The sequence below is a fragment of the Delftia lacustris genome (assembly GCF_040267515.1).
Taxonomy (GTDB): domain Bacteria; phylum Pseudomonadota; class Gammaproteobacteria; order Burkholderiales; family Burkholderiaceae_C; genus Comamonas; species Comamonas tsuruhatensis.
In genome coordinates, this window is record NZ_CP141274.1 from 12,501 (window position 1) to 69,259 (window position 56,759).

The window sequence follows — 56,759 nt, forward strand, 5'->3', positions numbered from 1 at the left end:
GCCTCGCCTGTATGGGAGGCGGAAGTGGGGTGCCCGGGCCTGGGCCGCGTATCAGTCAGCCCGTGCACGTCGGTAATGTTGCACAAATAGCGCCAGGCTGCCCGCGACCACGCCCCAAAACGCCGAGCCGACTCCGGCTATCACCACGCCGCTGAGCGTCACCAGAAAGGTGATCAACGCAGCCTCCCTGTGTTCCTCCCCCTTGAGAGCTGTCGCCAGGCCGCTGCCTATGGAGCCCAGCAGGGCCAGTCCCGCTATGCAGACCACCAGTTCCTTGGGGAAGGCGGTGAGCAGTCCCGTGACCACGGCGCCGAAGATGCCGATGACTATATAGAAGAGGCCACAGATGGCCGCCGCCGTGTAGCGGCGGGATTTGTCCTCATGGGCCTCGGGCCCCATGCAGATGGCAGCGGTGATGGCACTGAGGTTGAGCGCGTAGCCGCCGAAGGGGGCCAGCACCAGGGTGGCGATGCCCGTCATGCTGATGATGCGGGAGATGGGCAGGTCGTAGCCCGTGGCACGGATGACGGCCACGCCGGGCAGGTTCTGCGAGGCCATGGTGACGACGAACAGGGGCAAGGCCAGGCTCACCAGGGCGGGCACCGAGAACTGCGGCATGGTGAAGACTGGCCAGGCAAGGCCTGCATGCACGGCGGACCATTGCATTTGCCCGTTGAGCGCCACCCAGGCGATGGAGGCCACCAGCGTGGCGATGACCGCATAGCGCGGTGCCAGGCGGCGCGACAGCAGATAGGTCAGCAGCATGACCAGCACCAGGGGCAGCGCATCCCTGGCGGCGGCAAAGGCCTGCATGCCGAAGTTGGCCAGTACGCCCGCCAGGAGGGCGGCAGCGATTTCCATGGGGATGCGGTTCATGACGCGCTCGAACCAGCCTGTGGCTCCCACCAGGATGATCAGCCCCGCGCTGATGATGAAGGCGCCAACGGCCTCGCCCATGGAAAAGCCCCCGGCAAGCCCTGCCGTGGCAAGGACGGCTGCGCCTGGCGTAGACCAGGCGACCATGACCGGCATGCGAAGTATCAGCGAGGGCAGCAGAGAGCACAGGCCCATGCCCAGTCCCAGCGCCCAGATCCAGGACGTGATCTGCTCGGGCGTGGCATGGAAGGCCTGGGCGGCCTGAAAGACCAGGGCCACCGAGCTGGTGAAGCCCACGAGCACGGCCACGAAGCCGGCTGCGAAGGCAGAGGGACTCAAGTCACGGAAAAAGCGCATCGCGCGATTCTGTCACCACAGCCGCCGACCGTGCGATGCGCTGGCGACGCCTACAGTTCGATCTTGGAGCCCAGCTCCACCACGGAGTTGCTGGGCAGGTGCAGGAAGTCGGAGACACGGCTGGCGTTGCGGTGCATCTGGGCAAACAGCTTTTCGCGCCAGGGCGCCATGCGGTGGCTGATGCGCGGGATGATGACATCGCGCGACAGGAAGTAGCTGGTCTCCATGGCGTCTAGCTGGCAACCCCGGGGACGCAGCAGGGACAGTGCCGCCGGCACGTCCGGTTCGTTCTTGAAGCCGTAGTTGATGATGACCTGCCAGCAGTCGCTGCCCAACGCCTCGATCTCGGTGCGCTTGTCCAGACCCACCCAGGGAATTTCATGGTTGCGCACCGTGACGAAGATGTTCTGGTTGTGCAGCACCTTGTTGTGCTTGAGGTTGTGCAGCAGGGCGTTGGGTACGGTGCCCGGTTCGCCGGAAAGAAAGACGGCCGTGCCCGTCACGCGCGCCGGCGGATGGCGCCAGACCGATTCGAGGAAGCTCTTGAGGTCGATGGCATCGGCCTGCAGCTTTTCGTGCAGCAGCTCGCGGCCCTTGCGCCAGGTCATCATCAGCGAGAACACCGTGCCGCCGATCAGCAGCGGGAACCAGCCGCCGTCGAACAGCTTGAGCAGGTTGGACGAGAAGAAGGCCAGGTCCACCAGGAAAAAGAATCCGGTGGCCGCGATGCACAGGGCCAGCGGGTAGTTCCAGCGGTAGCGGATCACGAAGAAGGTCAGCGTGGTGGTGATCAGCATGTCCAGCGTGACCGCAATGCCGTAGGCGGCCGCCAGGTTGCCGCTGGAGCGGAACAGCACCACGGCCAGCGCAATCGCTACGAACAGGCTCCAGTTGACCAGGGGCATGTAGATCTGGCCGGTCTCGCGCACGCTGGTGTGGCGCACTTCCAGGCGCGGCAGATAGCCCAGCTGTATGACCTGGCGCGTGACGCTGAAGGCACCCGTGATCAGGGCCTGCGAAGCGATGACCGTGGCCATGGTGGCCATCAGCACCAGGGGCAGCAGCGCCCAGGCCGGGGCCATCATGTAGAAGGGATTTTTGACGGCGGCCGGGTTGGCCAGCAGCAGCGCCCCCTGGCCGAAATAATTCAGCGTCAGCGCCGGCATGGCGACCGAGAACCAGGCCAGGCGGATGGGCTTCTTGCCGAAGTGGCCCAGGTCGGCATAGAGCGCCTCCGCCCCGGTCACGCACAGCACGACGGCGCCCAGGATGATGAAGCTGGTGCCGGGGTTGTCCCAGATGAAGCGCACCGCGAAGTGCGGGCTGATGGCCGCCAGGATTTCGGGATGGCCCGCGATCTGGTGCACGCCCAGCGCTGCGATGGTGGCAAACCAGACCAGGGTGATGGGGCCGAAAAACCGACCGATCCCCGCCGTGCCGTGCTTCTGGAACCAGAAAAGCAGGAAGAGGATCACCAGGGTCAGCGGGATCACGGCCTTGGTGAAGTGCGGAGAGACCACTTCCAGGCCTTCGACGGCCGAGAGCACGGAGATGGCCGGCGTGATCACGCCATCACCATAGAACAGCGAAGTGCCGAAGATGCCGATGAGCAGCAGCACGTTGCGCAGGCGGGGCTTGTCCTTGACGGTCTGCGAGGCCAGGGCCAGCATGGCGACCAAGCCGCCTTCGCCGTTGTTGTCGGCACGCAGCACCAGGACCACGTACTTGAGCGAGACGATGACCGTCAGGGTCCAGAACAGCAGCGACAGGACGCCGTAGATGTTCTCCTGGGTGAACGGCACATGGCCCGAGCCGAAGACCTCCTTGACCGAATACAGCACGCTGGTGCCGATATCGCCATAGACCACGCCGATGGCGCCCAGGGTGAGCGCGGCCAACGAAGATTTGGTTTTCTGCACAGGTCTATGCGCCATCCCGTGGGGAGATGGCTTCAGTCAATTGAAATGCCGGCATTGTCCGCTGTCCTGATGACGAGCGCATCGGACAGCACCCCGATCAGTCGTAGATTTCCGCGTTGGGGTTGGTCGCCTCCAGCTCATAGCTGGCCGCCAGCATGGCGACCCGGGCCACCACGCCATACATGTAGAAGCGGTTGGGCATGCTGGCACCCGGGCGCGCGCCGATCTGGGGCAGCTGGGTGCTGTGCTGGAAGGCCAGCGGCACGAAGCCGGCGCCGGGCGCGTTGAGGTTTTCGTCCACATCGCGTTCGGGATGCATGCGGTAGAAGCCGCCGACCACGTAGCGGTCCATCATGTAGACCACGGGCTCGGCCACGGCGTTGTTCATGCGCTCCTGGGTGAGCACGCCTTCCTGGATGATCACGTCGTGCACGGTCTGGCCGTCCTTGATCATGCCCATCTTGTTGCGGCTCTTGCGCGGCAGCTCGGCCAGCTCCTTGGCATCGCGCACGGTCATCACGCCCATGCCATAGGTGCCGTTGTCGGCCTTGACGATGGCAAACGGCTTTTCCTTGATGCCGTACTCCTTGTACTTGCGGCGCACCTTGGCCAACAGCACATCGACCTGTTCGGCCAGGCCTTCCATGCCCACGCCATTGGCGAAGTCGATGCCTTCGCTGCGCCCGAACAGCGGGTTGATCAGCCAGGGATCGATGCCCAGCAGCTTGCCGAAGCGCTTGGCCACTTCCTCATAGCTCTGGAAATGGCGGCTCTTGCGGCGCACGCTCCAGCCTGCATGCAGGGGGGGCAGCAGGTATTGCTCGTACAGCTCCTCGACGATGCCCGGGACGCCGGACGACAGGTCGTTGTTGAGCAAGATGGTGCAGGGATCGAAATCCTTGAGACCGATGCGGCGCTTGCTGCGGATCACCGGCTCCAGCGTCACCGTGTCGCCATGCGGCAGGGTGACGGTGGTGGTCTTCTTGACATCGGGGCTGATGGAGCCGATGCGCACGTTCAGACCGGCCATGTTGAAGATGCGCTTGAGCTGCACCACGTTGGCCAGGTAGTGCGTGTTGCGCGTGTGGTTCTCGGGAATGATGAGCAGATTGCGCGCTTCGGGGCAGATCTTCTCGATCGCCGCCATGGCCGCCTGTACGGCCAGCGGCAGCATTTCGTCGGTCAGGTTGTTCCAGCCCCCGGGGAAGAGGTTGGTGTCCACGGGTGCGAGCTTGAAACCGGCGTTGCGGATGTCCACCGAGCAATAGAAAGGCGGCGTGTGTTCCATCCATTCGAGCCGGAACCAGCGCTCGATCGCCGGCATGGAGTCGAGGATGCGCTGCTCAAGCTCGTTGATCGGGCCGGTCAGGGCCGTGATGAGATGTGGAACCATAAAGACCCTCTGGGTACGACGGTGGGGGGCAATTGTAGAGATTGGACCATGGTCTAGGTGTTTTCCCCAGTCTTTGCAGCGTCAGCGGCGCCAGAAAGCCGGCGAAAGCAAGGCCATGAAGCTGAGGATTTCCAGGCGTCCCAGCAGCATGGCCAGGGTGCAGACCCAGGTCTGGAATTCGGTGAGCACAGCATAGTTGGAGGACGGGCCCACCGCGCCCAGGCCCGGCCCCATGCAGTGCACGCTGGCCAGCACGGCGGAGAAGGCGGTCACCGGGTCCAGGTCGGTGAGCAGCAGCACCATGCTGAGTGTGATCACGGTGGCGCCATAGACCAGCATGAAGGCCAGCACCGAGAAGATCATGCGGTTGTCCACCACGCCGGTGCCCAGCCGCACGGGCTGCAAGGCGCGCGGATGCGCGAGCCGCGTGAGTTCACGCCGCGCCTGCTTGAGCAGGATGAGCATGCGCACCATCTTGATGCCGCCGCCCGTGGAGCCCGCACTGGTGGCCACACCCGACATCAGCAGCATGAGCACGGGCGCAAAGACGGGCCAGGTCAGGTAGTCCACCGTGGTGAAGCCGGTCGTCGTGGCCACCGAGACCACATGGAAGAGACCGTAGCGCATGGCCTCCACGGGCCCGTACACGCCCTTGGCCCACAGCAGCAGCGCCACGATCAGCCCGCCCCCCAGCAGCACGGCCAGCGTGGCGCGCATTTCAGGATCGCGCCAGAAGCCGTCCCAGCGGCCCTTGCGCATGGCCACGAAGTACAGCGCGAAGTTGCAGCTGGCCAGCAGCATGAAGACCAGGGCGGTCAGTTCGATCAACGGCGAGTCGAAATACGCAAAGCTGGTGTCATGCGAGGACAGGCCACCGAGGCTGACGGTGGCGAACATGTGCATCAGCGCATCCAGCGGCGACATGCCTGCCGCCCAGAAGGCCAGCAGACAGGCCAGCGAGAACACGCCGTACACGCCCCACAGGCCCTTGGCGGTCTCGGTCACGCGCGGCGTCAGCTTGGTGTCCTTGATGGGACCAGCGGCTTCGGCACGGAACAGCTGGGCGCCCCCCACGCCCAGCAGGGGCAGGATGGCCACGGCCAGGATCAGGATGCCCATGCCGCCCAACCATTGCAGGAAGGTGCGCCAGACATTGATGGACACGGGCAGCGCATCCAGCCCCGTGAGCACGGTGGCGCCGGTGGTCGTCAGGCCCGAGACGGCCTCGAAATAGGCATGGGTGAAGCTGATGCTCAGCCCCACATGACCCATGCCCAGCACCAGGGGCAGCATGGCGCACAGCGGCAAAACCACCCAGACCAGGGTGACGAGGATGACGCCGTGGCGCGGCTGCAGCTCGCGCCGGAAGTGGTCCAGGCCTATCCACAGCGACAGCCCCGCCGCCGCCGTGATGCCGATGGCCCAGGGGTAGATGCGCCAGATGCCGTCGTCAGTGAACCAGGACACTGCAAAGGGCAGCAGCATGGACAGCGCAAACATGACCATGAGCATGCCAAGCACGCGCAGGACGGGTAACAGGTCGCGCATGGTGTCGGCTCAGAAGAAGGTGGCGCTGACGCGAAACAGGTTCTCCACGTCCCGTACCAGCCGCTTGTGGGGCAGGAAGAAGATCACGTGGTCGCCGCTCTCGATCACGGTGGTGCTGCGCGGGATGATGACCTCGGGCTCGGCACCGGCCGCGATTTCGTCGGCCGGCACGCCTTCGGGTATGCCGCGCACGATGAGGCCGATGTGGGCATCCTCGGGCACGCGCAGGTCCTCGACCTTGCGGCCGACCACGCGCGAGCTTTTGCGGTCGCCACGCGCCACGATCTCCAGCGCCTCGGCCACGCCCCGGCGCAGGCTGTGCACGGCCTGCACGTCGCCGCGGCGCACATAGGCCAGCAGTTCGCCAAGCATGGCCTGGGCCGGCGACAGCGCAATGTCGATCTGCGTGCCGTGCATCAGGTCGGCGTAGGCACGCCGAGTGATCAGCGACAGCACGCGCCGCGCGCCCATGCGTTTGCCCAGCAGGCTGGCCATGATGTTGTTCTCATCGTCGTCGGTCAGGGCCAGGAACAGGTCCACGTCCTCCACGCTTTCATCGGCCAGCAGGTCCTCGTCGGTGGCATCGCCGTGCAGCACCAGCACCTCGGCCGGCAGCAGCGAGGCCAGGTCCTGGCAGCGCTGCTCGTCGGGCTCGATGATCTTGATGTGGAAGCGGCCCGGCACGCGCGACAGCTGCAGCGCCAGGCGCTGGCTGACCTGGTCACCGCCGGCGACCATGATGCGGTAGACCGGGCGCGAAGGCCGGCCGGCAGGCTGGTGGATGGCACGCAGCACCTCGGCCACATGCTCGCGCGCGGCCAGGATGAAGACCTCGTCGCCGGGCTCGATGCGCGTGTTGCCGTCGCAGCGGACGAAGCGGTCGGGCTCGTCCAGGAAACGCCGGTAGATGGCCACGATGCGCATGGCCAGCTCGGGCATGCAGTCGCGCAGCTCGCCGATGCGCTTGCCGACGGCGGGGGCGCCGTCGCGCGCGCGCACCGAGGCCAGTGCGGCCCGCCCGCCCGCGAAGGCACGCACCTGCATGGCTTCGGGAAACTCGATGAGCTTGCTGATGTAGTTGGTCAGCGATTCCTCGGGGCAGATGATGCGGTCGACGCCAAAGCCTTCCTTGCCCAGCAGCGCCTCGTCCTCGCCAAAGCCCGAGGAGCGCACGCGCGCGATGCGTGTGGGAATCTCGAACAGGACCTGGGCCAGCTTGCAGCACACAAGGTTGGTTTCGTCGAGCGCGGCGCAGGCGATCAGCAGGTCCGTGTCCTTGGCACCGGCCTCGGCCAGCACATGGGGATCGATGCCGCTGCCCACGACGCCACGCAGGTCGAAGCGCGACTCCAGCTCGCGCAGGCGCCGTGCGTCGGTGTCGATCACCGTGATGTCGTTGCGTTCGGACACCAGGCTTTCTGCCACGCTGTAGCCCACACGGCCGGCGCCAAGAATGATGATTTTCATGGATTCATTGCAGTGCTGCGGTGCCGGCGCGGGGCATTCCGGCGCGCAGCACGGCTCGGTCAGGTGCGGACTTCGCCTTCACCCAGCACCACGTATTTGAGCGAGGTCAGGCCTTCGATGCCCACAGGACCGCGCGCATGGAACTTGTCGGTGCTGATGCCGATTTCCGCGCCCAGGCCGTACTCGAAGCCATCGGCAAAGCGCGTGCTGGCATTGACCATGACGCTGGCCGAGTCCACTTCGCGCAGAAAGCGCTGGGCGTGCATATGGTCGCGCGTCAGGATGGCGTCCGTGTGGTGGCTGGAGTAGCGGTTGATGTGGGCGATGGCCTCGTCCACGCCGGACACGATCTTGACGCTGATGATGGGCGCCAGATATTCCTCGCTCCAGTCCTGCTCGGTGGCCTCGGCCAGTTGAGCACCGGCCACAGACTTCAGGATGGCCAGCGATTCGGGGCAGCCGCGCATCTCCACGCCCTTGGCGGCGTAGATGGCGCCGATCTTCGGCAGGAATTCGGCGGCCACGCCGCGCGCCACCAGCAGGCTTTCACTGGCATTGCAGGGGCTGTACTTGTTGGTCTTGGCGTTGTCGGCCACCTTGACGGCCATGGCGATGTCGCAGGGATCATCGACATAGGTGTGGCAATTGCCGTCCAGGTGCTTGATGACGGGCACCTTGGCCTCGCGGCTGATGCGCTCGATCAGGCCCTTGCCGCCGCGCGGGATGATGACGTCCACGTAGTCGGGCATGGCGATGAGCTGGCCCACGGCCTCGCGGTCCGTGGTCTGCACCAGCTGCACGCCGTGCTCGGGCAGGCCGGCTTCGGCCAGCGCCCTGGCGACGAGGGCAGCCAGCGCCTTGTTGGAGTCGATGGCCTCGGAGCCGCCGCGCAGGATGCAGGCGTTGCCGCTCTTGATGCTGAGGCTGGCCGCCTCGATGGTCACGTTGGGGCGGCTTTCGTAGATCATGCCGAACACGCCGATCGGCACACGCATCTGGCCTACGCGGATGCCGCTGGGCATTTGCTTCATGCCGATGATCTCGCCGATCACATCGGCCATGGAGGCCAGCTGCTCACATCCCTGGGCACAGGTTTCCAGCACCTTGGGCGTCAGGCGCAGGCGGTCCACCATGGGAGCGGACAGGCCGTTGGCCACGGCGCGTTCGAGGTCACGGGCGTTGTCGGTCTGCAACGGCTCCACGTTCTCCCGCAGCAGGCGCGCCAGCGCCAGCAGGGCGCGGCTTTTGACGGCAGCCGAGGCTCGGGCCATCTGGGCGGAGGCCACTTTGGCCTGAACGCCCAGGTTGTGGGTGTATTCGACGATATTGAGCGCGTTCATTCCGAGATTCTCGCCGAGTTGCGCCCATTTGCGCACCGAGAGCGGGCATGCCCCGCGCCAACATGCGGCTGGGATGCGGCTGGGATGCGTCCTCGCACGGCCACCAGAGGGCAAACCCCGCGTTCCGGCGGCCGGCAGGATGTCGCGGCCACCCTACACTGCTGCCCAGTACGCAGAGGTTTTCCCGCCATGTCCACCAGCCACGACACTCTTCTCGCCGCCCAGCAGCTCGCACAGTTGCGCGCGGGCTTCGCCCAACTGGCACAGCAGCAGCTGCCGGCCGCCGTGCTCGGGCAGCAGGCCAGGGCTTCCTCGGAGTTGCTGCAGGCCCTGCCGCCGCGCTACGGCGAAGTGCTGCTCAATCTGCTGGACCGATTGGAATCCAGCGCGCTGTTCAGCGAGGAAAGCTGCTCCTTCAGCCAGAAGGACCTGCTGGACAACCTCGAGACCTGGGCCACCAAGGCCCAGGCGCAGCTGGAAAAGACGAGCTAGGAACGGTACGTCAGCCCTTGGCGCCGGCCTGGGCCAGGTCCATGGCCAGGCGGCGCAGGGCCTGCCAGCCGTCGCGGGGCCAGCCCTCGAAGGCCAGGCCCTTGACGATGCCGTCCACCGCGTGGGCCGATTGCAGCAGGCGCGCGGCCTGGGCGTCGGTGATGCGCGGCAGCAGGCGCTCGAACAAACGCTCCTTGACGCCCCAGACGCGCTGGGCGCGCAGGGCCATGGGCAGGGGCTGACCTGCGGCCATGGCGTCCTTGACGCGGCAGATGGAGCGGATGTCCTCGGCCAGGGTCCAATGCACCAGCACCTCGGCCGTGCCCTCGGCCTGCAGGCCGTCGAGCATGCGCGAGACGCGCGCCAACTGGCCGGACAGCACGGCCTCGGACAGCTTGAACACGTCGTAGCGCGCCACATTGAGCACTGCCTGCTCCACCTGCGCCTGGCTCAGCTCGCCGGCGGGGTGCAGCAGGGCCAGTTTCTGGATCTCCTGGTGTGCGGCCAGCAGGTTGCCCTCGACGCGGTCGGCAAAGAACTGCAGCGTGCGCTGGCCTTCCTCGCCGGGTGCCACGCGCTGGCCCTGGGCTGCCAGGCGCTGGGCAATCCAGGCCGGCAGCTGGCCGCGCTCTATGGGATCGATCTGCAGCGTCATGCCCTGGGCTTCCAGCGCGCTGAACCAGGCGCCGGTCCTGGTGGCCTTGTCCAGGCGCGGCAGCATGACCAGGGTGAGCGTGCTGTCATTGCCGCGCGCCGCCTCGGCGATCTGCTGCAGCGCGGCGCCGCCGTCCTTGCCGGGCTTGCCTGAGGGAATGCGGATCTCGATGATCTGCCGATCGGCAAACAGCGACAGCGAGCCACCGGCCGCCAGCACGGCGCTCCAGTCGAAATGGGCGCCGGCCACGGTGTAGCTGCTGCGCTCGGTGTAGCCCGCGGCGCGCGCGGCGGCACGGATGGCGTCGGCAGCCTCCTGCTGCTGCAGCGGCTCGTCGCCGTGCAGCACGTAGAGCGAGCGCAATCCCTTGGCCAGATGGCCGCCGAGCTGGTTCAGGGCAAGCTGCATGGGGCTCAGGTCAGGCTCTTGACGGCCGACAGGCGGCGCAGCAACTGCTGGACGATGTCGGTACGCATGTCCTTGTAGAGCATGGCCTCCTCGGCCTCCTTGGACAGCGCATTGGTTTCGTTGTACGTCACGTCGCGCTGCTGCAGGATCTCGGTCTCGGGGATCGGCTCGTCTCCATTGGGCGTGCGCAGCTTGAAGCGCACGCGCAGGCGCAGCTGCAACTCGCGCACCTGGCCCAGCGCGTTCATGCCGACGATGACCCGCTCCTGCCGCTCGCTGATGATCTGGAAGATCGCATCCGCATCGTCGGGCGATGCCGGATCGCGCAGCACGGTCAGCTTGTCGCTGGCACTGGCCAGGTTGCGCGACAGCTCCCGCGCCACCGGAGAGCCCCGGCCCGCCTGGATGTAGAGCGAGCGGAACACGAAGGTCGGCACCCCCCGCAGGCGAAAGCCGCAGGCCCCCAGCAGCGGAGCCAGGGCCAGGGCGGTGAGCAGGGTACGTTTTTGCATATCAGTTCTCCAAGGCGCTTGCGCCACTCACAGCCCTTGCAACGGTCGCGCCCAAAGCGAGGGACACCGAGCAAGGGCCGCCCCGCAGCGAGGGTGTCGTCCCCCCCGCGAAGCGAGAGGGGGAAGGCGCGCAGCGCCTCAGGGGGCATGCCATGGCCTAGACCACGACGTTGACCAGGCGGCCCGGCACCACGATCACCTTCTTGGGCGCCGCGCCATTGGTGAACTTCTGGCATTCCTCGTTGGCCAGGGCAATGCGCTCGATCTCGGCCTTGTCGGCCGTCGAGGACACGAGGATGGCCCCGCGCAGCTTGCCATTGACCTGCAGCACCAGAGAGATCTCGTCCTGCACCAGGGCCAGGGGATCGACCTGGGGCCAGGGCGCGTCCAGCACATCGCCCAGGTGGGCGGCGTAGCCCAGTTCGCTCCACAGCACATGGGCCAGGTGGGGCGTTGCCGGGTAGAGCACGCGCAGCAGGATGCCGAAGCCTTCGATCAGCGCCACCTGGGCGCCCGCGTCGTCGTGGGACTTGAAGTCCTCCAGCGCGTTGATCATCTTCATGGCGCCCGAGACCACGGTGTTGTACTGCATGCGCTGGTAGTCGTACTCCACCTGCTTGAGCACGGTGTGGATCTCCAGGCGCAGCGCCTTGGCGGCCTTGCCGAATGCCACGTCGTCCAGCGACTTGGCGCCGGCCACGCTCTGCACGGCGCCGGCCATGTCCATCTGCGACAGTTTGGCGCCGAAGTTGTAGACGCGGCGCAGGAAGCGGTAGCTGCCTTCGACGGCGGCATCGTTCCACTCCAGCGTCAGCTCGGGCGGCGCGGTGAACATGGTGTACAGGCGCGCGGTGTCGGCGCCGTACTTCTCGATCAGCTCCTGCGGATCGATGCCGTTGTTCTTGGACTTGGACATGGTGCCCACGCCCTCGTAGTCGATGTCCGTGCCCACGGGCAGCAGGCCGTCGGCGCTGTCCACCTCGGCCTTGAGCCTGGCGCCCACGATCTTGCCGGTCTCGTCGAACACATGCTCGACATCCTTGGGCCAGAAGTACTCCTTGGCACCCTTGGCCGTGCGGCGGCTGTAGATGTGGTTGAGCACCATGCCCTGGGTCAGCAGCTTGGTGAAGGGCTCATCGACCTTGACCAGGCCCAGGTCGCGCATGACCTTGGTCCAGAAGCGCGCGTACAGCAGGTGCAGGATGGCGTGCTCGATGCCGCCGATGTACTGGTCCATGCCGCTGCCGCCGGTGGCGGCATGCTGGTCCCGCATCCAGTAGTCCGTGCCCTTGCCCACCATCTGCTCGCTGTTCCTGGCGTCGCAATAGCGCATGAAGTACCAGGACGAGTCCACGAAGGTGTCCATGGTGTCGGTCTCGCGGCGCGCGCTCTTGCCGCAGCAGGGGCAGACCACGCCGGCGTGGAAGGCTTCGCTCTTGACCAGGGGGTTGCCCGAGCCATCGGGCACCAGGTCCTGGGGCAGGACCACGGGCAGGTCCTTGGCAGGCACGGGCTGGGCGCCGCAGTCCTCGCAGTGGATGATGGGAATCGGCGTGCCCCAGTAGCGCTGGCGGCTCACGCCCCAGTCGCGCAGGCGCCAGGTGGTTTTCTTCTCGCCAAGGCCCTTGGCGGCCAGCAGTTCGGCCACCTTGTCCACGGCAGCCCCATGGGGCAGGCCGTCGAGTTCGCCGGATTCGATGCAGACAGCGCGCTGCTTGTCGCCGTACCAGTCGGCCCATGCCTCGGTGCTGAAGGTCTCGCCCTCGACCGCGATGACCTGGCGGATGGCGATGCCGTACTTCTTCGCAAAGGCGAAGTCGCGCTCGTCATGCGCGGGCACGCCCATGACGGCGCCGTCGCCGTAGCTCATGAGCACGTAGTTGCCGACCCAGACCTCGACCTGGGCACCCGTCAGCGGATGGGTGACGAACAGGCCCGTGGGCAGGCCTTCCTTTTCCTTGAGCGCGAGTTCGGCCTCGGTGGTACCGCCCTTCTTGCATTCTTCGATGAAGGCCGCGAGCTTGGGCTGCGATGCCGCGGCATGCTGGGCCAGCGGGTGCTCGGGCGCCACGGCGCAGAAGGTCACGCCCATGATGGTGTCGGCGCGCGTGGTGAACACATACAGGCGCCCGTCCTGGATGGGCTGGCCGTCGGTGCCACGGATGTCGTGGGTGAAGGCGAAGCGCACGCCCGCGCTCTTGCCGATCCAGTTTTCCTGCATCAGGCGCACTTTTTCAGGCCAACCGGTCAGCGTGGCCTTGTCGCCGCCCACCTGGACATGGTCCAGCAGCTCCTGGGCGTAGTCGGTGATCTTCAGGTAGTAGCCGGGGATTTCGCGCTTTTCGACCGGCGCGCCCGTGCGCCAGCCGCGGCCGTCGATGACCTGCTCGTTGGCCAGCACGGTCTGGTCCACCGGGTCCCAGTTCACGATCTGGGTCTTGCGGTAGGCAATGCCCTTTTCCAGCATCTGCAGGAACAGCCACTGGTTCCACTTGTAGTAGTCGGGATCGCAGGTGGCCACTTCGCGGCTCCAGTCGATGGCCAGACCCATCGCCTGCATCTGCTTTTTCATGTAGGCGATGTTGTCGTAGGTCCACTGCGCAGGCGGCACCTTGTTCTTGAGCGCCGCGTTCTCGGCCGGCAGGCCGAAGGCATCCCAGCCCATGGGCATGAGGACGTTGTAGCCCTTCATGCGCAGCTGGCGCGCCAGCATGTCGTTGATGGTGTAGTTGCGCACATGGCCCATGTGCAGCTTGCCGCTGGGGTAGGGCAGCATGGAGCAGGCGTAGAACTTGGGCTTGGCCTGGTCTTCGGTCACGCGGTAGGCGTCGCGGGCGGACCAGTGGTCTTGCGCTGCGCGCTCAACGTCGATGTGGTTGTATTTCTCTTGCATGGTGCTGCGGCCCCAAGGGCCGGACAAGGTGGCCGGACGAGCCGGATGGCCGGAATCAACCGACGATTTTAGGGCCCCGGCCCGCCGGTGCCGCAAGCAGCCCACAAGCCCGCAGGCGGTACTGCGCCATCGGCACCCGGTTGCCCGGCCGCCGCGCGGGGAAAAGCCGCGCTGCGTATGCTTGGTACCCTCTGTGGCAGTGCGCCGCAGACGTTCCGCCATCGCCAGCCCGGACTTGCGCAGGAACGGATACGGACATCCCGGGCATGCCGCTATCGCGCGGCAGGTTTTTCCGCGCCCTGGAGTTTTCTCTTGCTGAACTGGTCTTTGATTTCCGGCTGGGATCCCGTCATGCAGGCCCTGGCTGCGCTGTGCGCGCTGGTGCTGCTGGCCCGCTCCGCGGGTTTTGTCGTGCAATGGCTGCTGTTGCGCGTGCTGCCGCGCATGCGCAGCACGCTGGTGGAGATGGAGTGGGCCCAGGTGCTGCTGCACGACAGCGTGCTGCAGCGGCTGGCCAAGGCCGTGCCTTCGCTGGTCATGCAGTCCGGCGTGCAGGCCATACCGCAGCTGCAGCCGCAGTGGGCCACCCTGATCCTGAACCTGGCCATCGCCTGCACCATCTACCACGTGGCCCGCGTGATCAGCGCCCTGCTCAATGCCATGAACGAGGCGCACGACCTCAAGGAAGAGCGCAAGGCCACGCAGGCGCACTCGATCAAGAGCTATGTGCAGCTGGGCAAGCTGCTGGTGTTCCTGATCGCCATCGTGCTCATCGTCGCCACCCTGGTGGACCGCTCGCCGCTGCTGCTGCTGTCCGGCCTGGGCGCGGCCTCGGCCGTGCTGATGCTGATCTTCAAGGACACCATCATGTCCTTCGTGGCCGGCGTGCAGCTGGGCTCCAACGACATGCTGCGCGTGGGCGACTGGATCGAGATGCCCCAGGTCGGCGCCGACGGCTTCGTGATCGACATCGCGCTGCACACGGTCAAGGTGCAGAACTGGGACAAGACCATCACCACCATTCCGACCTGGCGGCTGATGAGCGACAGCTACAAGAACTGGCGCGGCATGTTCGAGTCGGGCGGGCGCCGCATCCGCCGCTCGCTGCACATAGACGCCCACACCATCCGCCTGCTGACGGCAGAGCAGCGGCAGAAATTGTCTTTGCTCGAGCCCCTCAAGGACTATTGGAGCAGTGATGGCGGCCTGCGCATGGCCGATGCGCCGGCGGGCAGCGAGATGGCAGCGCAGCATCTGAGCAATCTGGCCGCGTTCAAGGCCTATGCATACGCCTACCTGCTGCGCCATCCGCACATCCACAAGACACCGAACATGTTCCTGCTGGTGCGCACCATGGAGCCTTCTCCCATGGGGGTGCCGCTGGAGCTGTTTTGCTACACCAGCACCACGGTCTGGGTGGAGTACGAGGCCATACAGGGCGCGATCTTCGATCACCTGATCGGCATGCTGCCGCTGTTCGGGCTCAGTCTGTACCAGCGCTCCTCGGACCATGGCCAGCATCTGCGGCTGGCGGGCAACGAGCGCTGGCCCGAAGGACAGGACTAGGTTCGCGGGCGCAGGCCCGGCGGCGCTTGAGCGCCTGATCGCTTCAGCGCCCGGCGCCGGTGGGACCCAGGACGGCTGCGGGTTTTCCATCCTGGTTTCGCACCGGCTCGGCCACGAAGCCTATGCGCGTCAGCCCTGCCGCGTGGGCCCAGCCCATGAGTTCGGCCACGCGGCCATAGGGCACGGCCTGGTCGGCACGCAGTTGCAGTTCTGCCTGGGGGTTGCGCGCGCCGAGCTGAGCGAGGCGCTCACGCAGCGCATCCGCCGTGGCGGGCTGGCCCTGCATCCAGAGCGCGCCCTTCGCATCGACCTCCAGCAGCAGCGCATCGTCCTCGCCCGCGGCGGCCATGGGCTGGGTGCCCTGGGCCTGGGGCAATTGCACGCGCAGCGAGGCGGCCAGCATGGGTGCCGCGAGGATGAAGATGACGACGAGCACCAGCATCACATCCACCAGCGGGGTGACGTTGATGGCGTGCATGGGCTGGGAGGAGCTTTCCTTGCCGCTCAGTCGTCCAAAGGCCATGTGCGCTCCTGGCGAGCCGCCCCGTCAGGGCGCTTCCATGGGGCCGGCAGGCAGGCCGGCGACGGCCATGCCGTCATCGTGCGGCGCCTGCTCGGCCGGCTGGGTGCCGAACATGGCCTGCAGGTCATGGGCAAAGCCTTCCAGCAGGGCCTCCATCTGGGCCGCAGCCCGGCCCAGCAGGTTGTAGGCCAGCACGGCCGGCAGGGCCACGGCCAGTCCGGCCGCCGTCATCACCAGGGCCTCGCCCACCGGGCCGGCCAGTTGTTCGATGCCGATCTGCCCGCTGCCCGCCAGCGTGGCCAGCGCGTGGTGAATGCCCCAGACGGTGCCCAGCAGGCCGACAAAAGGTGCCGTGGCGCCCACCGTGGCCAACAGGGTCTGGCCCCATTGCAGCTGGTGGCTGGCCGATTGCAGCGCCTGGCGAAGCCCCCGCGTCAGGCGGACGGAATGCGCCGCGCGTCCCGCAAGCGCCAGGCCGCTGCCCATGGGTGCCAGCGCCTGTGTCACGGCCTCGGCCATGGGTGCCACCAGTTGCTGGCGATCCCCCTCGCCCATGCGGGCCTGGCCCGAGGCCAGGTCCGGCGCGCTCCAGAAGGCCGCAATGGCCTGGGGAACGCGGCGCCGGCTGGCGGCCATGAACCAGACCTTCCAGACGATGACCACCCAGCTGGCCACCGACAGCGCCAGCAGCAGCAGCGCCGTGCCGCGCGCGACGGCATCGCCTTGCTGCCACCAGAGCCAGAGTGGGCCGCTCATGGTCTTACCTTGCCCGTGCTGCGAGCCTCGTCACAGGCCCAATACGGCGTACATGTCGTACTGGCCGCTGGTCTTGCCCGCCAGGAAGCGCGCGGCACGCAGGCTGCCCTGGGCATAGCCGGCACGGCTGCTGGACTTGTGCGAGATCTCGATGCGCTCGCCCGTGCCCGCAAACAGCACCGTGTGGTCGCCGATGATGTCGCCACCGCGCACGGTGGCAAAGCCGATGGTGTTGTCCTCGCGCGCACCGGTGTGGCCGAAGCGCTCGTAGACGGCGCGGTCGGCCAGCTTCGTGCCCTGGGCTTCGGCGATGACCTCGCCCATCTTGAGGGCGGTGCCCGAAGGCGCATCCACCTTGTGGCGGTGGTGGGCCTCGACGATCTCGATGTCGTAGCCGCTGGACAGGGCCTTGGCCGCCATCTCCAGCAGCTTGAAGGTCACGTTCACGCCCACGCTCATGTTGGGCGACAGCACCACGGCCGTGCGCTGGGCGTACTCGGCGATGCGCGCCTTTTGCTCGTCGCTGAAGCCCGTGGTGCCGATGACCAGCCTGACGCCCAGTTCGGCGCAGATGGCCAGGTGCTCCAACGTGCCCTCGGGGCGCGTGAAGTCGATCAGGCAGTCGGCCTTGGACAGCGCGGCGCGCACATCGCTTTCGATGACGATGCCGCTGGCCAGGCCCAGGAAGGCCGAGGGATCGGTGCCCAGCGCAGGGCTGTCGGGACGGTCCAGCGCGGCGGTCAGCGCAAGGTCATCGCTTTGCGCGATGGCCTCGATCAGCATACGGCCCATGCGGCCGGAGGCGCCGGCCACGGCCACGCGCAGGCGCTGGTTGTTGCTGGAGGAAGTGGCGGTCGTGGCGTTCATGTCGGGAAAGAGATGCAAAGGCTCAATGCGTGGAAAGTGGACTGCCCGGGCGCACGGCAGGCACCGCGGCAGCCGCCATCCACGGAAAAACGCCCGCATGCCTTGCGGCGCGCGGGCGGCGATATCAGCGGGCGCCGGGCTCCAGTGGCGGATAGCTGGCCGCCGCGGGCGGCGGCTCGGCGGCCACGGGCTCTTCGACCGGCTTGGCAGCGGGGAACTTGGACAGCTGCTCCTCGCTGGCTTCCAGCTGAGGAATCTTGCCCAGCTTCTTCTTGGAGCCCAGGCTGGCGACGAATTCGGCCTCGGTGGGCATTTCGTCGCCTTCGGAGCGCGCGAACAGGTCGCCGTTGAAGAAGACGGTCAGCTTGCGCACCTGGGAATCGACGCCGGGACGCTTGATGGTGAACACATATTCCCAGCGGTCGGCGTGGAATACGCTGGTGACCAGCGGCGTGCCGAGGATGTCACGCACCTGCTGGCGGCTCATGCCGGGCTGCAGGGCCTCGACCTGTTCGCGGGAGACGAAGTTGCCTTGGACGACCTCGACCTTGTAGGGAGTGACGACATTGGCGACTCGGTGCGCGGCGCCATCGAGGCTGCTGCAGCCTGCCAGCGCCACCCCGATCAACAGCATCAGGGCCGCACTGGCGCGGCAACGGGCTTGAACATGCATTGGTATCAGCATAGGGATATGATCGTGGATCATTGTAGCGGCTGGTCCCCGGGGCTTGCGATCATGCGACGCCCCTGGCACCAGGGCCATTTTGTTCGCCGTCCCGCACCTGCCGTGGTGGCAGCCCAGCGGGCAGTCTCTGCCAAAGACCCAGACATGAAGAACATCGACGAACTCAAGAGTACCGGCCTGAAGGCCACGCTGCCCCGCCTGAAGATCCTGGAGATCTTCCAGACGGGTGCGCAACGCCACATGACGGCCGAAGACGTGTTCCGCGTGCTGCTGGACGAGCGTTCGGACATCGGCCTGGCCACGGTCTACCGCGTGCTCACGCAGTTCGAGCAGGCAGGCATCCTCATCCGCAGCAATTTCGAGAGCGGCAAGGCCGTCTACGAGCTCAATGAAGGCCAGCACCACGACCACTTTGTCTGCACCAGCTGCGGCAAGGTCGAAGAGTTCTACGATCCCGATATCGAAAAGCGCCAGAACCTGATCGCCAAGGCCAAGGGCTGGGTGATCCAGGACCATTCGATGGCCCTGTACGGACAGTGCGCTGAATGCGCGAGCCGGCCCAGCAAATAAGGCAGGGTCCCTCAGAAAAAGCGGAGTGCTTCACACTCCGCTTTTTTTTGCCTTTTACTTTTTGCTACCGGCGCTTTACAGGGCGAAGCACATGGGTGGAGGATGCTGGCGTCCAATGGATGCCCCCTACCCACCGAGACACCATGCGCCGCACTTCGCCGTTCGCCATCGCTCTCACTTTCTCCGCCATCGTCCTGGCCACAGGCTGTGCGCCCTTGCAGGCCCCGCCTTCGTCCGCAGCGGCCGCGCTGCAGGGAGTGGCCGAGGCACCGCTCACCGCCGCGCAGCGCCAGCAATGGCTGGACCGCGTCACCTGGGGCGCCACCGACAGCGAGGATGCGCAGCTGCAGCGCCTGGGCCTCAAGGCCTGGCTGGCACGGCAACTGCAGCCGGGGCCTCAGCCGCTGCCTGCGCAGGCGCAGCAGCGCATTGATGGGCTGGGCATCAGCCAGCGCCCCATGGACCAGGTGCTGCTGGAGCTGGGCGACCAGCGCAAGGCCGTGCAGGAAGCCGCATCGGCCGATGAAAAGGCCGCGCGGCAGCAGGCCTACCAGCGCACGCTGAACCAGCTGGGCAGCGATGCCCAGAAGCGCTTCGTGATCCGCGCGCTGTACTCGCCGGCACAGCTGCAAGAGCAGATGACCTGGTTCTGGATGAACCATTTCAGCGTCAGCCTGCGCAAGGCCGATATCCGCGCCTGGGTGGGCGACTACGAGGAGCAGGCCATACGCCCGCATGCGCTGGGCAGTTTCCGCAGCCTGCTGGAGGCCTCGCTGCGCCACCCGGCCATGCTGCGCTACCTGGACAACGCCAGCAATGCGGCGGGCCGCATCAACGAAAACTACGCGCGCGAGCTGCTGGAGCTGCACACCATGGGCGTGGGCAGCGGCTACACCCAGGCCGACGTGCAGGAGATGGCGCGCATCCTGACAGGCGTGGGCATCAATCTGCAGCCGGCCGGCACGGCGCCGCCGCGCATGCGCGGCGGGCGCCAGGGCGACTACCTGCGCTCGGGATTCTTCGAGTTCAATCCCAACCGGCACGACTACGGAGCCAAGACCTTCCTGGGCCAGCCCCTGCAGGCACGCGGCATGGCCGAGGTCCAGGAGGCGCTGGACCGCATCGTCGCCGCGCCGGCCACCGCGCAGTTCATCGCGCACAAGCTGGCGGTGTTCTTCATTGCCGACGATCCGCCGCCGGCCCTGGTGCAGCGCACGGCACAGGCCTTCACGCGCAGCCGGGGCGACATCGCAGCCACCGTGGCGGCGCTGCTGACCGATCCGGAGGCCGCGCGCTTTGGCCGCAAGTTCCGCGATCCGCTGCACTACGTGCTGGCCGCCACGCGGCTGTCGGTGGACCAGCGCGTGGCGGCCGACGTGGCGCCCGTGCTGGGCTGGATCAACCGGCTGGGCCAGAACCTCTACGCGCATGAGACGCCGGACGGCTATCCGCAGATGCAGTCCGACTGGGCCAGTTCGGGCCAGATGGCGGCACGCTTCGAGGTGGCGCGCCAGATCGCCACGCGCAGCGCCGTGCTGTTTCGCGCCGACCCCAAGGAGGCGCTGGAGAAGCCGCCCTACCCCATGCTGTCTGAACGGGCCAGCGTGCGCCAGCGCCTGCCCCAGTGGAGCCAGGCCACGCAGGCGGCACTGGCCCAGGCGCGCAATCCGGCGGACTGGAATACCTACTTCCTGTCCGCACCCGAGATGATGTTCCGCTGAACCCCGGAGACTTTCCATGCAGCGACGCCACTTCCTGACCATGGCATCGGCCCTGCCCTTTGCCGCCCACCTGGGCCGGCTGCAGGCGGCCGCCCTCCAGCCAGCCACGCCGCGCCTGCTGCTGGTGTTTCTGCGCGGTGCCTATGACTGCAACAGTCTGCTGGTGCCCACGCACAGCGACTTCTACTACGAGGCCCGTCCCAGCATTGCCATCCCCCGTCCCGGCGAGGCCGGCGGCGCGCTGGCGCTGGATGGCCGCTGGGGCCTGCACCCGATGCTGGAGGACAGCATCCATCCGCTGTTCCAGGCCGGCCAGGCCTGCTTCGTGCCCTTTGCAGGCACGCACGACCTGTCGCGCAGCCATTTCGAGACACAGGACTCCATCGAACTGGGCCAGGGCCTGGACGGGCGCCGCAGCTACCAGTCGGGCTTTCTGAACCGGCTGGCCCAGGTGCTGGGGCAGGACGGGCGGGGCCCGGTGTCGCCCATGTCGTTCACGCCCCAGTTGCCACTGCTGCTGCGTGGCAGCCTGCCGTCCGCCAACATGGCCCTGGCGTCCGTGGGCAAGGGCGGGCTGGACGATAGACGCAGCCAGGCCATTGCCGCCATGTACGCAGGCACTGCCCTGGCCACGGCCGTGCAGGAGGGCTTTGCCGTGCGCGATGCAGTGCAGCGCAGCGTGCAGGAAGAGATGGACCAGGCCGGGCGCGACGCCATCAGCGCGCGGGGCTTTGCGCTGGTGGCGCAGCGCATGGCGGCCCTGATGCGCGATCGCTTCGACCTGGGCTTTGTGGATGTGGGCGGCTGGGACACGCATGTGGCCCAGGGCGGCGCCACAGGCGCGCTGGCCGGACGGCTGGACGAGCTGGGCCGGGGCCTGGCCGGTTTTGCCCAGGAGATAGGTCCCGAGGCCTGGCGCCATACGGTGGTGGTGGTGATCAGCGAATTCGGCCGCACCTTCCGCGAGAACGGCAACAAGGGCACGGACCACGGCCACGGCACGACCTACTGGCTGCTGGGCGGCGGGCTGTCCGCGCGCGCGGGCGGTCGCATCGTGGGAGAGCAGGTCGAGGTCAACCAGAAAAACCTGTTCCAGAACCGCGACCATCCCGTGCTCAACGAGTACCGCGCCGTGCTGGGCGGCCTGTTCCAGCGCATGTATGGATTGAGCCCGGCCCAGCTGCAGCGTGTCTTCGAAGGCGCGACGCCCCGCGACCTGCAACTCGTCTGACTACGGCAGCGCCTGCGGCGGCACTGGCACGCCGGACAGCTTGTCGGGATTGCGCAGCGTGTAGATGCGGCGGATCAGGCCGTCTTCGACCAGCAGCGTCTGCACGGATTCCAGCTCGCCGTCGATGCAGCGCAGCAGGCCCGGCAGGCCGTTGATGCGCGCCAGGTGCAGGGTCTGGCGCTGGCCGTTGCGCCGCATGCGGCGCGTGGTGGCGAAGTACAGCAGGGCCAGGCGCCGGCCGGTCTCCAGCACGCGGCCGAACGAGGGCACCTTGCCGCCGCCGTCGCTGATGAGTTCGGCATCGGGCGCGAACAGCGCCTGGATCTGCGCAAAGTCCCCACCCTGCACGGCCTGCGCAAAGCGCTGCAGCAGCGCGGCATGGGCCTCGGGCGGCGCCGCAAAGCGCGGGCGGCCGGCCTGCACATGGCTGCGGGCGCGGTGCACGAGCTGGCGGCAGGCGGCCTCGCTGCGGCCCAGGGCCTGGGCCACCTCGGCATAGTCGGCATCGAAGACCTCGCGCAGCAAAAAGGCGGCGCGCTCGTCGGGCGTGAGCTGCTCGAGCACGAACATCAGCGCCGTGGACACGTCGTGGGCACGCTCCAGCAGGTCTTCGGCCGAGGGGGCGGACTCCTCGGCCCAGGGCTGGACCAGGGGCTCGGGCAGCCAGAAGCCCTGGTAGTGCTCGCGCTCGGCGCGCAGGCGGCGCAGCCGGTCTATGGCCAGGCGCGTGGTCACGGAGACCAGCCAGGCCTCGGGCTGCTCTATGCCGGCGCGCTCGGCGCCATGCCAGCGCAGCCAGGCCTCCTGGACCAGGTCTTCGGCATCGGCGCGCTGGCCGAGCATGCGGTAGGCCAGGCCGAACAGGCGCGGGCGGTGGCGCTCGAACAGGGCCAGGGGATCGTCGGTGGCGGAGGAGGTCTGCATGCCATCAAGACGCGGGAGCGTGGCGTTGTGTGACAGACAGGGCCGGCATGGTGCTCGGTGCCTTGGTGACTCAGTGGGGCTGCGGAGCCTGCAGCACGCTGGGATCGGTGTGGATCAGCTCCAGCGGGTAGCGGCGGCCGGCCAGGTAGTCCTCTATGCTTTGCATCACCAGCGGACTGCGGTGCTGGGCGGTGCAGGCCTTGAGTTCGTCCAGCGTCATCCAGACCGTGCGGATGATGCCGTCGTCCAGCGGCTGGCCGGCCCGGAAGTCACCCAGCTCGCCCGTGAAGGCAAAGCGCAGATAGGTGATGTCGGAGCCGGTGCGCGTGCGCACGAAGCGGTTCAGGTAGACGCCGACCAGGGCCGTGGGCACGAAGTCGTGCGCCGTCTCCTCATCGACCTCGCGCACACAGGCGGTGATGGGCGACTCGGCAGGGTCGAGATGGCCGGCGGGGGTGTTGTAGCGCACGCCATCGGCCGTGTCTTCTTCCACCAGCAGAAAACGGCCATCGCGCTCAATGATGGCCGCCACAGTGACATTGGGTTTCCAGCGATCGGGCATGGCGCGCATTATGACCAGAGGCGGCCGGCCCGTCCCCGGCCAAAAACCCCATCACCGCGCCTTGCAGACCACCACGCGACACGGCGCCCTGTAGCACCCTGTAGCGCCCCGTAGCACCGCCCTACAGCGGCCGGGCCATGTACAGCGCACCGTCGCCGTAGCTCACCAGGCGCTGCTGCTGCAGCGGATCGGTCAACGCCTGCACGGCATAGCCATGGCGCTCCCAGTAGCCGCGCGAGCCCTGCACCGACACCAGGGCCGTGTGGCGCAGGCCCTCGGCGCGCGCCCGCTCCCACAGCGGCGCCAGCAGCGCACGGGCCAGGCCCTGGCCTGCGGCCTCGGGGTGCACGGCCATGTCGTGCAGGTACAGGGTGTCGGCCTGCTCGACGGCCTCGAAGTCACCGTGCAGCGGCGTGATCTTGGCCATGAGGCTGCGGTAGGCCGCGAGATAGGCGCACACACGGCCGTCCTGCTCCAGTGCCAGCGAGCAATGGGCCGTGCCGGCCAGGCGCCGCGCAAAGACCTCGCCGCTCTCGGCATAGTCCTCGCCATAGCAGGCCCGCTGGATGTCCAGCAGACCGGGCAGGTCGGCGGCGGTCAGTGCGCGGACATGGAAGCGGTCAGCGGCAGGCAAGGAAGAGGAGGGAGAAGGCGAACAAGACATGGGCAGGACAGGCAGGTGCCGGAGACAGGCCGCCCAGGGTAAGCGATTGCCCAAGCCCCGGCGCACCCTGCAGGAATCGGTTCCCCGTCAATCCTTCCAGCGCTCGCGTATGTCTTCCAGCTGCGGGCGCAGGCCGATGAACAGCGGCACCAGGCGCGGGTCGAAGTGGGCGCCGGCCTGCTGCTCTATGTGATCCATGGCGTCGTCCACCGTCCACGCGTGTTTGTAGGGGCGTTCCGTGGTGAGGGCATCGAACACGTCGGCCACGGCCACGATGCGCGAGGCCAGCGGGATGTCCTCGCCCGCCAGGCCCTGCGGATAGCCCGTGCCGTCCCATTTCTCGTGGTGGGTCAGCGCGATGCTGTAGGCCATCTGCAGCACCTGGGAATCGTGCTCGCCGATGATCTCGGCGCCGATCTGCGGATGGCGGCGCATGACCGTCCATTCCTCGGCCGTCAGCGGGCCGTTCTTGAGCAGGATGGCATCGGGGATGCCGATCTTGCCCACATCGTGCATGGGCGCGGCGTTGAGCAGGTCGTCCGCCCATTCGTCGGTGCAGCCGGCCGCCAAGGCCAGTGTCTTGGCGTAGTGGCTCATGCGGATCACGTGCATGCCGGTTTCGTTGTCGCGGTACTCGGCCGCGCGGCCCAGGCGCTGCACGATCTGCAGCCGCGTGCTGCGCAGCTCGTCGAGCTTGACCAGCGACAGGTGGTTGCGCACCCGCGCCCGCACCACGGGCGCGCGCACGGGCTTGACGATGTAGTCCACCGCGCCCGAGGCAAAACCCAGGGCCTCGTCCTGGCCGTCCGACAGGGCGGTGATGAAGATCACCGGGATGCGGGCCGTGTCGGCCTGCGCCTTGAGCTGGCGGCACACGGCGTAGCCGTCCAGCTCGGGCATCATGATGTCCAGCAGGATCAGGTCCGGCTGGTGCTGGGCCAGCTGCAGAGCCTTGCGCCCGTCCGTGGCGAACGAGAGCCGGTAATCCTCGCCCAGGATCTGGCGCAGCACATGCAGGTTGGTCGGGTCGTCATCGACCAGCAGCAGGCGCGGGCGCTTGTCCGTTGCCAATAGATTGGGCGCATTCATGCTCTGTCTCCATCGTTCGAGGGCAGTTGCTGCTGCAACTGCTGGGCGCATTCCTGCGCGCGCTCGAAGTCGAAATTATCCAGTGCCTGCTGCAGCGGCTGAAGCTGTTCGGCCGTCAGCATGCGCACGAGGGCCTGCATGGCCTGCCCGTCCAGCTCCCCGCTGTGCAAGGCGGCCACGATGCGCTCCAGCCAGGGCCGGGCATCGGCAGGCAGGGCGGGTGCGCCCGCCTGGGGCGCCGCATCGCCCTCGGCCTGCGCCCACGCATGGCCCTGCGCCTGGCCCGGCGCCTCGCCCGATGCCGCCCCCTGTGCCTCGGCCATCGGCATGGCGGCCGGGTGGCGCTGGCGCAGCTCGCGCGCTACGGCATCCAGCGCCTGGTGCAGCTGGTCGATGAGGGCAAGCAGCTGCGGCTGCCCGGCGCCCTCCTGCGCCAGGCCTTCCAGGCGCGATGCCAGCCGGTACACGGCCTGCAGGCCCAGGTTGCCGGCCGCGCCGCGCACGCGGTGCGCCAGGCCGATCAAGGCCTCGGGTCCGGGGCGCTGCAGGGCACGGCGCAGGCGGTCGGCCAGGTCCAGCTGTTCATTGAGGAAACGCCGAATGGCGGCCACCAGCGGATCGACCCGGCCCCACAGCGCAATGCCCGAGGCCCAGTCCACCGTGACATCAGGCAGCCCCGGCTGGGCGCTGGCGGGCGCGGGCGGCCTGGCCTCCTTGAGCGCCACCTGCAGCGACAGCAGGCGTGCGATCTCGGCCTGCAGCCGCGCCATGTCCAGCGGCTTGGAGGCAAAGCCGTCCATGCCGGCGGCGGTGGCGTCGCTGCGGTCCTTCTCCAGCACGCTGGCCGACAGCGCGACGATGGGCACGGGCCGGCGCTGCAGCTGCCGCTCCCAGACACGGATGGCGCGCGCCGCCGCCAGGCCGTCCATGCCCGGCATCTGCAGGTCCATCAGCACCACGTCGAAAGGCGGCTCCTGCGCCTGCACGCAGCGCAGCGCCTCGGCACCGTCGTGGGCCAGCACCATCTGGTGGTTCTGGCTGGAGAAGTTGATCTGCAGCAGCTCCAGGTTCTCGGGCACATCGTCCACGGCCAGGATGTGCAGCGGCGGCAGGCCGCGGCTGGCCGCCCCGCGCTCGGACAGCGGGCTCTCGCCGACCGGCAGGGGCAAGCGCACCTCGAACACCGTGCCCACGCCCACCGTGCTGTGCAGCTGGATGCTGCCGCCCATGAGTTCGGCCAGCTGGCGCGAGATGGTCGTGCCCAGGCCCGTGCCGCCGAAACGCCGCGTGGTCGAGGCGTCGGCCTGGGCAAAGGGGTCGAAGATGCGGTGGATCTTCTCGGCCGCGATGCCTATGCCCGTGTCATGCACATCGAGCTGGAGCACGCCCTGCTCGTAGCGCACGCGCAGCAGCACATGGCCGCGTTCGGTGAACTTCACGGCATTGCCCAGCAGGTTCACCAGGATCTGCTGCACACGCATGCCGTCGCCGCGCAGCGCGGCCGGCGTGTGCGGGTCGTAGTCCAGGCGCAGGTCCAGGCCCTTGCGATCGGCCGTGATGCGCAGCGATGCCAGGATCTGCTGGCACAGCTCGCGCACCGAGAAGTCCTCTATCTCCAGCTCCACCGCGCCCTTGTCGAGCTTGGCCGTGTCCAGGATGTCGTTGAGCAGGCGCAGCATGGAGCGCGCCGCATAGTGCACCGTGTCCAGGTAGCGCGCCTGCGTGGGCTGCAGCGCCGTTTCGCGCAACGCCTCGGTGAAGCCGATGATGGCGTTCATGGGCGTGCGGATCTCGTGGCTCATGTTGGCCAGGAAGGTGCTGCGCGCGGCGGCCGCGGCTTCGGCATGCTCCTTGGCCAGCACCAGCTCCTGGGCCAGCTTGCGCTGGGCGCTGATGTCGGTGAGCAGCTTGACGATCTTGTAGGGCCGGCCGTCGGCACCGCGTATGGGGTTGTAGGTGGCCTGCACCCAGATGCGCCGCCCCTCGTGCCCGCAGCGCAGGAACTCGCCGGCCTGGAACTCGCCCTCGGCCAGGCGGCGCCAGAACTGCACATGCTCGGGCGAATGCGCATAGCCGGGCTCGCAGAACATGCCGTGGTGGCGGCCCGCGACCTCGTCGAGCCGGTAGCCGAACAGGTCCAGGAAATTGCGGTTGGCGCGCAGCACATGGCCGCGCAGGTCGTACTCGATGGTGGCCAGCGACAGGTCGATGGCGCGCACCGTGCCCTCGAACTCGGCATTGCGCGCGCGCGCCGCCGTCTGGTCCATGATCACGCCGTCGATCCAGGTCAGTTCGTCCTGTTCGTTGAAGACGCCGCGCCCGGTCTCGGACACCCAGCGCGTGCTGCCGTCGCGGTGCAGCAGGCGGTAGTCGGCGTTGTAGGTCTGGCGCCGCGCCAGAGAATGCGCCACCGCAGCCTCCAGCCGGTCGCGGTCCTCGGCGTGGATGAGCCGGTCCCAGCCCGTGAGGCCATCGGTGAAATCCTGCTCGGTCCAGCCCGTCAACTCCTCGATGGAGCGGCTGAGCAGCAGCGGCGTCCATTTGCCGTCGTACAGGCAGCGGAACGTGGTGCCGGGCACGTTGTTGATCAGGGTGCGGTACTGCTCCTCGCTGCGGCGCAGCGACTGCAGCATCTGGCGGCGCTCGCGGATATCGGTCACAAAGCCCACGTACAGCGGATCGCCGGCAATCGCCACCCGCCCCACGGCCAGGCGCACGGCGATCTGCGTGCCGTCCTTGTGCATGGCGTTGATATCGCGGCTGGAGCCCAGCAGGCCCGCAAAGCCCGTGGCCAGATGCTTTTGCAGCGAGCCGCCATCGCCATCGCAGCCCGACGCGGGCATGAGCAGGCTTGCGCTGCGGCCCACCACCTCCTGCGCCGTCCAGCCCAGCAGCCGCTCGGCCGCGCCGTTGAACGACACGATGCTGCCGCGCCCGTTGATCATCACGATGCCGTCCACCGCCGTCTCCACCACGGCGCGCAGGCGCGATTCGCTGCGCTGCACCTGGCGGTAGATCTGGCGGTAGCGCAGCGTCATGTTGACCGCGAACACCAGACCGAAGATCAGCACCACCATGCCGACGATGGAGAACACCAGCAGCGCATGTGTGGGCGACTCCACCTGCGCCAGCACATCGATCTCGGGCTTGAGGCGCAGTGCATACAGGCCCGCATAGTGCATGCAGGAAATGGCCAGGCCCATGACGATGCCGGCCACCAGCGTGGGCCACAGCCGGCCCGTGTTGCCCAGCCTGAAGCGCACCCACAGCGACAGCATGGCCATGCCTGCCGCCACGATCACCGACAGCAGCACGCCCCAGGGGTCGTAGAGCATCGAGGTCCAGGTCTGGGCCGCCGCCATGCCGATGTAGTGCATGGAGCCAATGCCCAGCCCCATGAGCACGCCGCCGCCCACCAGCGCCTGCGTGGACAGCTGCGGCCGCACCATCAGCGTCAGCGCCAGCCAGGACGCCAGCATGCTGGGCAGCATGGACAGCGTGGTGATCCAGGGGTCGTAGTCGCCAAAGGTGCAGGGCACGAAGGCCAGCATGCCGATGAAGTGCATGGCCCAGATGCCCGCGCCCAGGCAGAAGGCGCCCGTGAGCACGCCCACGCGGCGTATGCGCGGCGACGCGGCATCGCGCGCCAGCCCGGCAATCTGCATGGCCATCACCGACGTGGCCACGGCCACCAGCACCGACAGCGTCACCAGGCCCGGATGCAGCCACTGGAACCACTGCGGATGCGGCGCCCAGCCGAGCACGAAAATCTGGTCCCAGCTCATGGCGCGCCCCCCGCATGGCACAAGGCCGCAGCACGCAACCGCCGGCCATCGATAGTATTTATAACTTTGATGATCATTTTCGATTGGCCATAACTATTCATCGCACCTAGCATGGAGTCTCATCCCGAGGAGAGCCCCATGAGCCGCATCCGCCAGACCCTTCACCACCACCGACGCACGCTGTTGAAGACCGCCAGCTACTACGTCATCCATGTCACCGTGGCAGCGGCCGTGGCCTATGCCGTGACCCGCAATCTCTGGGCCGCGCTGACGCTCAGCCTGTTGGAGCCCACGGTGCAGGCCGTGGCCTTCTTCTTCCATGAAAAGCTGTGGGAGCGCGGCCTGCGCCGCCGTGCCGACGCGGGCGCCGGCATGGCGCCGCCCGCAGCAGCCACTGCGGCTGCGGCCTGAACCCGCCAGGAGCACGAACATGCCCACGCCCCTGCGGTCCTTCAGCGCGGACGCCTCATTCGGCAATTGGCTGACCGAAACCCTGGCAAGGATGGTCGATGGCGGCACGGGCTGAAACCCGGCCCTGCCGTGGCGGCAAGAGAGGTGGACATGGCGGCGCATGGTGGCAAGAACCCGGGAAATGCGAAATCGTTGGTATCAAGGCGCTGCCCGTGCGGCCCATGGCCGGCACGGAATCCATACATGCCTTTCGACCGCATCGGGGCGGACTGAAGCCCCGGCGCCGGTCACAATGCCAAACATTGTCAAGCGCATACGCTGGAAAATATGTGCACAAGCTGTGTGAAAAGCTGTGCATAGCCTCTTCGCAAACCTGTGATTTTCCTCTTGCCAAGGCTGTGGCAAAGCCGTTCATTCACGGTGCACGCCCAGCAGCGCGTCGATGAACACACGGGCTGCACGGCCAGGCACCACGGCACTGCGCCAGACCGCGAAGAAATCACAGAGATAGAAGAACCGGTGGGGGGCCACGGCCTGCAGCAGACCCTGGCCCTCCATGGCCTGTGCGTAGTGGTCGGGCAGAAATCCCAGGTAGCGGCCCGAGCGCACCAGCATGGCAATGGCCTCCTGGTCAAAACCCGTGGCCTGGCGCTGCAGGCCGGCCTGGTGGCTGAGCGCCATATTGGGTGACTGGTAGCCCAGGCCTGCAAAGGCATGTGCGCCCAGGCTGTCCCAGTCCAGCCCGCCATGGTCGGCGCCATGCAGCGGATGGCCGGGAGCGCAGTACAGCTGCATGCGCTCGCCGAACAACCGGGCACTGTCCAGCGCGCTCGAACTGGGTGCAGAGGGCAGCACGCCCACCTGCCAGCGCCCCTCCATCAGTCCGCGCTCGATGGCCTGTATCGAGGCCACGTGCAGCCGCAGGTGCAGTTGCGGCGCCTGATCGTGCAGCAGGCCTATCGCCTCGGGAATGCGTGACTGCGGATTGCCCACGGTCTTGTCGAACAGCGCCACGTCCAGCGTACCGGCCAGCCGGCCATGGATGTCGTCCACCTGGCCCAGAAACCCCTCCACGCCACCCAGCAGCTGCAGCGTGGCCTCGTAGATGCGGTGGCCTTCGGGCGTGAGCGCGAAGCCGGCGCGCCCGCGCCGGCACAGCGTCAGGCCCAGGCGCTCTTCCAGGTCCTTCATGTGGCGGCTCAGCGTGGAGCTGCCGATGTTCAGCTCCAGCTCGGCAGCCGACATGCCGCCGCACTCGACCACGGCCTTGAACACGCGCAGCAGGCGCAGATCCATGTCGCCCAGCTGGCCCAGCGCCGCGCGCGCACGGCCATCGCGTGCCCGGCGGCTCGCAGGGGTCTCCAGAGAAAATTCCGCCATCGCCATTCGCCTCCCGGTGTGCTTGCCGGACATGGCCACCGCTACAGGGGAGCCACTATAGGGGAGCCACGGGGCGGCAGTGGCGACGGATTCCCCCAATGCGCGCACGCCATGCCGCGACCGGCAGGCGCTTGGTCACTTGCAGAAATATGCAAGTAAACCTCGATATCGTGCTCTTCGCGAAATCAAACAGCGCGCTCACAATGGGCCGATCCACATTTCTTCCCTAGGCTCGAGGAGATCGCCATGACCCTGGTTCCCACCGAACAAAGCGCCGCCCCCGCCACGCGCACCGATGCCGCCTGGCTCGAGGCCCACTGGATGCCCTTCACCGGCAACCGCGAGTTCAAGGCGCGCCCGCGCATGATCACCAGCGCCCAGGGCGCGTACTACACCGATGCCGACGGCCGCAAGATCTTCGACGGCCTGTCGGGCCTGTGGTGCTCGGGCCTGGGCCATGGCCGCCGCGAGATCGCCGAAGCCATCGGCCGCGCGGCCCAGCAGCTGGACTATGCGCCGGCCTTCCAGTTCGGCCACCCGGCCTCGTTCGCGCTGGCCAACAAGATCAAGGAGCTGACGCCCGCAGGCCTGGACCATGTGTTCTTCACGGGCTCGGGCTCGGAAGCCGCCGACACGGCGCTGAAGATGGCACGCGCCTACTGGCGCGCCAAGGGCCAGGGCGGCAAGACCCGGCTGATCGGGCGCGAGAAGGGCTACCACGGCGTGAACTTCGGCGGCATCTCCGTCGGCGGCATGGTGGGCAACCGCAAGACCTTCGGCCAGGGCGTGGAGGCCGACCACCTGCCGCACACGCAGCCGGCGCTGGGGTCTTTCCACAAAGGCATGCCTGCCACCGATGGCCGCGCGCTGGCCGACCGGCTGCTGGACCTGATCGCCCTGCATGACGCCAGCAACATCGCGGCCGTCATCGTCGAGCCCTTCTCGGGCTCGGCCGGCGTGGTGATTCCGCCGGCCGGCTACCTGCAGCGCCTGCGCGAGATCTGCACGCAGAACAACATCCTGCTGATCTTCGACGAGGTCATCACGGGCTTCGGCCGCTGCGGCGCCATGACGGGAGCGGAGGCCTTCGGCGTCACGCCCGACATCATGAACATCGCCAAGCAGGTGACCAATGGCGCCCAGCCCCTGGGCGCCGTGGTGGCCAGCAAGGAGATCTACGACACCTTCATGGCAGCGGGCGGCCCCGAGTACATGCTGGAGTTCCCGCACGGCTATACCTACTCGGCCCACCCCATTGCCTGCGCAGCGGGCGTGGCCGCGCTGGACCTGCTGCAGCGCGAGGACGGCCCGGGCCGCGTGCGCGCGCTGGCCCCGTTCTTCGAGCAGGCCGTGCACAGCCTCAAGGGAGCAAAGCATGTGGCCGACATCCGCAACTTCGGCCTGGCTGCGGGCTTCACCATCGAGTCGCTGCCCGGCGAGCCGGCCCGCCGTCCCTACGAGATCGCCATGAAGTGCTGGGACAAGGGCTTTTACGTGCGCTACGGCGGCGACACCATCCAGATCGCGCCGCCCTTCATCAGCGAGAAGGCCGAGATCGAGCGGCTGGTCAGCGCCCTGGGCGATGCCCTGACCGAAACGAACTGAGCATCTCCGGCACATGAGAAAAGCCCCTGGGCCGTGAGGCCGCAGGGGCTTTTTGCATGGCAACGGCAAGGCTGCGAAATCAGTCCAGCGTGATGCCCGCGTTCTTGATCACATCGCGCCACTTGTCCACTTCCACGCGCAGGAACTGGGCCGAGGCATCGGGCTTGAGGCCCGAGGGCAGCACGCCCATGGCGTCCAGCTTTTCCTTGACCTCGGGCGCGGGCAGGGCCTTGGCGATCTCGGCGTAGAGCCGGTCCACGATGGGCTTGGGCGTGCCTGCGGGCACGGCCGCGAGGAACCAGGCATCGGCCGTGAAGTCCTTGAGGCCGGCCTCCGACATGGTGGGCACGTCGGGCATGGACTGCAGGCGTTCGTTGTGGGCCACGGCCAGCGCGCGCACCTTGCCGGCCTTGAGCTGCGCGGCAATGGTCACGGCCGTGAGAAAGCCGAAGTCGGTCTCGCCGGCGGCCAGCGACACCACCGAAGGCGCGCTGCCCTTGTAGGGCACGTGGCCGATCTTGACCTTGGCCTGCATGGCATACAGCTCGGCGCCCAGATGGTTGGGTCCGCCCGTGCCCGACGAGGGGTAGTTGAGCTTGCCGGGCTGGGCCTGGGCCGCCGCCGTCAGCTCCTTGAGCGAGTGGAACGGGCTTTGCGCGCCCACGGTGAGCACCAGCGGGCTGCGCGCCACCAGGCTGATGGGCGCGAAGTCGCGCAGCGGGTCATAGGGCAGCTTGGTATACAGGCCCTTGGCCATGGCCATGCAGCCCACGTCGCCCAGCACCACGGTGTAGCCGTCGGCCGGCGCCTTGGCCACCAGGTCGCAGCCGATGGTGCCGTTGGCACCGGGCTTGTTGTCCACCACCACCGTGGTGTGCATGCTCTCGCCCAGCTTTTGCGCCAGCAGGCGGCCCAGGATGTCGGTGGAGCCACCGGGTGCGAAGGGCACGACCAGGCGAATGGTCTTGGACGGATAGCTGCCTGCGCCCTGGGCATGGGCAAGGGGCGCCGCCAGCGTGGCCGCCAGCGCAAGGCCGCCGGCCAGGGCGTGCCACAGGGCTGCGCGGCGCACCGGGGTGCGGGAGGATGCGAAAGGGGTTTGTCTCATGCTGTTGTCTCGTGAGGGGAATGCGTGAAGGCCAAGCGCGCGGCAGCATACCAGCAGCGGGCAGCGCGAAACGCGTGGCGTGGGGCGCCGATGACCGGTGCGGGACAGCTCAGGAGGCCGCGCGCTTGCGTGCGGCAGCAGGACGCGCGGACGTGGCCTTTGCAGGCGACTTTGCCGGAGCCTTCGCAGCCGTCTTTGCGGAGGCCTTTGGGATGGTTTTTACGGGGGCCTTTGCGGTGGTCCTTGCGCTCGCCCTTGCCGTTGTTTTTGACGCAGTCCCTGGCGCTGTCGCTGCGGCCTTTTCCACCGGCTGCACGGCGCGTCGCGGACGCGGGCTGCGCAGGCTGTCGGCATCGAGGATGAGCCGGCCCTGGATGCGGCCCTTCATGCGCTTGACGCTGCTGGCCGCATCGCGCATGTGCTCCTGCATCAATGCGCGCACCTTCGCAGCATCGCGCTCGCGCGCGGCCTGCACGATGCTGCGGTGGAACTGCGCATTGGCCTCGCCGAAGCGCCGGTGCTCGGCCTGCGGAGTACGGTTGGCGAAGACGATGAGCTGGCGGATCATCTCGTTGATCAGCTCGCAGGTGAAGCGCAGGAACGGGTTGGGGTTGGCGGCCGCCAGGATGTCGTGGAAGTTCACGTCCTCGCGCCGCTGGCTCACCAGGTCGTCGCTGCTTTGCGTGGGATCGCAGCAGGCGATGCTGTGCTCCAGGGCCTCGAAATCGGCCTCGGTCAGATGGGGCACGGCGCCTGCCGCCAGCTCGGGCTCCAGCATCTGGCGCACCGTGTAGATGTCGTCGATGGTCACCTCCTGGAAGAACAGGTAGTTCTGCATGAACTGCAGCGTGCGGTCCAGCGGCACCTCCACGACCATGCCCCCGCCCGAAGGGCCCGTGGAGATGGTGATCAGCCCCTGCACTTCCAGCGACTTGAGGGCCTCGCGGATCGTTCCCTTGCTGACCTGGAACTGGGCCTGCAGCTCGCTTTCGCGCGGCAGGCGGTCGCCGGGGCTGAGGTTCTTTTCGGTGATCAGGCGCTTGATCTCCTGGGCCACCAGATCCGGGCGCTTGAGCTGCCGGATCGCCAGGGGGGCCGACTTGGGTGTAGCCATTGTTGTGTTCTCCGGAAGGGCACCGGATCGTGTCCGCGCCCAGTCTGCATACGGGTTTGGTGCAGTATGCACCGCCATGGCGCGTGGGCGTTTGCGCCTAGGGTTAGCACGCGCCCTATTCCTTCTATTTATCACTATAAATATGAATCAAGGAGCCTGCACGCACCCGTTTCGACTGGCATGCAACTTGCTCTGAAAAGCGTACCCGGGCCGCAGCGCCTTCAGTCCCCATCACGGAGATCCCATGCAACGTCGTCACCTCCTGCAACTCTCGGCACTGGGCGCATTGCCCGCATCGCTGGGCCTGGGCCGCAGCGTCTGGGCGCAGTCCAAGGACAGCATCCAGTTCGCCTGCCCCGTGCCCATGTCGGGCGCCTTCGCGGCCAACGGCAAGTACGCGGACCTGGGCATGAAGCTGGCCATAGAGCAATACGGCAAGGCGCTGGGCCGCCCGCTGGCCTACACCGTGCTGGACACCGAGGGCAAGCCCGCCACGGCCGTGCGCAAGCTGCAGGAGTCTTCGCAGCAGCAGGGCACGCGCTTTTTCGCAGGCGGCATCCTGTCGTCGGAGGCGCTGGCCATGGGCAAGGAGGCCGAGAAGGCCGGCGGCATCTTCATCACCACCGCAGGCGCCGACGAGATCACGGGCAAGGACTGCAACAGCGCCACCTTCCGCTGGTCGGCACCCACCTTCGGCGCCATCGAGCAGACCGTGCGCCCGCTGATCGAATCCCTGCCCAAGGCCAAGCGCTGGTACACCATCACGCCGCAGTACGTGTTCGGCGACGGCCTGCTTACGGCGGCCAAGAACATCTTCAAGGAAAAGGGCATCGAGCATGTGGGCAACAGCTACCACTCGCTGACCGAAAAGGAGTTCAGCGGCTACCTGACCAATGCCGTGGCCGCCAAGCCCGACGTGCTGCTGCTGCTGAACTTCGGCGCCCAGTCCTCGGACACGCTGCGCCAGGCCATCAGCTTCGGCATGAACAAGAACATGACCATCCTGATCGCCTGGGCCTCGGGGCTGGAGCAGTTCGAGTCGCTGGGCGCCGACCTGTGCGACGGCGTGTACTTCGGCGCCCAGTACTGGCACACGGTGGACACGCCGCTCAACCGTGATCTGGTGCAGCGCTGCAACGACAAGTTCAAGGCCAATCCCAACTACAGCCTGGCCGGCCACTACATCTGCACCAAGCTGATGATCGATGCCATCGTCAAGGCCGGCACGGTCGACCCCAAGGCCGTGGTCGCCGCGCTGGAAGGCATGAAGTACCAGGGCCTGACGGGCGAGGAAGAGGTGCGCAAGGCAGACCACCAGGTGCTCAAGAACTACTACCTGCTCAAGGGCAAGGCCAAGTCCAAGATGAAGAACAAGGACGACTACGTGGATGTGGTCAGCTCCGGCAAGTCCTTCCTGCCCGTAGACCAGACCGGCTGCAAATTGGCTTGAAAGCCCCCTGAGCGGCTACGCCGCTTCCCCCTCTCGCGTCGCGGGGGGGACGGCACCCTCGCGGCGGGGCGGCCCTTGCTCGGTGCCCCTCGCCTGGGCCTCGCCAGTTTCATGGCGAACCGCGCATCAAGGCCGCCACGGCGCCTCCTTCGTCCATCGTTTCGGACCATGTATGAGCATCTATCTGCTTCAGACCATCAACGGGATCGGCATAGGCATGCTGTATTTCCTGTTGGCCGTGGGCCTGTCCATCGTTTTCGGCCTGCTGCGTTTCGTGAATTTCGCGCACGGTGCCTTCTACCTGCTGGGCGCCTATTTCTGCTACCAGATGACGCGCTGGGGCATGAGCTTCTGGCTGTCCCTGATCGTGGTGCCGCTGGCCGTGGGCGCGCTGGGCTGGCTGGTGGAAAAGCTCATGCTGCGCCATGTGTATGCCAAGGCGCATGAGTTCCACATCATCGTCACCGTGGGCCTGGCCCTGGTGGTGCAGGAGCTGGTGATCGTGCAATGGGGCCCGCTGGGCGACAGCGTGGCCGTGCCCGATCTGCTGCAGGGCGTGGTGATGTGGGGCAGCTTCGTCTATCCCAAGTACCGGCTGTTCGTGATCGGCTTCACCGCCGTGCTGGCCGTGCTGCTGTGGTGGCTGCTGGAAGGCACGCGGCTGGGCAGCGCGGTGCGCGCGGGCAGCGAATCGACCGAAATGGTGTCCCTGCTGGGCGTGAACGTGCTGCGCATCTTCAGCCTGGTGTTCGCGCTGGGCGCCGCCACGGCGGCGCTGGCCGGCGTGCTGGCCGCGCCCATACGCGGCGCAGAGCCCTTCATGGGCGTGGAGGCACTGGGCGTGGCCTTCGTGATCGTGGTCGTGGGCGGGCTGGGCAGCTTCGGCGGCGCACTGGTCGGCGGCCTGCTGATCGGCATCGTGCAAAGCGTGATGAGCACGCTGTGGCCCGAGGGCGCGCGCCTGATGATCTACGTGGCCATGGCCGCCGTGCTGCTGCTGCGACCCCATGGCCTGCTGGGCCGCAAAGGATGAAGACCATGACCAGGCATTCCCATCTCCTTCTCGCGCTGGCCATCGTGGTGGCCATGCCGCTGAGCATGCAGTCGGGCTCGCTGGCCAGCGAAGTGCTGATCTTCGGCCTCGCGGCCATGGGCTGCAATCTGCTGCTGGGCTACACGGGGCTGCTGTCCTTCGGGCAGGGCATCTTCTTCGGGCTGGGCAGCTACACCATCGCCCTGCTGCTGACACGCTGGCCCCTGCCCATGCCGCTGGCCCTGCTGGCCGCCACCGCCATGGGCGCCGTGGGCGCGGCCATCGTCGGCTGGGTGGCCATACGCCAGCGCGGCACCTATTTCGTGATGCTCACCCTGGCGTTTGCGCAGATGTTCTACTTCATCGCCTACTCGGCCACGGACATCACCGGCGGCGACAACGGCCTGCTCGATGTGCCCCGCCCCGCCCTCGCGGTGGCCGGCCAGACGCTGTGGCCGCTGGCCACGCCCTGGCAGTACTACGGCTTTGTCGCCGTGCTCTTTCTGGTGGTGTTCTGGCTGCTGCGCCGCGTCTGCGACTCCATGTTCGGCCGCACCCTGCTGGCCGTGCGCGACAACGAGGAGCGCGCCGCCGCCGTGGGCTACGACCTGAGGCTGCTGAAGCTGCAGGCCTTCGTGATCTCGGGCGCGGTCACGGGCTTGGCCGGCGCGCTGCACGCCATGATGACGGGCATCGCCCCGCTGTCCAATGCCGAGTACCACACCAGCGAAATGATCCTGGTGATGACCGTGATCGGCGGCACGGGCAACCTGCTGGCCTCGGTGCTGGGCGCGGCCTTCTACGTGCTGCTGGGCGACTGGCTGTCCACGCTGTGGCCGCGCTGGCTGCTGCTGCTGGGCGTGGTGCTGATGATCGTGAGCCTGGGCCTGCAGCGCGGCCTGTGGGGCCTGGGCGAGAGCCTGTGGGCCCTGGTGCGCCGCAAAGGGCCGGCAGATGCCGCGGCGGCCGCTGCAGAAACCAAAGGAGGCCAGGCATGAGCGCCGCAGCATCTCCCATCCTGCTCGAGGCCGTGGGCGTCGAGAAGCGCTATGACAAGTTCGTCGCCCTGGGCGGCGTGGACCTCAAGGTGCGCGCCCATACCGTGCACTCGGTGATCGGCCCCAACGGCGCGGGCAAGACCACGCTGTTCCACATGCTCACGGGCACCAAGAGCGTGAGCGGCGGGCGCATCGTCTTCGACGGCCACGACGTGACGCGCGAGCCCGACCACCGCCGCGTGCGGCGTGGCATGGCACGGTCCTTTCAGGTCACCAGCCTGTTCCTGACCCTGCCCGTGCGCGAGAACCTGCGCCTGGCCGCCCAGGGCGTGGCGCCCGCCAGGGCGCTGGACTGCTGGAACGCGCCCGTGGGTGCTCGCGCCCTGGCCGACACCGTGGCCAGCGTGCTCTCGCGCCTGGGCCTGGAGCGCCATGCGGACACGCCGGCCGGCAACCTCTCGCACGGCCAGCAGCGGCGGCTGGAGGTGGGCATGGCCCTGGCCGCGCGGCCCAAGGCCATCTTCCTGGACGAGCCGACCTCGGGCATGGGCATCGATGACCTGGACGAGATGAAGCGCCTGATCCAGGGCCTCAGGGACGAGCACACCGTGGTGCTCATCGAGCACAACATGAACATCGTCATGGACATCTCCGACACCATCACCGTCATGCAGCAGGGCCGTGTGCTGGCCGAAGGCCTGCCCCACGAGATCCGCGCCGACGAGCGTGTGCGCAGCGCCTATCTGGGCAACATGATCACGGGAGGAAAGGCATGAGCGGTCCCCTGCTTTCGGTCGAGGGCATACACGCCCACTACGGCAAGAGCCATGTGCTGCAGGGCGTGTCGCTGCAGGTGCAGGACGGCGAGCTGGTCACGCTGCTGGGCCGCAACGGCGCGGGCAAGACCACCACGCTCAAGTCCATCGCAGGCGTGATGCAGCCCTCGCAGGGGCAGATCCGCTTCGGCGGCGAGCCCGTGCACCGGCTGGCCACGCACCAGGTGGCCCAGCGCGGCATCTGCCTGGTGCCCGAGCACCGCGGCATCTTCAAGCTGCTCACGGTGGAGGAGAACCTGATGCTGGGCCAGCGCAAACGCTCGCCCTGGCAGCTGGCCGACATCTACCGCATCTTCCCGCGCCTCAAGGAGCGGCGCGGCAACGGCGGCGGGCAGCTGTCGGGTGGCGAGCAGCAGATGCTGGCCATAGGCCGCGCCCTGATGAACGCGCCGCGCCTGCTCATGCTGGACGAGCCCGTCGAGGGCCTGGCGCCCGTGATCGTGGAGGAGATCGTGGCCCAGCTCAAGACCATCAAGGCCGCTGGCGTGGCGATCTTGCTGGTGGAGCAGAACCTGGAGGTCTGCACCCAGCTGGCCGACCGCCACTACATCATCGAACAGGGTGCGATTGCGCACGAGGCAGGCAATGCCGCTTTCCTGGCCGATGACGCCATCAAGGACCGGTATCTCGGTGTAGGGATCGCCTGATCCACCGCCTTTCGCATTCCCAGGAGTCATTCATGGATCTCAGTACCCCTCTTGCAGCCGCCGCCGTTGCGGCCGGGCTGCGCACCGACGGCGCCCGCCTGTGGCAATCGCTGATGGACCTGGCGCGCATAGGCGCCACACCCAAGGGCGGCGTGTGCCGCCTGGCGCTGACGGACCTGGACCGCCAGGGGCGCGATCTCTTCGTGCAGTGGGCGCGCGAGGCCGGCTGCAGCATCCGCGTCGATGCCATCGGCAACATCTTCGCGCGGCGCGCGGGCCTGGACGATGCGCTGCCGCCCGTGATGACGGGCAGCCACATCGACACCCAGCCCACGGGCGGCAAGTTCGACGGCAACTACGGCGTGCTGGCCGGGCTGGAGGTGCTGCGCACGCTCAACGATGGCGGGGTGCGCACGCGTGCCCCGGTGGAAGTGGCCGTGTGGACCAACGAGGAAGGCTCGCGCTTCGTGCCCGTGATGATGGGCTCGGGCGTGTTCGTCAATGCCTTCACGCTGGAGCATGCGCTGGCCCAGCGCGATGCCCAGGGCGTGAGCGTGGACGAGGCGCTGCGCGCCATCGGCTATGCCGGGCCGGCCGGCCCGGCGCCTGCGGTGGGCGCGTATTTCGAGGCCCATATCGAACAGGGCCCGGTGCTGGAAAACCATGAACGCGTGATCGGCGTGGTCAGCGCCGCGCTGGGCCAGCGCTGGTACGACGTCAGCGTGCAGGGCATGGAGGCCCATGCCGGCCCCACGCCCATGGAGCTGCGCCGCGACGCCCTGCTGGCCGCCAGCGACCTCGTGGCCGAGGTCAACCGCATCGCCCTGGACCGCCTGCCGCATGCGCGCGGCACCGTGGGATCGCTGGAGGTGTTTCCCAACTCGCGCAACGTGATCCCGGGCGGCGTCAAGCTCAGCGTGGACCTGCGCGCGCCGGACGACGGCCAGTTGCTGGACATGGACGCCGCACTGCGCGCGGCCTGCGAGCGCATTGCGGCCGCGCATGGCGTGACCGTTGGCGTGGAGCAGGTCGTCTACTTCCCGCCCCAGCCGTTCACGCCACACCTGGTGGAGGCCGTGCGCGCCAATGCCGCCGACCTGGGCTACAGCGCCATGGACGTGGTCAGCGGCGCGGGCCACGATGCCGTCTACCTGGCGCGCGTGGCGCCTGCCGCCATGATCTTCGTGCCCTGCGCCGACGGCATCAGCCACAACGAGATCGAGGATGCCGAGCCCGCCCACCTGGAGGCCGGCTGCAACGTGCTGCTGCGCGCCATGCTGGCGGCCGCGGGCGTGGTGCAGGCAGCGGACGGCGGGGTGCCGGCATGAAGATCCTGATCGCCCGGCTCAACCACGAGACCAATACCTTCTCGCCCGTGCCCACGCCCATCGAGGCGTTTGCGCCCACCTATGGCGAGGCCGCCTATTCGGCCAACAAGGGCATGCGCACGGCCATGGCCGCCTTCATCGACCTGGCCGAGGCGGCGGGCGCCACCCTGGTCACGCCCGTGTCGGCCACCTCCAATCCCAGCGGCCCCGTGCATGCGGCCGCCTATGACGAACTCACGCACCGCATCGTGGCGGCCGCGCCGGGCTGCGATGCCATCTTGCTGGACCTGCACGGCGCCATGGTGGCCGAGAACAGTGCCGACGGCGAAGGTGACCTGCTCGAACGCGTGCGCGCCGCCGCGCCCGGCGTGCCCGTTGGCGTGGCGCTGGACCTGCACGGCAACATCACCGAAAAAATGGTGGGCAATGCCGATGTGATGGTGGGCTTCAAGACCTATCCGCACATCGACATGTACGAGACCGGCGAGCACGCGGGCCGGCTGCTGCTGGACATGCTGGCCGGCCGCGCGCGCTACGCCGTGTGCTGGCACCGCCTGCCGCTGATGAGCCACACGCTGCGCAGCACCACGCTGGACGGCCCCATGCTGGACGCCGTGAACGCTGCGCGCGCCCTGGAAGCGGAGGGCCTGCCGGCGGTCTCGGTGTTCGGCGGCTTCTCGCTGGCCGACATCGCCGCGCCCTGCGTGAGCGTGGTCGCCACCTGCAGGACCGACGAACGCGCGGCCACCCAGGCGAGCGTGGACGCGCTGGCCGCCCGGATCTGGCAGCGCCGCGCCGACTTCGTCTACCGCAGCGAGCCGCTGGCCGATTCGCTGCGCCGCGCCCAGGCCCTGGCCGACGGCGCCGACCGCCCCGTGCTGCTGCTCGACCATGGCGACAACTGCATGTCCGGCGGCACCTGCGACACCATGGACGTGCTGCAGACCGCGCTGGAGCTGGGCCTGTCAGGCATTGCCGTGGGCCCGCTGTGCGACCCCGAAGCGGTTGCCTCGCTCACGGCAGCCGGCGAAGGCGCCGAGGTGGAGATCGCGCTGGGCAACAAGGTCTCGCTGGAACGCATCGGCCTGCACAAGCAGCCGCTGCGGCTGCGCGGCACGGTGCGCGCCGTCAGCGACGGCGCCTACACGGTCAGCGGCCCCATCTACACCGGCCAGCGCTGCCACATGGGCCGCACGGTCTGCCTGGACACGGGCGCAGCGCAGATCGTGATCACCGAGCAGACGCACGAGCCCTGGGACCTGGGCGTGTTCCACTGCGTGGGCATGGACCCGACGCGCTTTCGCTTCGTGCTGCTCAAGTCGCGCATGTACTGCCGGCCCGTCTTCGTGCCGCTGTCCGCCGGCCTGGTCGAGTGCGACAGCCCCGGCGTGACCACCTCGGACTATTCGCGCTTTCCGTTCGCCCAGGTCAGCCGCCCGGTGTTTCCGCTGGACGCCATCTGATGGACGCCATGTGATTGCCCGGCTTTGCGGCGCCGCGCAAGCAAAGACCGCCGCCGCCGCGGGACATTGGGCAACCAGGCATCACAACAGTTTCACAGCAGGGCCCGGCTATTGCCTGTCGGCCTACAATCGGTTCCCCCCTACCTCGGCCGACGGCACGCGGGCTGATCCGCGCGTGCGTTGGCCATGCCTTCGCTGGAGACGCTTGATGTCCGACAACACGGCCCCGACCCCTTCCGATAAACGTGCCCAGCTGCGCCGTGCCGCACTCGAATACCACGAGTTTCCCAAGCCCGGCAAGCTGACCATCGTGCCGACCAAGCCCATGGCCAACCAGCATGACCTGGCCCTGGCCTACTCGCCCGGCGTGGCAGCGCCCTGCGAAGAGATCGTCAAGGACCCGGCCGCCGCCTTCAAGTACACGGCGCGCGGCAACCTGGTGGCCGTGATCTCCAACGGCACGGCCGTGCTGGGACTGGGCGACATCGGCGCGCTGGCCTCCAAGCCGGTGATGGAAGGCAAGGCCGTCCTGTTCAAGAAGTTCGCGGGCGTGGACGTCTTCGACATCGAGATCAACGAGAAGGACCCGCAAAAGCTGGTCGACGTGATCGCCGCGCTGGAGCCCACCTTCGGCGCCATCAACCTGGAAGACATCAAGGCGCCCGAGTGCTTCTTCGTGGAGCGCGAACTGCGCCGCCGCCTGAAGATCCCCGTCTTCCACGATGACCAGCACGGCACGGCCATCACCGTGGCTGCGGCCATGGTCAACGCGCTCAAGGTCGCGGGCAAGAAGATCGAGGAGGTCCGGCTCGTCGCCTCGGGCGCGGGCGCCGCTGCCCTGGCCTGCCTGAACCTGCTGCTCAAGGTCGGCCTGCGCCGGGAGAACGTGTTCGTCACCGACCTGGCCGGCGTGGTCTACGAAGGCCGCACCGAACTGATGGACGAGGACAAGGCCCAGTTCGCACGCGCCACCGAGCTGCGCACCCTGGGCCAGGTCATCGAAGGCGCCGACGTCTTCCTGGGCCTGTCCGCTGGCGGCGTGCTCAAGCAGGACATGGTGGTCAAGATGGCCGCGCGCCCGGTGATCTTCGCGCTGGCCAATCCCAACCCCGAAATCGTTCCCGAAGACGTCAAGGCCGTGCGCAGCGACGCCATCATCGCCACGGGCCGCTCGGACTATCCCAACCAGGTCAACAACGTCCTGTGCTTCCCGTACATCTTCCGCGGTGCGCTGGACTGCGGCGCGACCACCATCACCACCGAGATGGAAATCGCCACCGTCCACGCCATCGCCGAACTGGCCCAGGCCGAGCAGAGCGAGGAAGTGGCGGCAGCCTACGTGGGCGAGCAGCTGAGCTTCGGTCCTGAGTACCTGATCCCCAAGCCCTTCGATCCGCGCCTGATGATGAAGATCGCCTCGGCCGTGGCCCAGGCTGCCGCCGAATGCGGCGTGGCCCAGCGCCCGATCCAGGACATGGACGCCTACCGCGCCCATCTGCAGACCTTCGTCTACGCCTCGGGCACGATGATGAAGCCGCTGTTCGCCACGGCCAAGAAGGCCACCAAGAAGCGCGTGGCCTATGCCGAAGGCGAGGAAGAGCGCATCCTGCGCGCCGCGCAGATCGTGGTGGACGAGCGCATTGCGCGCCCCACGCTGATCGGCCGCCCGGCCATCATTGCCCAGCGCATCGAGAAGTTCGGCCTGCGCCTGAAGGAGGGCCAGGACTACGACGTGGTCAACGTCGAGCACGACGAGCGCTACCGCGACTTCTGGCAGACCTACCACCGCATGACCGAGCGCAAGGGCATCACCGTTCCCATCGCCAGGATCGAGATGCGCCGCCGCCTGACCCTGATCGGCTCCATGCTGCTGCACAAGGGCGAAGTGGACGGCCTGATCACCGGCACCTGGGGCCAGACATCGCACCACCTGCAGTACGTGGACCAGGTGATCGGCCGCCGCGCCGGCGTGCAGACCTATGCCTGCATGAACGGCCTGCTGCTGCCCGACCGCCAGGTCTTCCTGGTGGACACCCACGTCAACTACGACCCCACGGCCGAGCAGCTGGCCGAGATCACCATCATGGCCGCCGAGGAAATGATGCGCTTCGGCGTCAAGCCCAAGGCCGCCCTGCTGTCGCACTCCAACTACGGCTCCAGCAACCAGCCCAGCGCCGTCAAGATGCGCCAGACCCTGGAGCTGCTGCGCGAGCAGGCCCCCTGGCTGGAAGTGGACGGCGAGATGCACGGCGACGTGGCCCTGGACGGCAAGGCCCGCGCCCAGCTCATGCCCAACAGCACGCTGCTGGGCAATGCCAACCTGCTGGTCATGCCCAACATCGACGCGGCCAACATCAGCTACAACCTGCTCAAGCAGGCCGCTGGCGGCGGCATTGCCATCGGCCCCGTGCTGCTGGGCGCCGCCCGTCCCGTGCACATCCTCACGCCGAGCACGACGGTGCGCCGCATCGTCAACATGACGGCGCTGACGGTGGCGGACGCTAACGCTAACCGTTAAGCACCCCCTGAGCGGCTTCGCCGCTTCCCCCGTGTGCACGGCGCCCTCTCTCGCTTCGCGGGAGGGGGACGACACCCTCGCTGCGGGGCGGCCCTTGCTCGGTGTCCCTCGTTTTGGCCGCGCGCGTTTTTGAGACAACGGGCGGCATTTGCATTGAATGGAAGGCAACTCAGGCGCAGAGTTGCCTTCTCACTGTTCAATCCCCAGACATTTCCTCGGTCAAGCTGCCTGTTTTTTAGGCAGAACTTGCATTTTGAGGGGTGTTCCGTCACACTAGCGGGTCGAGATTTCAGGGCTTCCCTGGATTTCTGAAAGGTGTAGTTGATGCTGAAGGCAGCCGCCGCCAAGGCGTACCAGTCCGGTCTAGCGCTCATCGTCGGGGCCGCCTTTGTGCTGTCGCCCTCGCTCGCTGATGCGCGCCGCTCGGCGCCCGAGAGCGTGGATTCGACGGCGGCCATGGCCACCGTCACCCTGTCAGAGCTGCCGCGCGAAGGCCGTTCCACCTATACGCTGATCCTGCGCGGCGGGCCTTTTGCCCACGACAAGGACGGCACGGTGTTCGGCAACCGCGAGCGCATCCTGCCGCGCCAGTCGCGCGGCTACTACCGTGAGTACACGGTGCGCACGCCCGGCTCGCGTGACCGCGGAGCCCGCCGCATCGTCTGCGGCGGAGAGCCACAGCAGCCCGATGCCTGCTACTACACCAGCGACCACTACAGCAGCTTTCGCAAGATCATCGAATGACCTCGACCCAGTCTTTGCAGCCAGTTCGACCCTCCGCGTCCGACGCAGTGCGCTGGCAGGGGTCTGCATTTCATCCACAGCCCGGGGACGCCGCAGGCCACGTGCCCGTACCCGCAGGCCACATCCACGTTAGAGAAAGAGCCACGGAGATGGATGCACCACTTCGTAAGATCCCGGACACCCCTTTGCGGAACGTGCGCGCCAACATCGTGCAGTCCATCCGCGCCTACAGGGTGGAGGATCTGCAACAGGCGGCCGAGACGCTGGGGTGCCATTTCCTGTATGCCAACCTGGCCCATGCGCAGACCAAGGCCGACATCCTGGAACTGCTGGCCACGCAGTTCTTCTTCCCCGCGCATTTCGGCAAGAACTTCGACGCGCTCTACGACTGCCTGACCGACCCCATCCACAAGGCCGGCCCGCAGCCGGGCTTTGTGCTCGTGCTCGACCAGATCCCGACCACGCCCAAGTTCGACAAGGAAGTGCGCGAGCAGCTGCTGGACAGCTTCCGCGACGCGGCCGAGTACTGGGCCGAGCGCAAGATCCCGTTCCGCTGCTTCTACTCTTTCCTGTAAGAGCCGCACATTGATTGCACGGCGCCAGCGTCCCATGCGGGCGCTGGCGCCGTGCGCCACCTGCGTCTAGCTGCGCGTGAACCGGGCTGCAAGTGCCTCGTACTCGGACACCGGCACTTCCTCGGCGCGGCGCTGCAGGTCGAACTCCCCGTCAAAGCCCTTGGCTTCCAGCCAGCGCCCCAGCGTGTTGCGCAGGATCTTGCGCCGCTGGCTGAAGGCCACCTGCACCATCTCCTCCAGCAGCTTCGCGTCCAGGGCCGCCGGCGCCTCGCGCGGGACCATGCGCACGACGGCGCTGTCCACCTTGGGCGGCGGATTGAAGCTCTCGGGCGGCACGTACAGCACGCTCTCCATCGCATAGCGCCACTGCAGCATGACCGTCAGCCGCCCATAGGCCGCCGTGGCCGGAGAGGCCACCATGCGGTTGATGACCTCCTTTTGCAGCATGAAGTGCTGGTCCTCGACCACGTCCACCTGCTCGAGCAGGTGAAAGAGGATGGGGCTGGAGATGTTGTAGGGCAGGTTGCCCGCAATGCGCAGCTTGGGCACGCCCAGGCGCGCAGCGATGGCGCGAAAGTCCACCTTGAGCACGTCGGACTCGACCACGTCGAGCTGCTCGTGCAGGCGCAGGCGCACGGCCAGGTCGCGGTCCAGTTCGATCACGGTGAGCCGGCCCAGGCGCTCGACCAGGGGCTGGGTCAGGGCCATCAGGCCCGGACCGATCTCGACCATGGACTGGCCCGGCCGGGGATCGATGGCACGCACGATGCCGTCGATGATGCCGCCATCGGTCAGGAAGTTCTGGCCGAAGCGTTTGCGAGGAATGTGTTTCATAGAAAAAGCAAGGCGGTGCGCCATGGCACCGCCTTCCATTGTGGACTGCCGCAGCCATGGCTGCTTGGGGGGTGTCTTATTGCGGGGGCTCGCGGTACTCGACGTAGGCGCGGCCACGCAGCTCCTGCAGCCAGGTCTGGTAGTCGGTTTCGAGCTTGCGCTCGCGCACCACGTTGCGCACCATGTCGCGCTGCTCGCGCGGCGTCAGCGCGGCCTGGCGGCGCTCGATGAGCTGGATCAGGTGCACACCGAAGCGCGAGACCAGCGGGTCGCTGACCTGCCCGGGCTGCAGCGCATTGAGCACCTGCTCGAACTCGGGCACGAACTGGCCGGGCGAGGCCCAGCCCAGATCGCCGCCGTTGCGCGCGCTGCCGTCCTGCGAGAACTCGCGGGCCAGCGATTCGAAGCTGGCCTGGCCGCTGTCCACGCGGCGCTTGTAGTCGGCCAGGCGCTTGGCGGCATCGGCCTCGGTCATCTGGTCGCCGATGCGCAGCAGGATGTGGCGCGCATGGTTTTGCGTGACCACGGAAGGCATGCCGGCCTGCGACTTCTCCAGCACCTTGAGCACGTGAAAGCCCGCGCCCGAACGGAAGGGGCCGACGATGCCGCCCTGCGGCGTCTGGCCCACGGCCTTGGTGAACAGTTCGGGGTAGCGGTCCAGCGGGCGCATGCCCATGGCGCCGCCGCCCTGGCCGTCGGGCACATCGGAGAACTCCTTGACCACGGCCAGGAAGTCGCCTTGCGTGCGGGCCGCCTCGGCAGCCTGCTTGGCGCGGGCTTCGCGCTCGGCCACTTCGGCGGGGCTGGCATCCTCGCGCACGGCGATCAGGATGTGGCCCAGGTTCACGGCCGCCGGCGCCTTGTCGGCGCCGCCGCTGCGCTGCTCGGCCAGGTAGCGGTCGATGTCGGCTTCGGTCACGCGCACGCGGCCGTCCACATCGCGCTCGCGCAGGCGCTGCAGCGTGATCTGGCGGCGCAGTTCTTCGCGGAACTGCTTTTCGTTCACGCCCTCGGCCCGCAGGCGTGACTGCAGGCCGGCCTTGTCCAGGCCGTTTTGCCGCGCCACATTGGTCAGCGCCTGGTCCACGGCGTAGTCATCCACGCGCAGGCCCGTGTCCTTGGCTTCCTGCAGTTGGGCCTTTTCCACGATCAGCCGCTCCAGCACCTCGCGGGCCAGCAGCGCCTCGGGCGGCATCTGGCCGCCCTGCTCGGCAATGTTCTGCGCCACGCGCGCCATGCGGGCCCGCACCTCGTTGTTGGTCACGGGCTCGGAGTTGACCACGGCCACGATGTAGTCGGCCGAGCGCACGCCGGCATTGCTGCCGCGATCACGCGACAAGGGCTGGTTGGTGGCGTCCAGCGCGCGCGAGACGGAGGCATCGCCGGCCTGGGGCGCCCTGGACTGGCCCGGAACACGCAGGCCTTGCGCCTGGGCTGTGGTGGCCAGCAAGGCCAGCGCCACAGCGGCCGCTGCGCAGCAATGGGTCTGGGAAAGAAAACGCATGGGAGAGATGCCTTGCAAAAAGCGTGTTTGGAGCCTTGGCTCTAATCGTAATTGGTGAAGCGGCTGGGCGGCGTCACCGACTCGCGCAGGTACTGGTAGCGCGGCACATTCTGCTTGAGGCTGCGCTGCGGGTCGGCACCCAGGCTCAGCCGCGAGAAGCCTACGAACTCGATCTGGAACAGCAGCCGGGTGTTGGACTGGGTGATGGAGCTTTGCAGGCGCTCCAGCACCACGCGGCCAATCCAGCAGCAGCCGTCGTACTCCAGCCCGACCACGGTATCGACGAGCTTGCGGTCCTTCAGGCTGTAGTTCAGCCGGCCCACCGTGTACCAGCGGCCGCCGCCCTGGCCACGGCCGGCCCCCAGGTCACGGCCCTTGTCGCCCCAGAGGTCGTTGATGGGCCATTGCCAGCCCACATCGACCAGCTTGCTGGCATCGGTGCGTGCCACGGTGTCGTACTGGGTACGGTAGGCCACGTTCACCGTGCGGTAGGAGCTGGGGCTGTAGCGCGCGCCGAAGGTGGTGCGCACCGGGCGGTTCAGGTCGCGGTTGTACTGGGTCGTGCCTTCGGTGGACCAGGCATCGGTCCAGTTGATGGCCGCACCCAGCAGCACGTCGGACAGCCGGCTGGTGGCAGGCACCTCGCCGGGCAGGATGACCTTCTGGTCGGAGAAACGCACGCGCTGCGCAATGCCGAAGCGCGCCTTCTCCGCGCCCGTGGCCCCGTCGATCAGGCGTGTGGTCGCGCCCAGGGTCAGCAGGTGGTTGTCGGCAATGCGGTCCTGGCCGTTGTAGTCGTTTTCGGAGTAGATGCTCGCGAAGTTGAAGTCGTTGCGCGCCGTGTCGTACAGCGGCAGAAAGCTCTGGTCGCGGTAGGGCGTGTAGGTGTAGAAGGCGCGCGGCTCGAAGGTCTGCAGCAGCTGGCGGCCGAACAGCGTGGTGTCGCGCTCGAACACCAGGCCGCTGTCCACACTGACCGTGGGCAGCGTGCGCGAGGCATTGCGGCTGCCGTTGCTCATCAGGCGGTCCACCTGGTAGTTGCTGGTGTGCAACTGGATCCTGGGCGTGATGAAGGCGCCCGGCGACAGGAAGGGACGGCTCAGCTGCGCCTGCATGTAGCTGCGCTGGCCGTTGTTGTAGGTCATGCCGGCCAGGGGCTTGTCGATCTCGAAGCGCGTGGTGTCGGCCACGAAGCTGAAGTCCAGGCCGTGCGGCAGGTCCAGCGGCGTGTAGCGCCATTGCAGCTGCGGCTTCATGCCGTAGGGCGGGGCAATGGGCGCCGATGCGTCCTGCATGGTCTGCCAGTACAGGGTGCGCAGGGTCAGCACCCCGTCGCCACGCGCCCAGGACAGGTTCACGTCGTTGGGCAGCAGGCGCTCGCGCAAGGAACGGGCGGCCAGCGGGAAATCACGCCAGTAGTTGTCGTCGCTGACGCGGTTGAGGTTCATGTTCAACCCCAGGCCGCCGATGGGCGAGCTGATGACGCCCCGGTGCTGCAGCGAGTAGGCCCAGCGGTCACGGTCGCGCTGGCGGTCGCCCGGCATGTAGGCCGCGTAGGCCTCGCCCGAATAGGTGGGCTCCAGATAGCGGAACTGGGCGCCCAGGTTGACGCCGCGCTTGCTCATGACCGAGGGATACAGGGTCATGTCGCGGTTGGGCGCGAGGTTCCAGTAGTAGGGCTGCGTGTATTCGATGCCGCTGAGCTTGTCCAGGCCCATGGTGGGGGGCAGCAGGCCCGACTTGCGCTTGTCCGACAGCGGAAAGCTCATGCGCGGCACGGGCAGCACGGTCACGCCCTTGAACTGCAGGGCCGCGCCTTCGGCCACGCCGACTTCCTCGGCCATGTCGATGTGCAAGGTCCGGGCGCGCAGCATCCAGGCCGGCTGCCAGGTGGCTTCGTCATCGCGCTGGCAGGTGGTGTAGGTCGCGTCATGGACCACGGCATGGTCGCGGTCGATGAAGTCCACGCGCGAGGATTTGCCGTAGGCCCCGTTGGCCAGGAAGCGGTAGCCGGCGTTGTCGAAAAAGCCCTTGAAGGCATCGACCTGCAAGTCCAGCTGCGAGCCTTCGTAGACATTGCCGGCCTGGTTGATGTGCACGGCGCCCGAGGCATTAACGCGGTCGTCGGGCACCTGGTATTCGAGCCGGTCGGCGCGGATCATGGTGTCGCCGCGGCGCAGTTCGGCATTGCCCTCGATCACCGCATTGATGTCCGGCTGGCCGCTGAGCGCGTCGCCACGCACGTAGACGGGCTGCTGGGAGCGGACCGCCTCAGGGTAGGTTTCCTGCATCAGCGTGCTGGGGCGCAGCGGGCGCACCTGCTGCAGCCGGCCTTCATCGGCCGCAGCGGGCTGGGCCTGGGCCAGCGTCGAGCCACCGGCCCATGCGAGAGCCACAAGCCAGGCCAGCGGGCGTACAGCGGGGCGCGCGGGCGCGCGGGCAGCCAGCGGATCGGGGAGCGGCGGTCGGAGGTACACGGTGGTCAACAGCGGCGGGTGGACAAAGGCGCAAGCCTAGCATCACCGCCGGGCATTCGCCGGGGTGGCGGTTTGTAGAATCGCGATTATCCATGAGCCATCCAAACACCCCCACGGCCGGCGTTGTCTGGGCCGACCCCGCCCGCCATGCCGCCTTCGACGCCTGGCTGGCCCCGCTGTCCGCCCGCCACGCGCTGCGCCCCGAAACCCTGCGCCCTGCCTCGGCCGATGCCAGCTTTCGCCGCTATCTGCGCCTGGACACCGCCGCCGGCGCCAGCCTCATCGTCATGGATGCACCGCCGGACAAGGAAGACTGCGCGCCCTTCGCCAAGGTGCAGGCGCTGATGGCCTCGGCCGGCCTGGCCGTGCCGCAGATCCTGGACTGGGACGCCGTGCACGGCTTCATGCTGCTGTCCGACCTGGGCGGCCACACCGTCATCGAGGCGCTGGACCCGGAAAAGCCCCAGGACGCGGAAGCCTGGTACCGCTCGGCGCTGGAGGTGCTGCTGGCCTGGCAGACCGCCTCGCGCCCCGACGTGCTGCCCGCCTATGACGGCGCCCTGCTGCGCCGCGAACTGCAACTGTTCCCCGACTGGTACATCGCGCGCCACCGCGAGACCGTGCTCGACGACAGGCAGCAGGCCACGCTGGCCAAGGCCTTCGACCAGATCGTGGCCCACAACCTGGCGGCACCCAGCGTCTTCGTGCACCGCGACTTCATGACGCGCAATCTCATGCAGCCCGTGACCGCCAGCGGCCCGCTGGGCGTGCTGGACTTCCAGGATGCGGTCTACGGCCCGGTGACCTATGACATCGCCAGCCTGCTGCGCGATGCCTTCATCAGTTGGGAAGAGGACTTTGTCATCGACATTACCGTGCGTTACTGGGAAAAGGCACGCAAGTCGGGATTGGTGGGCGCGCGCAGCCAAAGCGGCTGGGGCGACGATTTCGGCGAGTTCTACCGTGGCGTGGAATGGATGGGGCTGCAGCGCCACCTCAAGGTGGCCGGCATCTTTGCACGGCTGACACTGCGAGACGGCAAGCCACGCTACCTGGCGGATACGCCGCGCTTCATCCACTACATCCGCGCCACCTGCAGCCGCTACCGCGAGCTGACGCCGCTGCTGCGCCTGGTGGACCAGATCGAGAACATCCAGCCCCAGGTGGGCTGGGCCTACGGGCGCGTTTGAGGACAGGTACGCCATGCCACGCTTTCACTGCCCCATCGCGCTGCACAGCGGCGACGACATCGAACTGCCGCCCGGCGCGGCCCGCCATGTGCAGGTGCTGCGCCTGCAGCCCGGCGACGGCATCACCCTCTTTCAGGGCCGTGCCGGCGAAGGCTTCAGCGGCGGCGAGTTCGAGGCCACCGTGCTGCGCATGGGCCGCAGCGACGTGGCCGTGCGCATAGGCGCGCACCACGCCGTGGAACGCGAACCGCTGCGCCCCGTGCACCTGCTGGCAGGCATCACGGCCAACGAACGCATGGACTGGCTGGTGGAGAAGGCCACCGAGCTGGGCGCCGCCAGCATCACGCCGCTGGTGGCCGAGCGCAGCGTGCTCAAGCTCAAGGGCGAGCGCGCCGAGAAAAAGCTGGCGCACTGGCAGGCCGTGGCCGTGTCGGCCTGCGAGCAGTGCACACGCAACCGCGTGCCGCCGCTGCATGCGCCCACCGACCTGCAAGACTGGCTGGAGGGCGGCGCGAAACAGCTGCCGCCCGGCACGCTGCGGCTGCTGCTGTCGCTGGGCGAGGGAACCCGGCCGCTGGGCGAGATCGTGGACGCCACGGCCGAGGATGCGCCCGTGGTCTTTCTATCGGGCCCCGAAGGGGGCCTCTCTCCGGCCGAAGAGGCCCTGGCCCGCGCCCAGGGTTTCGTGCCCGTCACGCTGGGTCCACGCGTTCTGCGCGCGGAAACCGCGCCCTTGGCAGCGCTGGCGGCGCTCACGCTGGACTGAACCGGCCCAGCCACTGCCGCAGCCTTGCGAACACGGGCGCGGCGAAGGCATCGCTTTCGTTGAACAGCTCGTGGTAGGCGCCGTCAAAGCACTGCGCCTGCACCACGGCCGGCGGCGCACGGTCGGAAAAGGCCTGGCTGCCGGCCGGCGCCACCAGCCTGTCGTCCCCTGCCCACAGCAACAGGCTGGGCACACTCCAGCTGCCCGCACGGGCCAGCACCTGCGGGCCGCCCTGCGCCAGAAAGCGCGCCAGCCGTGCGCTGATGCGGTCGTGGCACAGCGGATCGGCGCGGTAGGCATCGCAGACCGCCACGTCGTGCGAGAGATACGGAATCTGCAGGCCGTTGGACACGCGCAGATCGGGCAGCAGGTGCGGCAGCGTGCCAACGAGCAATTTCTGGATCGGCGACAGACCCACATCGAGGGCTGGCGAGGACAGCACCAGCGCATCGACAGGCCGGATGGCCCGGGCCACGAACAGCGCCGCCACCAGACCGCCCAGGCTGTGGCCCAACAGCACCAGCGGCTGGCCGGCCGGTTGCCGGGCGCGCGTGTCGTCCACCACGGCCGACAGGTCGTCCAGAAGTCGGTTGTCGCCCGTCAGGCCACCGCGCGGCCCTGCCGAGCGTCCGTGGCCATATTGGTCGTAGCCGCGTACGGCATAGCCCCAGGCATTGAGCCGCTGGGCCAGTGCCGCATAGCGGCCGATGTGCTCGCCCAGGCCGTGCACCAGCAGCACGGTGGCGCGCGCCGGGCCCTCGCCGGCTGGCCAATCGCGCAGTGACAGCTCGGCGCCGTCGCCGGATGCCAGGCGTGCGACCTGACCTTCCGGCGCGGGGGCAGACGCTGCCATCACGCCACGCCGGCAGTGCCGGCACCGGCTTCGGAAGCTGCCTGCGTCCCGGCCATGGCGGCGATCACCTGGGCCACGGCGGCCGTGAGCTTCTTGGCATAGGGCACGTGCAGGAATTCATTGGGACCGTGGGCGTTGCTCTTGGGGCCGAGCACGCCGCAGACCATCATCTGGGCCTTGGGAAAGCCCTGGCTGAGCATGTTCATCAGCGGAATCGTGCCGCCCTGCCCGATGTAGCCGCAGGAAGCGCCGAAATGCGCCTGACTGGCGGCGTTGAGCGCGTCCTCGAACCAGCCGTCCATGGCTGGCGCATTCCAGCCGCTGGCACCCGACAGCCCTTGCCAGGTCACACGGGCCTGGTAGGGCGCGTTGTCCTCCAGCAGCGCCTTCATCTCCTGCACGCAGGCGGCGGCATCGACCAGGGGCGGCAGGCGCAGGCTGAGCTTGAAGGCCGTGTAGGGCCGCAGCACGTTGCCGGCATCCTGCAGCGCGGGCAGGCCCTCTGCGCCTGTGACACTCAGCGTGGGCTCCCAGGTGCGCTTGACCAGCGCCTGCACCGGGTCGGTGGTGGTGGGCAGGGCAAACAGCGTGGAGCCGCCGCAGTCGTAGTGCGCCCAGGGAAAGCGCGCATAGGTCTCCTCGCCGAGGATGGCCGCCGTGGCGCGCATCTGGGCCATGCGGTCGGCCGGGACCTCGCAGTGGAAGCTGGCGGGCAGCAGGCGCCCGGTCTTGCTGTCCTCCAGACGGTCCAGCACCTGGCGCAGGATGCGGAAGGACGACGGCACGACGCCCGAGGCATCGCCCGAGTGCACGCCCTCGGTGAGGATCTCCACCTTCAGCGTGCCGCTGGCCATGCCGCGCAGGCTGGTGGTCAGCCACAGCTGGTCGTAGTTGCCGGCGCCGCTGTCCAGGCAGATCACCAGGCCCACATCGCCCAGGCGCGGACGCAGGGCATCGACATAGGGCAACAGGTCGCGCGAGCCGCTTTCCTCGCAGGTCTCGATCAGGCCCAGGATGCGCGGGTGCGGCACGCCCTGGCGCTTGAGCTCCTGCACGGCGGCAATGCTGGCGTAGACCGCATAGCCGTCGTCGGCGCCGCCACGGCCATAGAGCTTGCCGTTCTCGTACTTGGGCGTCCACGGACCCAGATCGCTGCGCCAGCCGTCGAACTCGGGCTGCTTGTCCAGATGGCCGTACATCAGCACCGTGGGGCTGGAGGCCGCCTTGTCCTGCGTGCCTTCCACCTCGAAGAACAGCACTGGCGTGCGGCCCGGCTGGCGCACGATCTCCAGCGTCAGGCCCGCCACCTTCTGCGCCTGCACCCAGTCGGCCGCATTGCGCAGCACGGTCTCCAGGTGGCCCTGCTGCTCCCAGTCGGGCGCGAACATGGGCGACTTGGCGGGAATGGCGATGTACTCGGTCAGCGCCGGGACGATGCGCTCGTCCCAGGAGCGGCTGATCCGGTCCAGCGCGGCTGCAGGCTGCAGCAGTTGTGAAGGAGTGCGTGCATTCATGGTGGGTCCTCGTGTCAGGGATGGGCGCACCGTTCGAGCGAAGCCAGCGCCGCGATCCGGTCATTGTGCGCCAACGCCATGCAGACCATGAGAGCCCGGCGCCAGCGACTACGATCACGCCCCATGTATATCGGAGAACTCGCCCGACGCGCCGGCTGCTCGCCCAAGGCCGTCAGGCTCTATGAATCACGGGGCCTGCTCGGTGCCGTGGCGCGGGCAGGCAGCTACCGCGTGTATGGACAGCAGGATCTGGTGCTGGTGCAGCGCATCCGCCAGGCGCTGGGGCTGGGCTTTCGACTCGACGAGCTGCATGGCCTGCAGCGCCTGGACCACGCCGACAGCTGGGACGCGCTGGCCCGGCTGCTGCGCGGCCGCCGCGAGCAGGTGCAGGCGCAGATGCAGCACCTTCAGGGACTGCAGACGCAGCTGGCCGCACTGGAGCGTGAGCTGCTCGAATGCCGCCTGGAGCCGGCGGATTCCAGAGAACGCGCCTGCGAGACCGCCATGGCTTGATCCAGGGTCTTGACCCTGCCCCTTGGGGCAAGGCGAACATGGCCGCCATGTCTCCAAGCACCACGCACCCCCATCATCCCCAGCGCATCCTGATCATCCTCGGCCACCCGTCGGCCGGCAGCCTGTGCGCCGGCCTGGCCGATGCCTATGCCCAGGGCGCACGCGACAGCGGTGCCCAAGTGCGCACGCTGCGCCTGGGCGAACTGGAATTCGACCCGCTGCTGCGCGCCGGCTATCGCCAGGATCAGCCCCTGGAGCCTGACCTGCAGCAGGCCCAGGCCGACATCCTGTGGGCCAGCCACCTGGCCTGGGTCTATCCGACCTGGTGGGGCGGCCTGCCGGCCTTGCTCAAGGGCTTCATCGACCGCATCTTTCTGCCGGGCTTCGCCTTCAAGTACCGCAAGGGCTCGATGCTGTGGGACCGGCTGCTGGCCGGCCGCACCGCCGATCTGCTGGTGAGCATGGATTCCCCGCCCTGGTATTACCGCTGGCTGGCGCACATGCCGGGCCATCACCAGATGCGCCGTGCCATCCTGGAGTTCAGCGGCATCCGGCCCGTGCGCATACACAGTTTCGGACCCGTGCTCGGCGCCGATGCCGCACGCCGCCAGCAGTGGCTGGAGCAGGCGCAGGCAGCGGGCCGGCGCACGGCAGCACGTCCGGTCAAGGCCGCGACTTGAGCAAAGCGTCAATGGCGGCTCGCCCCACAGACGGGTCGTCGGTGAAGATGCCATCGATGCCCGTGCGCAGGAAATCGTCCATGTCGGCGCGCGCATTGCCACGCCGGGCGCCGTCCTGTGCGGGCGGCGATTTCAGGCTCAGGGGAAGGAAGGCGTTCTCGGGCCGCAGCGTCCAGGGATGGACCAGCAGCCCCGCGCGATGGGCATCGGCCACCAGCGCAGTGGGCGCGGCATTCGCACCCTGCACCACAGGGATCACCATGCTTTTGCTCGGCCCTATGCCGTTGGCGTAGCGCGCAATCTCGGCCAGGCCTGCGGGCGTGACCATGTCGGCATAGCCGGGGCCCGTGCCGCGTGCCACGCTGTCATAGGGCTTGCCCTTGGGCGCCAGCAACTGCACCAGGCGCAGGTTGCT

Annotated in this window: 48 protein-coding genes (1 of these 48 only partly in view); 21 read left to right on the forward strand and 27 right to left on the reverse strand. The window is 67.9% G+C overall.

All coding sequences use genetic code 11. The annotated features are described in order from the left end of the window. Positions 1-51: 51 nt before the first annotated feature. From U6958_RS01530 to U6958_RS01555, 6 genes are all read right to left on the reverse strand, one after another. Positions 52-1,233, reverse strand: a complete 1,182-nt coding sequence (locus U6958_RS01530; protein ID WP_017404050.1) for a benzoate/H(+) symporter BenE family transporter — start codon at positions 1,231-1,233, stop codon at positions 52-54. A 50-nt stretch (positions 1,234-1,283) separates the two neighbouring features. After that, a complete protein-coding gene (locus U6958_RS01535; protein ID WP_026062036.1) occupies positions 1,284-3,152 on the reverse strand; it encodes a potassium transporter Kup in 1,869 nt (622 codons plus the stop codon). 97 nt (positions 3,153-3,249) lie between these two features. After that, on the reverse strand, positions 3,250-4,545 hold the full coding sequence (gene gshA, locus U6958_RS01540; protein ID WP_012207794.1) for a glutamate--cysteine ligase: 1,296 nt from the start codon (positions 4,543-4,545) through the stop codon (positions 3,250-3,252). Between the two features lie 81 nt (positions 4,546-4,626). Then, a complete protein-coding gene (locus U6958_RS01545; RefSeq protein WP_074921135.1) occupies positions 4,627-6,093 on the reverse strand; it encodes a TrkH family potassium uptake protein in 1,467 nt (488 codons plus the stop codon). Between the two features lie 9 nt (positions 6,094-6,102). After that, complete coding sequence (trkA, locus tag U6958_RS01550; protein WP_016447202.1) at positions 6,103-7,560, reverse strand: Trk system potassium transporter TrkA; 1,458 nt, start codon at positions 7,558-7,560, stop codon at positions 6,103-6,105. Positions 7,561-7,619: 59 nt separating this feature from the next. Then, positions 7,620-8,900 (reverse strand): glutamate-5-semialdehyde dehydrogenase, encoded by a 1,281-nt coding sequence (locus U6958_RS01555; RefSeq protein ID WP_016447203.1) that lies wholly within the window; start codon positions 8,898-8,900, stop codon positions 7,620-7,622. 189 nt (positions 8,901-9,089) lie between these two features. On the opposite strand from U6958_RS01555, the gene U6958_RS01560 reads away from it, so the two are divergent. Continuing rightward, positions 9,090-9,392 (forward strand): hypothetical protein, encoded by a 303-nt coding sequence (locus U6958_RS01560; RefSeq protein WP_016447204.1) that lies wholly within the window; start codon positions 9,090-9,092, stop codon positions 9,390-9,392. A gap of 10 nt (positions 9,393-9,402) precedes the next feature. Here the strand turns inward: U6958_RS01560 and holA are convergent, their stop codons facing one another. The 3 genes from holA to leuS all read right to left on the reverse strand — a co-directional run bounded on the left by holA (position 9,403) and on the right by leuS (position 13,860). Continuing rightward, positions 9,403-10,455, reverse strand: a complete 1,053-nt coding sequence (holA, locus tag U6958_RS01565; RefSeq protein ID WP_016447205.1) for a DNA polymerase III subunit delta — start codon at positions 10,453-10,455, stop codon at positions 9,403-9,405. 5 nt (positions 10,456-10,460) lie between these two features. After that, positions 10,461-10,967 carry an LPS assembly lipoprotein LptE gene (gene lptE / locus U6958_RS01570; protein ID WP_016447206.1) on the reverse strand — a complete coding sequence of 169 codons (507 nt, stop codon included), beginning with the start codon at positions 10,965-10,967 and terminating at the stop codon, positions 10,461-10,463. A gap of 157 nt (positions 10,968-11,124) precedes the next feature. Continuing rightward, positions 11,125-13,860, reverse strand: coding sequence for a leucine--tRNA ligase (leuS, locus tag U6958_RS01575; RefSeq protein ID WP_017407287.1), 2,736 nt, complete (start codon positions 13,858-13,860; stop codon positions 11,125-11,127). Positions 13,861-14,211: 351 nt separating this feature from the next. Here leuS and U6958_RS01580 point away from each other — a divergent pair, with 351 nt between their 5' ends. Then, complete coding sequence (locus U6958_RS01580) at positions 14,212-15,426, forward strand: mechanosensitive ion channel family protein (protein ID WP_016447208.1); 1,215 nt, start codon at positions 14,212-14,214, stop codon at positions 15,424-15,426. A gap of 43 nt (positions 15,427-15,469) precedes the next feature. On the opposite strand, the gene U6958_RS01585 is transcribed toward U6958_RS01580, so the two are convergent. The 4 genes from U6958_RS01585 to U6958_RS01600 all read right to left on the reverse strand — a co-directional run bounded on the left by U6958_RS01585 (position 15,470) and on the right by U6958_RS01600 (position 18,245). Then, positions 15,470-15,949 carry a biopolymer transporter ExbD gene (locus U6958_RS01585; protein ID WP_074921136.1) on the reverse strand — a complete coding sequence of 160 codons (480 nt, stop codon included), beginning with the start codon at positions 15,947-15,949 and terminating at the stop codon, positions 15,470-15,472. Between the two features lie 24 nt (positions 15,950-15,973). Further along, positions 15,974-16,705 carry a MotA/TolQ/ExbB proton channel family protein gene (locus tag U6958_RS01590; RefSeq protein ID WP_016447210.1) on the reverse strand — a complete coding sequence of 244 codons (732 nt, stop codon included), beginning with the start codon at positions 16,703-16,705 and terminating at the stop codon, positions 15,974-15,976. Between the two features lie 30 nt (positions 16,706-16,735). Further along, positions 16,736-17,572 (reverse strand): 4-hydroxy-tetrahydrodipicolinate reductase, encoded by an 837-nt coding sequence (gene dapB, locus U6958_RS01595; protein WP_017407286.1) that lies wholly within the window; start codon positions 17,570-17,572, stop codon positions 16,736-16,738. 124 nt (positions 17,573-17,696) lie between these two features. Next, positions 17,697-18,245 carry an outer membrane protein assembly factor BamE gene (locus U6958_RS01600; RefSeq protein ID WP_016447212.1) on the reverse strand — a complete coding sequence of 183 codons (549 nt, stop codon included), beginning with the start codon at positions 18,243-18,245 and terminating at the stop codon, positions 17,697-17,699. A 156-nt stretch (positions 18,246-18,401) separates the two neighbouring features. Here U6958_RS01600 and fur point away from each other — a divergent pair, with 156 nt between their 5' ends. The 3 genes from fur (at position 18,402) to U6958_RS01615 (ending at position 21,779) form a co-directional block, all read left to right on the forward strand. Further along, positions 18,402-18,827, forward strand: coding sequence for a ferric iron uptake transcriptional regulator (gene fur / locus U6958_RS01605; protein WP_013804774.1), 426 nt, complete (start codon positions 18,402-18,404; stop codon positions 18,825-18,827). Positions 18,828-18,970: 143 nt separating this feature from the next. After that, positions 18,971-20,548 (forward strand): DUF1800 domain-containing protein, encoded by a 1,578-nt coding sequence (locus U6958_RS01610; protein ID WP_074921137.1) that lies wholly within the window; start codon positions 18,971-18,973, stop codon positions 20,546-20,548. A 16-nt stretch (positions 20,549-20,564) separates the two neighbouring features. Then, complete coding sequence (locus U6958_RS01615; protein ID WP_074921138.1) at positions 20,565-21,779, forward strand: DUF1501 domain-containing protein; 1,215 nt, start codon at positions 20,565-20,567, stop codon at positions 21,777-21,779. On the opposite strand, the gene sigJ is transcribed toward U6958_RS01615, so the two are convergent. The 5 genes from sigJ to U6958_RS01640 all read right to left on the reverse strand — a co-directional run bounded on the left by sigJ (position 21,780) and on the right by U6958_RS01640 (position 28,803). Beyond that, entirely contained in the window at positions 21,780-22,703 is a 924-nt protein-coding gene (sigJ, locus tag U6958_RS01620; RefSeq protein WP_016447215.1) for an RNA polymerase sigma factor SigJ, read from the reverse strand. Positions 22,704-22,773: 70 nt separating this feature from the next. Continuing rightward, the gene (locus U6958_RS01625; RefSeq protein WP_017407282.1) at positions 22,774-23,274 is read right to left on the reverse strand and encodes an NUDIX hydrolase; all 501 of its coding nucleotides are present in this window, start codon (positions 23,272-23,274) and stop codon (positions 22,774-22,776) included. A gap of 112 nt (positions 23,275-23,386) precedes the next feature. Then, the gene (locus tag U6958_RS01630; RefSeq protein WP_074921139.1) at positions 23,387-23,929 is read right to left on the reverse strand and encodes a GNAT family N-acetyltransferase; all 543 of its coding nucleotides are present in this window, start codon (positions 23,927-23,929) and stop codon (positions 23,387-23,389) included. Between the two features lie 87 nt (positions 23,930-24,016). After that, on the reverse strand, positions 24,017-25,018 hold the full coding sequence (locus U6958_RS01635) for an HD-GYP domain-containing protein (protein ID WP_016447218.1): 1,002 nt from the start codon (positions 25,016-25,018) through the stop codon (positions 24,017-24,019). Next, positions 25,015-28,803, reverse strand: a complete 3,789-nt coding sequence (locus U6958_RS01640) for a PAS domain S-box protein (RefSeq protein WP_016447219.1) — start codon at positions 28,801-28,803, stop codon at positions 25,015-25,017. The genes U6958_RS01635 and U6958_RS01640 overlap by 4 nt, the downstream gene beginning before the upstream one ends. A 138-nt stretch (positions 28,804-28,941) precedes the next feature. On the opposite strand from U6958_RS01640, the gene U6958_RS01645 reads away from it, so the two are divergent. After that, entirely contained in the window at positions 28,942-29,214 is a 273-nt protein-coding gene (locus tag U6958_RS01645; protein ID WP_016447220.1) for a DUF2061 domain-containing protein, read from the forward strand. A 411-nt stretch (positions 29,215-29,625) separates the two neighbouring features. On the opposite strand, the gene U6958_RS01650 is transcribed toward U6958_RS01645, so the two are convergent. Continuing rightward, on the reverse strand, positions 29,626-30,594 hold the full coding sequence (locus tag U6958_RS01650) for a LysR family transcriptional regulator (protein ID WP_074921251.1): 969 nt from the start codon (positions 30,592-30,594) through the stop codon (positions 29,626-29,628). Positions 30,595-30,840: 246 nt separating this feature from the next. On the opposite strand from U6958_RS01650, the gene U6958_RS01655 reads away from it, so the two are divergent. After that, on the forward strand, positions 30,841-32,199 hold the full coding sequence (locus U6958_RS01655) for an aspartate aminotransferase family protein (protein ID WP_016447223.1): 1,359 nt from the start codon (positions 30,841-30,843) through the stop codon (positions 32,197-32,199). Between the two features lie 79 nt (positions 32,200-32,278). On the opposite strand, the gene U6958_RS01660 is transcribed toward U6958_RS01655, so the two are convergent. Next, positions 32,279-33,307 (reverse strand): tripartite tricarboxylate transporter substrate binding protein, encoded by a 1,029-nt coding sequence (locus U6958_RS01660; RefSeq protein WP_016454212.1) that lies wholly within the window; start codon positions 33,305-33,307, stop codon positions 32,279-32,281. A 109-nt stretch (positions 33,308-33,416) separates the two neighbouring features. Then, a complete protein-coding gene (locus U6958_RS01665; RefSeq protein ID WP_016454211.1) occupies positions 33,417-34,421 on the reverse strand; it encodes a FadR/GntR family transcriptional regulator in 1,005 nt (334 codons plus the stop codon). Between the two features lie 244 nt (positions 34,422-34,665). On the opposite strand from U6958_RS01665, the gene U6958_RS01670 reads away from it, so the two are divergent. The 10 genes from U6958_RS01670 to U6958_RS01715 all read left to right on the forward strand — a co-directional run bounded on the left by U6958_RS01670 (position 34,666) and on the right by U6958_RS01715 (position 46,013). Further along, complete coding sequence (locus U6958_RS01670) at positions 34,666-35,871, forward strand: ABC transporter substrate-binding protein (RefSeq protein WP_026062102.1); 1,206 nt, start codon at positions 34,666-34,668, stop codon at positions 35,869-35,871. A gap of 172 nt (positions 35,872-36,043) precedes the next feature. Next, a complete protein-coding gene (locus tag U6958_RS01675; protein ID WP_016447227.1) occupies positions 36,044-36,904 on the forward strand; it encodes a branched-chain amino acid ABC transporter permease in 861 nt (286 codons plus the stop codon). 5 nt (positions 36,905-36,909) lie between these two features. Continuing rightward, positions 36,910-37,902, forward strand: a complete 993-nt coding sequence (locus U6958_RS01680; RefSeq protein ID WP_208607040.1) for a branched-chain amino acid ABC transporter permease — start codon at positions 36,910-36,912, stop codon at positions 37,900-37,902. Beyond that, the gene (locus U6958_RS01685; protein ID WP_012207823.1) at positions 37,899-38,678 is read left to right on the forward strand and encodes an ABC transporter ATP-binding protein; all 780 of its coding nucleotides are present in this window, start codon (positions 37,899-37,901) and stop codon (positions 38,676-38,678) included. The genes U6958_RS01680 and U6958_RS01685 overlap by 4 nt, the downstream gene beginning before the upstream one ends. After that, entirely contained in the window at positions 38,675-39,385 is a 711-nt protein-coding gene (locus tag U6958_RS01690; protein WP_017404300.1) for an ABC transporter ATP-binding protein, read from the forward strand. Before U6958_RS01685 ends, U6958_RS01690 begins: the two co-directional genes overlap by 4 nt. Positions 39,386-39,417: 32 nt before the next feature. Beyond that, the gene (locus U6958_RS01695; RefSeq protein ID WP_016447229.1) at positions 39,418-40,713 is read left to right on the forward strand and encodes a Zn-dependent hydrolase; all 1,296 of its coding nucleotides are present in this window, start codon (positions 39,418-39,420) and stop codon (positions 40,711-40,713) included. Further along, positions 40,710-42,176 carry a M81 family metallopeptidase gene (locus tag U6958_RS01700; RefSeq protein WP_074921141.1) on the forward strand — a complete coding sequence of 489 codons (1,467 nt, stop codon included), beginning with the start codon at positions 40,710-40,712 and terminating at the stop codon, positions 42,174-42,176. The genes U6958_RS01695 and U6958_RS01700 overlap by 4 nt, the downstream gene beginning before the upstream one ends. A gap of 208 nt (positions 42,177-42,384) precedes the next feature. Continuing rightward, complete coding sequence (locus U6958_RS01705; RefSeq protein ID WP_016447231.1) at positions 42,385-44,694, forward strand: NADP-dependent malic enzyme; 2,310 nt, start codon at positions 42,385-42,387, stop codon at positions 44,692-44,694. A gap of 324 nt (positions 44,695-45,018) precedes the next feature. Beyond that, entirely contained in the window at positions 45,019-45,438 is a 420-nt protein-coding gene (locus tag U6958_RS01710; protein ID WP_074921142.1) for a ribonuclease domain-containing protein, read from the forward strand. 149 nt (positions 45,439-45,587) lie between these two features. Then, positions 45,588-46,013 (forward strand): barstar family protein, encoded by a 426-nt coding sequence (locus U6958_RS01715; protein WP_013804792.1) that lies wholly within the window; start codon positions 45,588-45,590, stop codon positions 46,011-46,013. A gap of 66 nt (positions 46,014-46,079) precedes the next feature. Here the strand turns inward: U6958_RS01715 and rsmA are convergent, their stop codons facing one another. From rsmA to U6958_RS01730, 3 genes are all read right to left on the reverse strand, one after another. Further along, positions 46,080-46,847 carry a 16S rRNA (adenine(1518)-N(6)/adenine(1519)-N(6))-dimethyltransferase RsmA gene (gene rsmA / locus U6958_RS01720; protein ID WP_074921143.1) on the reverse strand — a complete coding sequence of 256 codons (768 nt, stop codon included), beginning with the start codon at positions 46,845-46,847 and terminating at the stop codon, positions 46,080-46,082. A 76-nt stretch (positions 46,848-46,923) separates the two neighbouring features. After that, a complete protein-coding gene (locus U6958_RS01725; RefSeq protein WP_016447234.1) occupies positions 46,924-48,351 on the reverse strand; it encodes a peptidylprolyl isomerase in 1,428 nt (475 codons plus the stop codon). Positions 48,352-48,392: 41 nt separating this feature from the next. Further along, a complete protein-coding gene (locus tag U6958_RS01730; protein WP_043791605.1) occupies positions 48,393-50,828 on the reverse strand; it encodes an LPS-assembly protein LptD in 2,436 nt (811 codons plus the stop codon). A 92-nt stretch (positions 50,829-50,920) separates the two neighbouring features. Between U6958_RS01730 and U6958_RS01735 the strand changes: the two genes are divergently transcribed. Then, positions 50,921-52,018 carry an aminoglycoside phosphotransferase family protein gene (locus U6958_RS01735; protein WP_074921144.1) on the forward strand — a complete coding sequence of 366 codons (1,098 nt, stop codon included), beginning with the start codon at positions 50,921-50,923 and terminating at the stop codon, positions 52,016-52,018. A 13-nt stretch (positions 52,019-52,031) separates the two neighbouring features. Next, positions 52,032-52,784 (forward strand): 16S rRNA (uracil(1498)-N(3))-methyltransferase, encoded by a 753-nt coding sequence (locus U6958_RS01740; protein ID WP_074921145.1) that lies wholly within the window; start codon positions 52,032-52,034, stop codon positions 52,782-52,784. Here the strand turns inward: U6958_RS01740 and U6958_RS01745 are convergent. Continuing rightward, positions 52,771-53,637, reverse strand: a complete 867-nt coding sequence (locus U6958_RS01745; RefSeq protein ID WP_016454203.1) for an alpha/beta hydrolase — start codon at positions 53,635-53,637, stop codon at positions 52,771-52,773. The two genes, U6958_RS01740 and U6958_RS01745, sit on opposite strands and share 14 nt — an antisense overlap. Continuing rightward, on the reverse strand, positions 53,637-55,151 hold the full coding sequence (locus U6958_RS01750) for a M20 family metallopeptidase (protein ID WP_016447239.1): 1,515 nt from the start codon (positions 55,149-55,151) through the stop codon (positions 53,637-53,639). The genes U6958_RS01745 and U6958_RS01750 overlap by 1 nt, the downstream gene beginning before the upstream one ends. 123 nt (positions 55,152-55,274) lie before the next feature. Between U6958_RS01750 and U6958_RS01755 the strand changes: the two genes are divergently transcribed. Next, entirely contained in the window at positions 55,275-55,664 is a 390-nt protein-coding gene (locus tag U6958_RS01755; protein WP_016447240.1) for a MerR family transcriptional regulator, read from the forward strand. Positions 55,665-55,702: 38 nt separating this feature from the next. Continuing rightward, positions 55,703-56,344, forward strand: a complete 642-nt coding sequence (locus tag U6958_RS01760) for an NAD(P)H-dependent oxidoreductase (protein WP_016447241.1) — start codon at positions 55,703-55,705, stop codon at positions 56,342-56,344. Here the strand turns inward: U6958_RS01760 and U6958_RS01765 are convergent. Beyond that, a protein-coding gene (locus tag U6958_RS01765) for a glycerophosphodiester phosphodiesterase (RefSeq protein WP_208607041.1) crosses the window boundary here: on the reverse strand, positions 56,328-56,759 show its 3' end. The gene runs 732 nt beyond the window's last position; 432 of the gene's 1,164 nt are visible here — the last part of the coding sequence; the start codon falls outside the window, past its right edge; the stop codon is at positions 56,328-56,330. The genes U6958_RS01760 and U6958_RS01765 overlap by 17 nt on opposite strands.

What these genes read in the sequence shown, in the direction of transcription:
- U6958_RS01670 (WP_026062102.1), top strand. Translation starts at nt 34,666, where the DNA reads ATGCAACGTCGTCACCTCCTGCAACTCTCGGCACTGGGCGCATTGCCC.
- U6958_RS01665 (WP_016454211.1), bottom strand. Translation starts at nt 34,421, where the DNA reads ATGGCTACACCCAAGTCGGCCCCCCTGGCGATCCGGCAGCTCAAGCGC.
- U6958_RS01625 (WP_017407282.1), bottom strand. Translation starts at nt 23,274, where the DNA reads ATGCGCGCCATGCCCGATCGCTGGAAACCCAATGTCACTGTGGCGGCC.
- leuS (WP_017407287.1), bottom strand. Translation starts at nt 13,860, where the DNA reads ATGCAAGAGAAATACAACCACATCGACGTTGAGCGCGCAGCGCAAGAC.
- U6958_RS01650 (WP_074921251.1), bottom strand. Translation starts at nt 30,594, where the DNA reads ATGGCGGAATTTTCTCTGGAGACCCCTGCGAGCCGCCGGGCACGCGAT.
- U6958_RS01560 (WP_016447204.1), top strand. Translation starts at nt 9,090, where the DNA reads ATGTCCACCAGCCACGACACTCTTCTCGCCGCCCAGCAGCTCGCACAG.
- U6958_RS01600 (WP_016447212.1), bottom strand. Translation starts at nt 18,245, where the DNA reads ATGCATGTTCAAGCCCGTTGCCGCGCCAGTGCGGCCCTGATGCTGTTG.
- U6958_RS01675 (WP_016447227.1), top strand. Translation starts at nt 36,044, where the DNA reads ATGAGCATCTATCTGCTTCAGACCATCAACGGGATCGGCATAGGCATG.
- U6958_RS01590 (WP_016447210.1), bottom strand. Translation starts at nt 16,705, where the DNA reads ATGAGCGGCCCACTCTGGCTCTGGTGGCAGCAAGGCGATGCCGTCGCG.
- U6958_RS01715 (WP_013804792.1), top strand. Translation starts at nt 45,588, where the DNA reads ATGGATGCACCACTTCGTAAGATCCCGGACACCCCTTTGCGGAACGTG.
- U6958_RS01735 (WP_074921144.1), top strand. Translation starts at nt 50,921, where the DNA reads ATGAGCCATCCAAACACCCCCACGGCCGGCGTTGTCTGGGCCGACCCC.
- U6958_RS01695 (WP_016447229.1), top strand. Translation starts at nt 39,418, where the DNA reads ATGGATCTCAGTACCCCTCTTGCAGCCGCCGCCGTTGCGGCCGGGCTG.
- U6958_RS01655 (WP_016447223.1), top strand. Translation starts at nt 30,841, where the DNA reads ATGACCCTGGTTCCCACCGAACAAAGCGCCGCCCCCGCCACGCGCACC.
- U6958_RS01680 (WP_208607040.1), top strand. Translation starts at nt 36,910, where the DNA reads ATGACCAGGCATTCCCATCTCCTTCTCGCGCTGGCCATCGTGGTGGCC.
- lptE (WP_016447206.1), bottom strand. Translation starts at nt 10,967, where the DNA reads ATGCAAAAACGTACCCTGCTCACCGCCCTGGCCCTGGCTCCGCTGCTG.
- gshA (WP_012207794.1), bottom strand. Translation starts at nt 4,545, where the DNA reads ATGGTTCCACATCTCATCACGGCCCTGACCGGCCCGATCAACGAGCTT.
- U6958_RS01660 (WP_016454212.1), bottom strand. Translation starts at nt 33,307, where the DNA reads ATGAGACAAACCCCTTTCGCATCCTCCCGCACCCCGGTGCGCCGCGCA.
- U6958_RS01545 (WP_074921135.1), bottom strand. Translation starts at nt 6,093, where the DNA reads ATGCGCGACCTGTTACCCGTCCTGCGCGTGCTTGGCATGCTCATGGTC.
- rsmA (WP_074921143.1), bottom strand. Translation starts at nt 46,847, where the DNA reads ATGAAACACATTCCTCGCAAACGCTTCGGCCAGAACTTCCTGACCGAT.
- U6958_RS01755 (WP_016447240.1), top strand. Translation starts at nt 55,275, where the DNA reads ATGTATATCGGAGAACTCGCCCGACGCGCCGGCTGCTCGCCCAAGGCC.
- U6958_RS01615 (WP_074921138.1), top strand. Translation starts at nt 20,565, where the DNA reads ATGCAGCGACGCCACTTCCTGACCATGGCATCGGCCCTGCCCTTTGCC.
- sigJ (WP_016447215.1), bottom strand. Translation starts at nt 22,703, where the DNA reads ATGCAGACCTCCTCCGCCACCGACGATCCCCTGGCCCTGTTCGAGCGC.
- U6958_RS01555 (WP_016447203.1), bottom strand. Translation starts at nt 8,900, where the DNA reads ATGAACGCGCTCAATATCGTCGAATACACCCACAACCTGGGCGTTCAG.
- U6958_RS01610 (WP_074921137.1), top strand. Translation starts at nt 18,971, where the DNA reads ATGCGCCGCACTTCGCCGTTCGCCATCGCTCTCACTTTCTCCGCCATC.
- U6958_RS01745 (WP_016454203.1), bottom strand. Translation starts at nt 53,637, where the DNA reads ATGGCAGCGTCTGCCCCCGCGCCGGAAGGTCAGGTCGCACGCCTGGCA.
- U6958_RS01635 (WP_016447218.1), bottom strand. Translation starts at nt 25,018, where the DNA reads ATGAATGCGCCCAATCTATTGGCAACGGACAAGCGCCCGCGCCTGCTG.
- U6958_RS01645 (WP_016447220.1), top strand. Translation starts at nt 28,942, where the DNA reads ATGAGCCGCATCCGCCAGACCCTTCACCACCACCGACGCACGCTGTTG.
- U6958_RS01585 (WP_074921136.1), bottom strand. Translation starts at nt 15,949, where the DNA reads ATGGCCTTTGGACGACTGAGCGGCAAGGAAAGCTCCTCCCAGCCCATG.
- U6958_RS01705 (WP_016447231.1), top strand. Translation starts at nt 42,385, where the DNA reads ATGTCCGACAACACGGCCCCGACCCCTTCCGATAAACGTGCCCAGCTG.
- dapB (WP_017407286.1), bottom strand. Translation starts at nt 17,572, where the DNA reads ATGAACGCCACGACCGCCACTTCCTCCAGCAACAACCAGCGCCTGCGC.
- holA (WP_016447205.1), bottom strand. Translation starts at nt 10,455, where the DNA reads ATGCAGCTTGCCCTGAACCAGCTCGGCGGCCATCTGGCCAAGGGATTG.
- U6958_RS01710 (WP_074921142.1), top strand. Translation starts at nt 45,019, where the DNA reads ATGCTGAAGGCAGCCGCCGCCAAGGCGTACCAGTCCGGTCTAGCGCTC.
- U6958_RS01685 (WP_012207823.1), top strand. Translation starts at nt 37,899, where the DNA reads ATGAGCGCCGCAGCATCTCCCATCCTGCTCGAGGCCGTGGGCGTCGAG.
- U6958_RS01700 (WP_074921141.1), top strand. Translation starts at nt 40,710, where the DNA reads ATGAAGATCCTGATCGCCCGGCTCAACCACGAGACCAATACCTTCTCG.
- U6958_RS01580 (WP_016447208.1), top strand. Translation starts at nt 14,212, where the DNA reads ATGCAGGCCCTGGCTGCGCTGTGCGCGCTGGTGCTGCTGGCCCGCTCC.
- U6958_RS01530 (WP_017404050.1), bottom strand. Translation starts at nt 1,233, where the DNA reads ATGCGCTTTTTCCGTGACTTGAGTCCCTCTGCCTTCGCAGCCGGCTTC.
- U6958_RS01740 (WP_074921145.1), top strand. Translation starts at nt 52,032, where the DNA reads ATGCCACGCTTTCACTGCCCCATCGCGCTGCACAGCGGCGACGACATC.
- trkA (WP_016447202.1), bottom strand. Translation starts at nt 7,560, where the DNA reads ATGAAAATCATCATTCTTGGCGCCGGCCGTGTGGGCTACAGCGTGGCA.
- U6958_RS01690 (WP_017404300.1), top strand. Translation starts at nt 38,675, where the DNA reads ATGAGCGGTCCCCTGCTTTCGGTCGAGGGCATACACGCCCACTACGGC.
- fur (WP_013804774.1), top strand. Translation starts at nt 18,402, where the DNA reads ATGAAGAACATCGACGAACTCAAGAGTACCGGCCTGAAGGCCACGCTG.
- U6958_RS01750 (WP_016447239.1), bottom strand. Translation starts at nt 55,151, where the DNA reads ATGAATGCACGCACTCCTTCACAACTGCTGCAGCCTGCAGCCGCGCTG.
- U6958_RS01640 (WP_016447219.1), bottom strand. Translation starts at nt 28,803, where the DNA reads ATGAGCTGGGACCAGATTTTCGTGCTCGGCTGGGCGCCGCATCCGCAG.
- U6958_RS01630 (WP_074921139.1), bottom strand. Translation starts at nt 23,929, where the DNA reads ATGTCTTGTTCGCCTTCTCCCTCCTCTTCCTTGCCTGCCGCTGACCGC.
- U6958_RS01725 (WP_016447234.1), bottom strand. Translation starts at nt 48,351, where the DNA reads ATGCGTTTTCTTTCCCAGACCCATTGCTGCGCAGCGGCCGCTGTGGCG.
- U6958_RS01760 (WP_016447241.1), top strand. Translation starts at nt 55,703, where the DNA reads ATGGCCGCCATGTCTCCAAGCACCACGCACCCCCATCATCCCCAGCGC.